Annotated in this window: 56 protein-coding genes (2 of these 56 only partly in view); 39 read left to right on the forward strand and 17 right to left on the reverse strand. The window is 69.5% G+C overall.

The genetic code is table 11. From position 1 onward, the window contains the following. The 6 genes from ACZ7OI_RS10030 to ACZ7OI_RS10055 form a co-directional block, all read left to right on the forward strand. On the forward strand, positions 1–64 hold the 3' end of the coding sequence (locus ACZ7OI_RS10030; RefSeq protein WP_470263812.1) for an FAD-dependent oxidoreductase. The gene continues 1,301 nt to the left of window position 1, outside the view; only the last 64 of its 1,365 coding nucleotides appear in the window; its start codon lies beyond the left edge, outside the window; the stop codon is at positions 62–64. Continuing rightward, a complete protein-coding gene (locus ACZ7OI_RS10035) occupies positions 64–774 on the forward strand; it encodes a DUF6875 domain-containing protein (protein WP_470263813.1) in 711 nt (236 codons plus the stop codon). The genes ACZ7OI_RS10030 and ACZ7OI_RS10035 overlap by 1 nt, the downstream gene beginning before the upstream one ends. After that, on the forward strand, positions 771–3,926 hold the full coding sequence (locus tag ACZ7OI_RS10040) for an amino acid adenylation domain-containing protein (protein ID WP_470263814.1): 3,156 nt from the start codon (positions 771–773) through the stop codon (positions 3,924–3,926). Before ACZ7OI_RS10035 ends, ACZ7OI_RS10040 begins: the two co-directional genes overlap by 4 nt. Next, on the forward strand, positions 3,923–8,293 hold the full coding sequence (locus ACZ7OI_RS10045; RefSeq protein ID WP_470263815.1) for a non-ribosomal peptide synthetase: 4,371 nt from the start codon (positions 3,923–3,925) through the stop codon (positions 8,291–8,293). The genes ACZ7OI_RS10040 and ACZ7OI_RS10045 overlap by 4 nt, the downstream gene beginning before the upstream one ends. A gap of 109 nt (positions 8,294–8,402) precedes the next feature. Continuing rightward, positions 8,403–9,740 (forward strand): MFS transporter, encoded by a 1,338-nt coding sequence (locus tag ACZ7OI_RS10050; protein ID WP_470264309.1) that lies wholly within the window; start codon positions 8,403–8,405, stop codon positions 9,738–9,740. Next, entirely contained in the window at positions 9,737–10,330 is a 594-nt protein-coding gene (locus ACZ7OI_RS10055; protein ID WP_470263816.1) for a response regulator transcription factor, read from the forward strand. Before ACZ7OI_RS10050 ends, ACZ7OI_RS10055 begins: the two co-directional genes overlap by 4 nt. 160 nt (positions 10,331–10,490) lie before the next feature. On the opposite strand, the gene ACZ7OI_RS10060 is transcribed toward ACZ7OI_RS10055, so the two are convergent. The 4 genes from ACZ7OI_RS10060 to ACZ7OI_RS10075 form a co-directional block, all read right to left on the reverse strand. After that, positions 10,491–10,706, reverse strand: a complete 216-nt coding sequence (locus ACZ7OI_RS10060; protein WP_344272644.1) for a response regulator transcription factor — start codon at positions 10,704–10,706, stop codon at positions 10,491–10,493. Positions 10,707–10,728: 22 nt separating this feature from the next. Then, entirely contained in the window at positions 10,729–13,620 is a 2,892-nt protein-coding gene (locus ACZ7OI_RS10065; protein ID WP_470263817.1) for an amino acid adenylation domain-containing protein, read from the reverse strand. A gap of 114 nt (positions 13,621–13,734) precedes the next feature. Next, positions 13,735–20,283 (reverse strand): amino acid adenylation domain-containing protein, encoded by a 6,549-nt coding sequence (locus ACZ7OI_RS10070; RefSeq protein ID WP_470263818.1) that lies wholly within the window; start codon positions 20,281–20,283, stop codon positions 13,735–13,737. 113 nt (positions 20,284–20,396) lie between these two features. Next, complete coding sequence (locus tag ACZ7OI_RS10075; protein WP_344272636.1) at positions 20,397–20,606, reverse strand: MbtH family protein; 210 nt, start codon at positions 20,604–20,606, stop codon at positions 20,397–20,399. 151 nt (positions 20,607–20,757) lie between these two features. Between ACZ7OI_RS10075 and ACZ7OI_RS10080 the strand changes: the two genes are divergently transcribed. Then, positions 20,758–23,856, forward strand: coding sequence for an amino acid adenylation domain-containing protein (locus ACZ7OI_RS10080; protein ID WP_470263819.1), 3,099 nt, complete (start codon positions 20,758–20,760; stop codon positions 23,854–23,856). A gap of 49 nt (positions 23,857–23,905) precedes the next feature. On the opposite strand, the gene ACZ7OI_RS10085 is transcribed toward ACZ7OI_RS10080, so the two are convergent. The 4 genes from ACZ7OI_RS10085 to ACZ7OI_RS10100 all read right to left on the reverse strand — a co-directional run bounded on the left by ACZ7OI_RS10085 (position 23,906) and on the right by ACZ7OI_RS10100 (position 27,844). Further along, positions 23,906–25,729 (reverse strand): amino acid adenylation domain-containing protein, encoded by a 1,824-nt coding sequence (locus tag ACZ7OI_RS10085; RefSeq protein ID WP_470263820.1) that lies wholly within the window; start codon positions 25,727–25,729, stop codon positions 23,906–23,908. A gap of 93 nt (positions 25,730–25,822) precedes the next feature. Then, positions 25,823–26,470 (reverse strand): hypothetical protein, encoded by a 648-nt coding sequence (locus ACZ7OI_RS10090; protein ID WP_470263821.1) that lies wholly within the window; start codon positions 26,468–26,470, stop codon positions 25,823–25,825. A gap of 46 nt (positions 26,471–26,516) precedes the next feature. Next, positions 26,517–26,900, reverse strand: a complete 384-nt coding sequence (locus ACZ7OI_RS10095) for a hypothetical protein (protein WP_470263822.1) — start codon at positions 26,898–26,900, stop codon at positions 26,517–26,519. Between the two features lie 332 nt (positions 26,901–27,232). Further along, positions 27,233–27,844: a TetR/AcrR family transcriptional regulator gene (locus ACZ7OI_RS10100; RefSeq protein WP_470263823.1), complete on the reverse strand. Its 612-nt coding sequence runs from the start codon at positions 27,842–27,844 to the stop codon at positions 27,233–27,235. Positions 27,845–27,885: 41 nt separating this feature from the next. On the opposite strand from ACZ7OI_RS10100, the gene ACZ7OI_RS10105 reads away from it, so the two are divergent. From ACZ7OI_RS10105 to ACZ7OI_RS10130, 6 genes are all read left to right on the forward strand, one after another. Continuing rightward, the gene (locus ACZ7OI_RS10105; RefSeq protein WP_470263824.1) at positions 27,886–28,719 is read left to right on the forward strand and encodes an aldo/keto reductase; all 834 of its coding nucleotides are present in this window, start codon (positions 27,886–27,888) and stop codon (positions 28,717–28,719) included. A 2-nt stretch (positions 28,720–28,721) separates the two neighbouring features. After that, a complete protein-coding gene (locus tag ACZ7OI_RS10110; protein WP_470263825.1) occupies positions 28,722–29,045 on the forward strand; it encodes a DMT family transporter in 324 nt (107 codons plus the stop codon). 404 nt (positions 29,046–29,449) lie between these two features. After that, positions 29,450–30,301, forward strand: a complete 852-nt coding sequence (locus tag ACZ7OI_RS10115; protein WP_470263826.1) for a geranyl diphosphate 2-C-methyltransferase — start codon at positions 29,450–29,452, stop codon at positions 30,299–30,301. A gap of 14 nt (positions 30,302–30,315) precedes the next feature. Beyond that, positions 30,316–31,425: a family 2 encapsulin nanocompartment cargo protein terpene cyclase gene (locus ACZ7OI_RS10120; protein WP_470263827.1), complete on the forward strand. Its 1,110-nt coding sequence runs from the start codon at positions 30,316–30,318 to the stop codon at positions 31,423–31,425. Between the two features lie 50 nt (positions 31,426–31,475). Then, positions 31,476–32,891, forward strand: a complete 1,416-nt coding sequence (locus tag ACZ7OI_RS10125) for a family 2B encapsulin nanocompartment shell protein (RefSeq protein WP_470263828.1) — start codon at positions 31,476–31,478, stop codon at positions 32,889–32,891. Next, positions 32,888–34,282 (forward strand): family 2B encapsulin nanocompartment shell protein, encoded by a 1,395-nt coding sequence (locus ACZ7OI_RS10130; protein ID WP_470264310.1) that lies wholly within the window; start codon positions 32,888–32,890, stop codon positions 34,280–34,282. Before ACZ7OI_RS10125 ends, ACZ7OI_RS10130 begins: the two co-directional genes overlap by 4 nt. Positions 34,283–34,440: 158 nt before the next feature. On the opposite strand, the gene ACZ7OI_RS10135 is transcribed toward ACZ7OI_RS10130, so the two are convergent. Beyond that, a complete protein-coding gene (locus ACZ7OI_RS10135; RefSeq protein WP_470263829.1) occupies positions 34,441–34,977 on the reverse strand; it encodes a snapalysin family zinc-dependent metalloprotease in 537 nt (178 codons plus the stop codon). Positions 34,978–35,015: 38 nt separating this feature from the next. Then, positions 35,016–35,726, reverse strand: a complete 711-nt coding sequence (locus tag ACZ7OI_RS10140) for a S1 family peptidase (RefSeq protein ID WP_470263830.1) — start codon at positions 35,724–35,726, stop codon at positions 35,016–35,018. Positions 35,727–36,170: 444 nt separating this feature from the next. Between ACZ7OI_RS10140 and ACZ7OI_RS10145 the strand changes: the two genes are divergently transcribed. The 20 genes from ACZ7OI_RS10145 to ACZ7OI_RS10240 all read left to right on the forward strand — a co-directional run bounded on the left by ACZ7OI_RS10145 (position 36,171) and on the right by ACZ7OI_RS10240 (position 48,784). Further along, entirely contained in the window at positions 36,171–37,241 is a 1,071-nt protein-coding gene (locus ACZ7OI_RS10145) for a S1 family peptidase (RefSeq protein ID WP_470263831.1), read from the forward strand. A gap of 1,358 nt (positions 37,242–38,599) precedes the next feature. Continuing rightward, positions 38,600–38,785 carry a hypothetical protein gene (locus tag ACZ7OI_RS10150; protein WP_470263832.1) on the forward strand — a complete coding sequence of 62 codons (186 nt, stop codon included), beginning with the start codon at positions 38,600–38,602 and terminating at the stop codon, positions 38,783–38,785. Beyond that, the gene (locus tag ACZ7OI_RS10155) at positions 38,782–39,180 is read left to right on the forward strand and encodes a hypothetical protein (RefSeq protein WP_470263833.1); all 399 of its coding nucleotides are present in this window, start codon (positions 38,782–38,784) and stop codon (positions 39,178–39,180) included. The genes ACZ7OI_RS10150 and ACZ7OI_RS10155 overlap by 4 nt, the downstream gene beginning before the upstream one ends. After that, positions 39,177–39,545, forward strand: a complete 369-nt coding sequence (locus tag ACZ7OI_RS10160; protein WP_470263834.1) for a hypothetical protein — start codon at positions 39,177–39,179, stop codon at positions 39,543–39,545. Before ACZ7OI_RS10155 ends, ACZ7OI_RS10160 begins: the two co-directional genes overlap by 4 nt. After that, positions 39,545–40,237, forward strand: a complete 693-nt coding sequence (locus ACZ7OI_RS10165; RefSeq protein WP_470263835.1) for a hypothetical protein — start codon at positions 39,545–39,547, stop codon at positions 40,235–40,237. The genes ACZ7OI_RS10160 and ACZ7OI_RS10165 overlap by 1 nt, the downstream gene beginning before the upstream one ends. Next, positions 40,227–40,805 carry a hypothetical protein gene (locus ACZ7OI_RS10170; RefSeq protein ID WP_470263836.1) on the forward strand — a complete coding sequence of 193 codons (579 nt, stop codon included), beginning with the start codon at positions 40,227–40,229 and terminating at the stop codon, positions 40,803–40,805. Before ACZ7OI_RS10165 ends, ACZ7OI_RS10170 begins: the two co-directional genes overlap by 11 nt. 489 nt (positions 40,806–41,294) lie before the next feature. Further along, the gene (locus tag ACZ7OI_RS10175; RefSeq protein WP_470263837.1) at positions 41,295–41,558 is read left to right on the forward strand and encodes a helix-turn-helix domain-containing protein; all 264 of its coding nucleotides are present in this window, start codon (positions 41,295–41,297) and stop codon (positions 41,556–41,558) included. Beyond that, complete coding sequence (locus ACZ7OI_RS10180) at positions 41,555–41,794, forward strand: hypothetical protein (protein ID WP_470263838.1); 240 nt, start codon at positions 41,555–41,557, stop codon at positions 41,792–41,794. Before ACZ7OI_RS10175 ends, ACZ7OI_RS10180 begins: the two co-directional genes overlap by 4 nt. 103 nt (positions 41,795–41,897) lie before the next feature. Continuing rightward, positions 41,898–42,143 carry a hypothetical protein gene (locus ACZ7OI_RS10185; protein WP_470263839.1) on the forward strand — a complete coding sequence of 82 codons (246 nt, stop codon included), beginning with the start codon at positions 41,898–41,900 and terminating at the stop codon, positions 42,141–42,143. A gap of 11 nt (positions 42,144–42,154) precedes the next feature. Continuing rightward, entirely contained in the window at positions 42,155–42,463 is a 309-nt protein-coding gene (locus tag ACZ7OI_RS10190; RefSeq protein ID WP_470263840.1) for a hypothetical protein, read from the forward strand. A gap of 176 nt (positions 42,464–42,639) precedes the next feature. After that, entirely contained in the window at positions 42,640–42,858 is a 219-nt protein-coding gene (locus ACZ7OI_RS10195; protein ID WP_470263841.1) for a hypothetical protein, read from the forward strand. 37 nt (positions 42,859–42,895) lie between these two features. Continuing rightward, positions 42,896–43,279 carry a hypothetical protein gene (locus ACZ7OI_RS10200; protein ID WP_470263842.1) on the forward strand — a complete coding sequence of 128 codons (384 nt, stop codon included), beginning with the start codon at positions 42,896–42,898 and terminating at the stop codon, positions 43,277–43,279. A gap of 37 nt (positions 43,280–43,316) precedes the next feature. Next, entirely contained in the window at positions 43,317–43,685 is a 369-nt protein-coding gene (locus tag ACZ7OI_RS10205; protein WP_470263843.1) for a hypothetical protein, read from the forward strand. Continuing rightward, entirely contained in the window at positions 43,682–43,864 is a 183-nt protein-coding gene (locus ACZ7OI_RS10210) for a hypothetical protein (protein ID WP_470263844.1), read from the forward strand. Before ACZ7OI_RS10205 ends, ACZ7OI_RS10210 begins: the two co-directional genes overlap by 4 nt. After that, positions 43,861–44,640 carry a hypothetical protein gene (locus ACZ7OI_RS10215; RefSeq protein ID WP_470263845.1) on the forward strand — a complete coding sequence of 260 codons (780 nt, stop codon included), beginning with the start codon at positions 43,861–43,863 and terminating at the stop codon, positions 44,638–44,640. The genes ACZ7OI_RS10210 and ACZ7OI_RS10215 overlap by 4 nt, the downstream gene beginning before the upstream one ends. 99 nt (positions 44,641–44,739) lie before the next feature. Continuing rightward, complete coding sequence (locus ACZ7OI_RS10220; RefSeq protein ID WP_470263846.1) at positions 44,740–45,801, forward strand: hypothetical protein; 1,062 nt, start codon at positions 44,740–44,742, stop codon at positions 45,799–45,801. A 4-nt stretch (positions 45,802–45,805) separates the two neighbouring features. Continuing rightward, a complete protein-coding gene (locus ACZ7OI_RS10225; protein ID WP_470263847.1) occupies positions 45,806–46,657 on the forward strand; it encodes a hypothetical protein in 852 nt (283 codons plus the stop codon). Next, the gene (locus tag ACZ7OI_RS10230) at positions 46,657–46,935 is read left to right on the forward strand and encodes a hypothetical protein (protein WP_470263848.1); all 279 of its coding nucleotides are present in this window, start codon (positions 46,657–46,659) and stop codon (positions 46,933–46,935) included. The genes ACZ7OI_RS10225 and ACZ7OI_RS10230 overlap by 1 nt, the downstream gene beginning before the upstream one ends. Continuing rightward, positions 46,932–48,431 carry a hypothetical protein gene (locus ACZ7OI_RS10235; RefSeq protein ID WP_470263849.1) on the forward strand — a complete coding sequence of 500 codons (1,500 nt, stop codon included), beginning with the start codon at positions 46,932–46,934 and terminating at the stop codon, positions 48,429–48,431. The genes ACZ7OI_RS10230 and ACZ7OI_RS10235 overlap by 4 nt, the downstream gene beginning before the upstream one ends. Continuing rightward, on the forward strand, positions 48,428–48,784 hold the full coding sequence (locus ACZ7OI_RS10240; RefSeq protein ID WP_470263850.1) for a helix-turn-helix domain-containing protein: 357 nt from the start codon (positions 48,428–48,430) through the stop codon (positions 48,782–48,784). Before ACZ7OI_RS10235 ends, ACZ7OI_RS10240 begins: the two co-directional genes overlap by 4 nt. A 258-nt stretch (positions 48,785–49,042) precedes the next feature. Here ACZ7OI_RS10240 and ACZ7OI_RS10245 read toward each other — a convergent pair whose 3' ends face one another. From ACZ7OI_RS10245 to ACZ7OI_RS10255, 3 genes are all read right to left on the reverse strand, one after another. After that, entirely contained in the window at positions 49,043–49,378 is a 336-nt protein-coding gene (locus tag ACZ7OI_RS10245) for a hypothetical protein (protein WP_470263851.1), read from the reverse strand. Between the two features lie 165 nt (positions 49,379–49,543). Next, a complete protein-coding gene (locus ACZ7OI_RS10250) occupies positions 49,544–50,908 on the reverse strand; it encodes a chymotrypsin family serine protease (RefSeq protein ID WP_470263852.1) in 1,365 nt (454 codons plus the stop codon). Between the two features lie 55 nt (positions 50,909–50,963). Then, a complete protein-coding gene (locus ACZ7OI_RS10255; protein WP_470263853.1) occupies positions 50,964–51,308 on the reverse strand; it encodes a hypothetical protein in 345 nt (114 codons plus the stop codon). Positions 51,309–51,743: 435 nt separating this feature from the next. On the opposite strand from ACZ7OI_RS10255, the gene ACZ7OI_RS10260 reads away from it, so the two are divergent. Beyond that, complete coding sequence (locus ACZ7OI_RS10260; protein WP_470234317.1) at positions 51,744–51,974, forward strand: hypothetical protein; 231 nt, start codon at positions 51,744–51,746, stop codon at positions 51,972–51,974. Positions 51,975–52,027: 53 nt separating this feature from the next. Here ACZ7OI_RS10260 and ACZ7OI_RS10265 read toward each other — a convergent pair whose 3' ends face one another. From ACZ7OI_RS10265 to ACZ7OI_RS10280, 4 genes are all read right to left on the reverse strand, one after another. Then, a complete protein-coding gene (locus ACZ7OI_RS10265; protein WP_470263854.1) occupies positions 52,028–52,285 on the reverse strand; it encodes a hypothetical protein in 258 nt (85 codons plus the stop codon). Positions 52,286–52,476: 191 nt separating this feature from the next. Next, a complete protein-coding gene (locus ACZ7OI_RS10270; RefSeq protein WP_470263855.1) occupies positions 52,477–52,746 on the reverse strand; it encodes a hypothetical protein in 270 nt (89 codons plus the stop codon). 161 nt (positions 52,747–52,907) lie between these two features. After that, entirely contained in the window at positions 52,908–53,336 is a 429-nt protein-coding gene (locus ACZ7OI_RS10275; RefSeq protein ID WP_470263856.1) for a hypothetical protein, read from the reverse strand. 75 nt (positions 53,337–53,411) lie between these two features. Continuing rightward, positions 53,412–53,915 carry a hypothetical protein gene (locus ACZ7OI_RS10280; protein WP_470263857.1) on the reverse strand — a complete coding sequence of 168 codons (504 nt, stop codon included), beginning with the start codon at positions 53,913–53,915 and terminating at the stop codon, positions 53,412–53,414. 155 nt (positions 53,916–54,070) lie between these two features. Here ACZ7OI_RS10280 and ACZ7OI_RS10285 point away from each other — a divergent pair, with 155 nt between their 5' ends. The 5 genes in view from ACZ7OI_RS10285 to ACZ7OI_RS10305 are tightly spaced (each overlapping or abutting the next) and all read left to right on the forward strand, a layout consistent with a single transcriptional unit that may run on beyond the window. Then, complete coding sequence (locus ACZ7OI_RS10285) at positions 54,071–54,901, forward strand: ParB N-terminal domain-containing protein (protein ID WP_470263858.1); 831 nt, start codon at positions 54,071–54,073, stop codon at positions 54,899–54,901. Then, on the forward strand, positions 54,898–55,164 hold the full coding sequence (locus ACZ7OI_RS10290; RefSeq protein WP_470263859.1) for a DUF7352 domain-containing protein: 267 nt from the start codon (positions 54,898–54,900) through the stop codon (positions 55,162–55,164). The genes ACZ7OI_RS10285 and ACZ7OI_RS10290 overlap by 4 nt, the downstream gene beginning before the upstream one ends. Beyond that, positions 55,161–56,069, forward strand: coding sequence for a hypothetical protein (locus tag ACZ7OI_RS10295; RefSeq protein ID WP_470263860.1), 909 nt, complete (start codon positions 55,161–55,163; stop codon positions 56,067–56,069). The genes ACZ7OI_RS10290 and ACZ7OI_RS10295 overlap by 4 nt, the downstream gene beginning before the upstream one ends. After that, positions 56,066–56,407, forward strand: coding sequence for a hypothetical protein (locus tag ACZ7OI_RS10300; RefSeq protein ID WP_470263861.1), 342 nt, complete (start codon positions 56,066–56,068; stop codon positions 56,405–56,407). Before ACZ7OI_RS10295 ends, ACZ7OI_RS10300 begins: the two co-directional genes overlap by 4 nt. Further along, positions 56,408–56,575 carry the 5' portion of a 6-pyruvoyl trahydropterin synthase family protein gene (locus ACZ7OI_RS10305; protein ID WP_470235786.1) on the forward strand. It continues 261 nt past the right edge of the window, so 168 of the gene's 429 nt are visible here — the first part of the coding sequence; it begins with the start codon at positions 56,408–56,410; its stop codon lies off the right edge, out of view.

Genomic DNA, 56,575 nt, shown 5'->3' on the forward strand with positions numbered 1-56,575 from the left:
GACCGGCGGCGCGCTCGCCCGCCGGAGGACCGCCGGACCGCACTCGCCTGGAGACCGAAGCTGATGCTCACCCATCCGACCGATCCCGGCCGCGTCCTGGTGGAGCGGCACGACCTCGACCCGCTCGCCCTCCCCGAACGCCTGCTGCGGTTCGAGGTCCACCTGCGGGCGATCTTCGACTGGGGCCGCGGCTACCTGTCCGGCCCGCATCCGGACCTCGGCCGCGGCGGCAACGTCTGCCCGTTCGCGCAGCCGTCGCTGGAGCGCGGCCGGTTCTACCTCGCCGTCGAACCGGGCGTCCCGGCGGCCGGCCCGCGGCTGACCGAAACCCTGCACTGCTACCGGGACTGGTTCCTCGACCTCGCGCCGCGCGGGCATCCGAGCGCGCAGCTGACCACGATCCTGCTGCTGTTCCCGGACGCGCCGCCGGACGACCGCTCCGGCGTGGTCGACACCGTGCAGCACGCGCTGAAGTCGGAGTACGTCGCCGAGGGCCTGATGATCGGCGAGTTCCACAACGGCCCGCCGGACAAGGGCGGCCTGTGGAATCCCGCGTTCCGTCCGCTGCGCAGCCCGGTCCCGATGCTCGTGGTGCGGCACATGGTGCCGACCGACTACCCGTTCCTGCGCGCCGACCCCGACCAGGCGCGCGCGTACCTGCGGCTGTTCGGCGACCAGGTGCCGGTCCAGCTGCGCGAGCTGGTGGAGCACGACCGGCTCGCCCGCGAGCTGGACGAAACCGAGGCCGATCAGGCCGGGATCGGAGCGCCGTGAACGTCTTCCCGTGCTCTCCCGGCCAGGAGCGGCTGTGGTTCCTCGACCGGCTCGACCCCGGTTCGCCCGCCTACCACGTGCCCACCGCGCTGCGGTTGTCCGGACCGCTCGACGTCGAAGCCCTGCGTCGCGCCTTCGCGAGAATCTCGGCCCGGCACGCGGCGCTGCGGACCGTTTTCCGCGAGCGGGACGGCGTTCCGGAGCAGGTCGTCACCGAGAACGGCTTCTCCTTCGCTGTCCGCGCGGTCAGCGGCGACACAGCCGCACAAGCAGCGGCTTCGGCGGAGATCCGCACCCCGTTCGACCTGACCGCCGGGCCGCTCGCCCGGGTGCTGCTCCTGCGCCAGGCCGAGGACCGGCACGTTCTGGTCGTCACGCTGCACCACGCGATCGCCGACGGCTGGTCGGTCTCGCTGCTGCTGGACGAACTGGCCGAGGGCTACCGGGCCGAACTGTCCGGCGCCGAACCGGACCTGCCGCCGCTCCCGATGCAGTACGCGGATTTCGTGCGGTGGCAACGAGAACACCTCGACGGCCCGGAAGGCGCCGAGCTGCTGCGGGAATGGGCGGACCGGCTGCGCGGCGCGCCCGAGCTGATCACCTTGCCGACCGACCGTCCCCGGCCCGCGACCGCGGCTTATTCCGGCGGCATCCATGAGTTCCGGTTCCCGCCCGCGCTCACCGAGGCGGTCCGCAAGCTCGCAAACGCTTCCGGCGCAACGGTCTTCATGACGGTGCTGGCCGCTTACCACGCCCTGCTCGCCCGGTACAGCGGTCAGGACGACGTCGTCGTCGGCACAGTCGTCGGGCAACGTTCGCAGGTCGACACCGAGCGCCTGATCGGCTTCTTCGTCAACACCGTCCCGGTCCGGATCTCGACCGCCGACGAACCGACCTTCGCGGACCTGCTCGTCGACGTCTGCGACACGCTGGTCGACGCGCTTGGCGGGGCGGAAGTCCCGTTCGAGCGCGTCGTCGAGGCGGTCCGCCCGGAACGCAGCCTCGGACATTCGCCGATCTACCAGGTCGGCTTCAACGGCCACGGCGGCGGCGCACTCCCGCAGCTGAACGGGCTGACCGTCACCGACTTCGCCGGCCCGCACACCGCCACCGCGAAGCTGGACCTGATGCTCGGCGTCCGCGACGAAGGCGACTGCCTGCACGGATACCTCGAATACCGCACCGACCTGTTCGACGAAGACACCGTCGTCCGCTTCGCCGAGCACCTGTGCGCGTTCCTCACCTCTGTCACCGCGGATTCCACGCAGCGAATCAACGCAGTCTCCCTGCTGGACGACGCGCGACTCCTGGAAGCGCCCGGCACCGTTCTCCCCACCGCCGCCACCGCGCTGGAGCTGATCGCGCCGCACGTAAGGGATCGCGGTTCGGCCACCGCGATCGCCGGTTCGCTCACCTACCGCGAACTGGACACCCGGGCGAACCGGCTCGCCCACGCCCTGCGCCGCCACGGCGTCGGCCCGGACGTCCCGGTCGGGCTCTGCGTCCGCCGCTCGGCCGAGATGGTGGTGGCGCTGCTGGCGGTCTGGAAAGCCGGCGGCGCGTACGTCCCGCTCGACCCGGAATGGCCGCTGGAACGGCACTCCTACGTCATCGAGGAGGCCGGCGTCCGGATCGCCGTCGCCGACCGCGAAAACGCCGGCCGGCTGCCCCGGTTCGAAACGGTGCTGGACGTCGACCTGGACTACGCCGAGCCGGACACCGCGCCGGCCGTTACGCACGATCCGGCCGATCTGGCGTACCTCATCTACACCTCCGGCTCGACCGGACGGCCCAAGGGCGTCGCGGTGCCGCATCGAGGCGTGGTCAACCTGCTCACCGGGTTCGCGGACCGGCTCGGCGTGACCGAGACCGACGTCTGGGCGTCGGTCACCACGCTGGCGTTCGACATGTCGGTGCGGGAACTGCTGATCCCGCTGATCCGCGGCGGCTCGGTCGCGGTGATCAGCACCGAGGACTCCGCCGAGCCGGTCGCGCTGTCGCGGCGGCTCGCGGACTGCGGCGCGACGATCCTGCAGGCCACGCCCACGCGCTGGCGGATGCTGCTGGCGTCCGGCGGCGTGCCCGCGAACGTCCGGGAACGCCTGTGCGGCGGCGAGGCGCTCGACCGCGAACTCGTCGACGCGCTGTCCGACGGCCGGGTCTGGAACCTTTACGGCCCAACGGAAGTCACGATGATCGTCTCCGCGGGCGCGGTCGGCCCGGGCAGTCCGGTGGTGCCGCTCGGCCCGTCGCTGCCGAACACCCGGCTGCACGTCCTCGACGCCGGACTGAACCCGGTCCCGCCCGGCGTCGCCGGCGAGATCTACGTCGGCGGCGCGGGGATCAGCCGGGGTTACCGCGGCCGCCCCGGCCTGACCGCCGAACGGTTCGTGCCGGATCCGTTCGCCGCCGACGGAAGCCGCCTCTACGCCACCGGAGACCTCGCGCGGCGGCGCGCCGACGGGACCCTGGAGTTCCTCGGCCGGACCGACCACCAGGTGAAGATCCGGGGCCTGCGCATCGAACTCGGCGAGATCGAAGCCCGGCTGCGCGCCGATCCGGCGGTCTCGGACGCCGTCGTACTGGCCCGCCCGGCCGGTCCGGACGATGTGCGGCTGGTCGCCTACGTCGTCGCCGAAGACACCGAGTGGGCCCCGCTCCGGGACCGGCTGTCCGCCCAGCTGCCCGCGTACCTGGTCCCGCAGACCGCCGTCTTCCTGTCCGCGCTGCCGCTGACCAAGAACGGCAAGACCGACCGGACCGCGCTGCCGGATCCCGTCTGGGAGTCCCGCGAAACGGACCGGGTCGCCCCGCGCGACGCCGTCGAACGGGAGCTGGCCGGGCTGTGGCGGGAGGTGCTGGCCGTCGAGGGCATCGGGGTGCACGACGATTTCTTCCACCTCGGCGGGCATTCGCTGCTCGCCGCGCGGCTGCTGGCCAAGGTGCGCGAGCACTTCCAGTCCGGGATCGGGCTGCGGACGCTGTTCGCCGCGCGCACGATCGCCGCCTTCACCGCGGCGCTGCGGGCCGCCGAGGGCGAACCCGGGGTCACCGACGAGATCGCGCTCCTGCGGGAGCGGATCGCCGCGCTGCCCGACGACGAGGTTCTCGCCCTGCTCCAAGCCGATTCCCCTCCAGGAGCGCATCGATGACACAGCACGAGCGAGAGCGGCTCTTCCGGCTGCTCGCCGCGCGCGACGGGCTCGGCGCCGCACCCGGCTCGATCCCCCGCCGGACCGGCGACACCCCCGTCCCGCTGCTGCCCGCGCAACGGCAGTTGTGGTTCCTGGACCGGCTCGGCGCGCGCGACGGCGTGTACACGATCTCCCAGTCCTGGCGGCTTACCGGCGCACTCGATGTCGAGGCACTGCGCCGGGCACTCGCCACGGTCGTCGACCGGCACGAAGCGCTACGAGCGGGTTTCGCGGAATCCGACGGCGAACCGGTACCGATCCTCGCTCTGCCCGGAACCTCTCCGGAACTGTCCTATGCGGACCTTCGCCGCACGCCGGAGTCCGCGGATCCGGTCCTCGCCGCCGAACGAGCCCGCCCGTTCGACCTGACCAGGCCGCCCTTGGTGCGCGGCCTGGTCGTCGCCCTCGCCGACGACGTGCACCTGTTCGTGCTGACGCTGCACCACATCGTCGCCGACGCCGCGTCCGTCGGAATCCTGCTGCGCGAACTGTCCGCGCTCTACCCGGCCAACGCGCCGGCACTGCCCGAACCGCCGGTGCGCTACGGCGACTACGCGGTTTGGCACGCGGCAAAGCCGCTGGAAGCAGGCGCGCAGTACTGGCGCGAGCAACTCCGCGACGCCCCCGCGCTGCTGGAATTGCCGACCGACCGGCCACGCCCGCCCGCCGAATCCTTCCGCGGCAACGGCCATTCCTTCCAGCTGTCCGCAGCCGACCTCACTGCCTTCTGCCACCGCCACGGCGTCACCGCCAACACCGTGCTGCTGACCGCGTATGTGCTGCTGCTGGCTCGCCATGCTGGTCAGGACGACGTGGTGGTCGGCATGCCGATGCGCGACGAGACCGTGCCGGGGATCGAACAGTGCGTCGGGATGTTCGCCAACACCGTCGCCGTCCGGACCCGGCTGGCCGGGGACCCGACCGTCGCCGAAGTGCTCGCGCGAGTGCAGGACGCCTGCCTCGGCGCGCTGGAGCACCAGAGCTATCCGTGGGAACGGGTGGCGCAAGACCTGCGGCCGGCCCGCGACCTCAGCCACAACCCGGTGTTCCAGGTGATGTTCGTGCTCAACTCCGCCGGAGCCGGGCTCGACCTGCCCGGCGTCCGCGCGGACTGGCTCGACCTCCCGGTCGCCACCGCGCGCTTCGACCTGACCCTGGCACTGGCCACCACTCCGGACGGAATCGAAGCACAGTTCGACTACGCGACCGATCTGTTCGATGCCGCCACAGTCGCCCGGTTCGCCGACCAGTACGAACACCTGCTGCGGGCCATCATCGCCGACCCGGACGCACCGGTGTCCACAGTGGACGCACTGCCTGCCGCAGACCGCGCCCGGCTGCGCAACGGCGGTCACCCGATTCCTCCCGCGGTCACCGACGGAACCCTGGTCACCACGCTCATCACCCGCCAAGCCGCACAGACTCCCGACGCCATCGCCGTCGAAGAAGGTCTGACCTACGCCGGCCTCGTCTCCCGTGCGCGCGGAATCGCCGGGGCCTTGCACGCCTCCGGAGTGCGGCGCGGCGACGTCGTCGCCCTCGGACTGCCCGCGAGCCCGGACGCCGTCACCGGCCTGCTCGGCGTGCTCTTCGCCGGTGCCGCGTACCTGCCGCTCGACCCCGGACACCCACCCGCGCGACTCGCCGAACTGCTGTCCGACGCCGCTCCCGCCGCCCTGGTCACCAGCCGCGAACACACCTTCCCGTTCGACGGCCCGGTCCTGCACACCGACGATCTCCCCGCTACTGCCGCCCCGCCAGAGGTTGACCTCGGACCGGACGACCTGGCGTACGTCATCTACACCTCCGGCTCCACCGGCGCCGCGAAACCAGTCGCCGTCCGCCACGGCGCGCTCGCCGAACTGGCAGGTTCCTTCCGTCAGCTGCACGGATTCGGCCCCGGCGAGCGGGTGCTGATGATCCCGCCGCTGACCTTCGACGCCGCCGTCGGCGACATCTTCCCCGCACTGGTCTCCGGCGCGGCCGTCCTGCCCTGGCGCGATCCGGCGTCGCTCACCGGCCCCGGCTTCGTCCAGCTCTGCCGCGACCGCGGGATCACCATGGCCGACGCCCCTTCCGCGCTCTGGCAGAAGTGGGTTGCCGAACTGGCAACGGAAAACACTCCGTTCGACTGTCCACTGCGGACAATGATGGTCGGCGGCGAAGCTGTCCCGACGACCGCCGTGCAGACGTGGGCAGCCCTCACCGACGGCCGGGTCGAACTCCACAACCACTACGGCCCCACCGAAGCGACCGTCTGCACGACCAGTTACCGCACCCTCGACGCCACCGAACTCAACGGCCGGGTACAGCTGCCGATCGGCACCCCGCTCCCCCACGCCCGCGCCTACGTCGTCGACGCTCTGCTGCGTCCAGTACTGCCCGGCGCCCCCGGCGAACTCTGCCTAGGCGGCGAAGCCCCGGCGCGCGGTTACCGAGGCCGCCCTGGCGCGACCGCGGAGAAATTCGTGCCAGACCCGTTCTCCCCAATGCCCGGTGCGCGGATGTACCGCACCGGCGACCTCGCACGCCTTGATGCCGAAGGACGGCTGGAATTCCTCGGCCGCGTCGACCGGCAGCTGAAGGTCCGCGGCCACCGCATCGAACCGGCCGAGGTCGAGGCAGCCTGCCGACGCCACCCCGGCGTCCAGGACGTCCTGGTCACCGCCCGCGCGGACCGCTTGCTCGCCTACCTCGTCGGCGACGACGACCTCGACCCGCTGTCCGTCCGCTCCGCCCTGCGCGCCGCCCTGCCCGGATACCTGGTCCCGGACGCCTTCGCGGTTCTCCCGGAGCTGCCGCTGAACGCACACGGCAAAGTCGACCACCGCGCGCTCCCGGAGCCGACAGAGACGACGACTGGGTTTACCGAACCGGCAGGCGAACTCGAGCAACGGCTGGCCGCGATCTGGGCCGCAGTACTGGACGTAGACCGCATCGGCCGCGACGACGACTTTTTCCTGCGCGGCGGCCATTCCCTGCTCGCCGGGACGCTGATCGCGAAGGTCCGCGCGGAACTGGACGTCGAGGTCCCCGTGCGGACTCTCTTCGAAGCCAGCACCCTTGCCGCCTTCGCCGACGCCGTCCGCTCTCCCGGCTACCGCGAAGACGACCGCCTTGCCGAAGTCCTGGCCGACGCGGTGCTGCCCGCCGACCTCGACCCGCGCTGCACCCCCGCGCAAGCCGAGGCCGCGATCCAGCGCGCGATGTCGCCGCGGATCGCCCTGCTGACCGGGGCGTCCGGATTCCTGGGCCCGCACCTGCTCGCTGACCTGCTGCGGCACAGCGACGTCGTGGTGCGCTGCCTGGTCCGGGCCGCCGATGCTGCCGAGGGCGCGGCGCGGATCGAGCAAGTACTGCGCGACCATCTCCTGTGGGACGACCTCTTCCGCCCCCGGATCGTCGCCGTCCCCGGCGACCTCAGCGCCCCGCGCCTAGGCCTGTCCTCAGCTGATCTGGACGCGGTCGCCGCTGACCTGGACGTCATTTTCCACTGCGGCGGCGAAGCGAACTTCCTGCGCCCGTACGCCCAACTGCGGCCCGGCAACGTCGTCGGCACCGTCGAACTGCTCCGGCTGGCCTGCCGAAGCGACGGAACCCCAGTGCACCTGGTGTCGTCGCTAGGCGTCTACCCGCTCGACCGCGACGCCGTCATCACCGAAGACCTCCCGCCTGACGACCCCACGGGCCTGGATCGCGGCTACGAACAAAGCAAATGGGCCGCCGACCGGCTGGCGAGGGCCGCCCGCGAACGCGGCCTGCCGGTGACCGTCCACCGCCCGGCGCGGGTGACCGGCCACAGCCGGACCGGCATCGGCCCGCTCGGCGACCGGTTCGCCAACCTGCTGCGCTGCCTCGCGCTGCTGGAAACCGCGCCGGCGGAGGACTTCGACATCGAAGAGGACATGGCCCCGGTCGACCACGTGGCCGCCGCCATCGGCCACCTCTCGCGACGGCGCACCGGATACGGCTGCGATTTCCACTTCCACAACCAGCGCACCATCCGATTCGGCGAGGTCGTCGCCGGGATGCGCGCGTTCGGCTATCCCATCGAAGCGGTGCCGTTCTCGGACTGGCACGCCGCGCTGACCGCGGCTGCCGCGGACACGGCGGACCCGGCGCTGAGCGCGATCACCGCGATGATCGAACGCACGTCACCGCCCCGGCGGACGGTGTTCGACTGTTCGCACACCGAGGTCGTAGTCGCGGCGGGCGGGCTGGTCTGCCCGCCAGCGGATCGCGCGCTGCTGCAGCGGTATCTGGCGCATTACGTCCACATTGGACACCTGCCCGCCCCGGCGGCCGCCGGGAGGGAGTCCCGTTGACCGCCGTCCCGGCGAAACGGTCCGTGAGAGCCACCCTCACGGACCACCCGTCCCGCCGCACCCGCGCACCCCGCCCGGCGGCTACCCGGAAGGAGCACCGTTGACCACGATGGGAACGCGGGGATTCGTCCTCCTCTGGTCGGCGCAGCTGGTCTCGATCGTCGGCTCCGCGCTGACCGGGTTCGTGCTCGGCGTCTGGACCTACGAGCGTTCCGGCTCGGCCACCCAGTTCGCGCTGATCATGCTCTCCGGCGCGATCCCCGCCCTGCTGATCGCGCCGTTCGCGGGCGCGCTCGCCGACCGGCTGCACCGCCGCCGGATCCTCGTCGCCGCGGATTGCGTCGCGCTCGTTTCGGTCGGAGCGCTGGCGCTGCTGATCAATGCGGACCAGCTGCAGACCTGGCACGTCTACGTCGTCACCGCACTGACCGCCATGTGCGGAACCCTGCAGCAAGTCACCTTCAGCGCGATGATCCCGCTGCTGGTGCCGAAACAGCACCTCAGCCGGGCGAACGGCCTGTCGCAGGTGGTGTTCAGCGCGCAGATCGCCGCACCGGTCGTCGCCGGGACGCTGCTCGCGCTCGCCGGGCTGCGCGGCGTCGTGCTGATCGACCTCGTGACCTTCGCCGCGTCGCTGCTGGTCGTGCTGCTGGTCCCGCTCCCCCGCGCCGCCGTGCGCACCGCCGCCCCGGAGCCGGGCGGGCCGTCGATCTGGCGGCAGGTCCCGGCAGGCTGGGCGGAGCTGCGCCGCCGTCCCGGGCTGACCGGACTGCTCGGCGTCCTGGCCGGGTTCTACTTCTGCTTCGGCATCGCCGGAACGCTCGTCCGCCCGCTGGTGCTGTCCTTCGCCAGTCCCGCCGGCCTCGGCTTCCAGGTGTTCGCGGGCGGCTGCGGGCTGTTCGCCGGAAGCCTCGTGATGGGCGTCTGGGGCGGCCCGAAGAAGCGGATGCGCGGGATCGCCGCGTTCATGGCTTTCGGCGGAGTCGCGCTCGCGATCCATTCGCTGGCCCCGTCGCTGGCACTGGTCATCGCGATCGGGCCGTTTTTCCTCTTCACCCTGCCGGTGATCACCGGCACCGCCCAGACCGTGCTGCAGAGCAAGGTCGACCCGGCCAACCTCGGCAAGGTCATGGCGACCTCGCGCGCGGTGTCGCAGGCCGCGAGCCCGGTCGCGTACCTCGTCGCCGGCCCGCTCGCCGACGGCGTGTTCGAGCCGCTCATGCGCCCGGACGGCGCGCTGGCCGGTTCCGTCGGACACCTGCTCGGCACCGGCCCCGGCCGCGGCATGGCCTTGATGTTCCTGCTCGCCGGGCTGCTGCTGGTCGTCCTGGGCGCGCTGGCCGCCCGTCCCTCGCTGCGCCGTGTCGAAGACCTTCCGGACCTGCTCGAAGAACCCGAACCCGAACCCGCCGCGGTGGCGTCAAGCCGAGAGGACAAGGGAAAATGACCACCCTCGAACGGACCATCCCGGTACGCGTGCTCGCCGCCGACCCGTTCCTGCGCGCCGGACTGGAAAGCACCCTCTACGGCTGCGCCGAGTTCACCGGCGACCACGACGGGGGCGTCGCCGTGCTGGCTGTCGACGAGGTCGACGACGCGGCCGTCGACGCGATCCGGACCGCCAAGGAGCGCAACGCCACCGTGCTGCTGGTGACCGGCAAGGTCGACGCGACCCAGGCCGCGCGCGCGATCGAGGCGGGCGCTTGCGGGGTGTTGCGGCGGGAACAGGCCTGCGAGCAGACGTTGGTCTCCGCCGTGCGCGCGGCCGCGACCGGTCACGGCACCATGCCGCCGGACCTGCTGAGCGGCCTCTTCGAGGCACGGCAGAACACAACCCCCGAAGTGCCGACTCTCGACGCCCGGGAACGCGACGTCCTGCGCATGGTCGCCGACGGTCACGAGACTGCCGAGATCGCCTCCGCGCTGGCTTATTCGGCCCGGACGGTGACGACGATCGTGCACGACATCACTCACCGGTTGCGGCTGCGGAATCGCGCGCATGCGGTTGCTTTCGCGCTTCGGCAGGGGCTTATTTAAGGGTGCGCCGAGGTGTCCGCCGTCCGTTCTGGGCGGCGGGTACGGCTGTCTGAAGTGATCCTGATGGTTTTGGCGCGCGCGAGCGATACCGTCCCGGCAGGCAAGAACACACGCCGGATCCCGCCGACCGCGCCGGGCCGATGGCGCCCCGAGACCCGCCCTAGATCAAACCGTTCCGCACCGCATAAGCCGCCGCGTGCGCCCGGTTCCGCACCCCCAGCGTCGCCATCAGGTCGTACAGCGCGTTCTTCACCGTATGCTCCGACCAGCCGAGTTCAGCCGCGATCTCGCTGTTGCTGTACCCGTCGGCGACAAGCCGGAGCACCCGCAGCTCGCGCTCGCCGAGCTGCGGCCGGTACGCCGCGTCCCCGTCCACCCGGCCAGTGTAGGAGATCCACTCACCCCGGCAGCTCCGAACCGCGCGTGGCCGGAGCTGCCGCCACCGCGTGCACGACCTGCACAAACCGATCAGCCATCGTCTTCGCGGCCGCTTCGGTGAACAACGCCCGGTCGTAATGCCACGTCCCGGCCAGCCCGTCGGGATGCTCGCGAACCGTCACGAGCACGTCGAACGGATTCCCGCCCTGCCCGGCACGCCACGGCTCCGCGCGAACGCCCTCGAGCCGGACCCGGTCCGCGAGCGACCCGAGCGACTGGAACGCCACCTGCGCCACCGGATTCCGGCTCAGATCGCGCGGCGGCCGCAGCGCCGTCACGACCTGGTCGAACGGGACGTCCTGATGCCGGAACCCGCCCAGCACCGCCTCCCGCACCGCGTGGAGCACCTCCCGGTACGCCGGATCGCCGGGGACCCGCACCCGAAGCGCAAGCGTGTTCACGAACAGCCCGATCAGGTCCTCGGCCTCGACCGACGGCCGGTTGCCGGCGAGGGTCCCGACCACGAGATCGTCCCGGCCGGTGGCCCTGCGCAGCTCGAGGACGAACGCGGCCAGCAAAGCCATGAACCCGGTCGCACCCGCCTTGGTCGCGACCTCGTCGAGCGCAGCGATCACGTGCTGCGGCAACGAGAACTCGACAGCGCCTTCCGACTGCGCCTGACGAGCCGGCCGCGGAAGGCTGTCCGGAAGCTCGAGAACCCGTGGCGCGCCCGCCAAAGCCGACTTCCAGTACTCGAGCCCGGATTGATCCGGCAAAGGGCAGAACGCGATCGGCTCCGGCAGCGCAGAAGCCCGCCCGGCATAGCATTCGGCGAGGTCGCGCCAGAAGATCTCCATCGAGGTGTCGTCGGCGATGATGTGGTGGATCACCGCGAGCACCGTGAACCGGCCCGGCTCGCCGCGGATCACCGTGCACCGCAGCAACGGCCCGCAGGCCAGATCAAAGGGCCGCGAGATCTCGGCGTCGACGATCTCCTCCGCCGACCCGTCCATCACCGTCAACGCAACCTCGGATTCGGCGGAAACGTGGCGTTCCGGTTCGCCGCGACGGCTCCGGAACGTCGTGCGCAAGGCCTCGTGCCGCTGAACGACCTCAGCCAACGCTCGCCGCAACTTCTCGACGTCCAGCTCTCCGGTGCACCGATAGGCCTCGTACATCGTGTAGGTCGAGGACGGTCCCGACAACTGGTCGAGAAACCACATCCGGTGCTGTGCAGCAGAAATCTTTTGCTGTCCACTGTGGACATTTACTGCCGGAGCCGAAGCGATCAGCTCCGCCAACTCGGCGACAGTCGGCGCGGTAAACAGATCCGCGACGGACAACCGTCGGCCAGTCTCGCGCGAAACCCGCGCGCAAATCCGGGTGGCAGCCAACGAACGACCGCCGAGTTCGAGAAACGGATCACGGACGCCGACCGGACTGATCCCGAGCGCGTCCGCCCAAATCCCGGCGATCGCCTTCTCGGTCGCGTTCCGAGGTTCGACGTACGCCACCGCCAACGCGGGACGGGTATTATCGGGCGCGGGCAAGGCGTTGCGATCGATCTTGCCGCTCGGCGTAAGCGGCAATGCGGCCAGCGAAGTCCACACCGCCGGCAGCATCGGCTCCGGCAAGGTGCGAGCCAGATGCGCTCGCAACTCAGACGTCGAAGGCGCGGCCCCGTCGCGGTAAACACAGTAAGCGACGAGCCGATCTCCGTGCACCGCCGCGGCCGCCGCGCCGATCGCAGGATGCGAATGCAGCGCCGCCTCGACCTCGCCGAGTTCGATCCGATTGCCGTGAATCTTGACCTGATGGTCGAACCGGCCGAGGTACTCGAACGCGCCGTCCCCACGCCGCCGGGCGCGATCGCCGGTGCGATACAGCCGTTCGCCCGGGGTCCGCGCGAACGGATTGGGCACGAATTTCTCGGCAGTCAACGCCGGACGATTCAGATAGCCCCGCGCCAGCTGCACCCCGGCAATAGTCAATTCTTCGTCGACGAGGTAAATATCGGTGTTGGCAATCGGGTAACCGATCGTGACGGCCTCCCCCGGCAGGCACCTGGTCGCCGTGACATCCACCGATGCCTCCGTCGGCCCGTAGAGATTGTGCAGCTCGGCACCGATCACCCGATGGAACCGTTCCGCCAGCTCGTCGGACAACGCCTCGCCGCTGCACAAGACCCGCCTCAGCGCCGATGCCGGCACCGGACCGGCGAGGAATGCCCGCAGCATCGACGGTACGAAATGGACCGTCGTAATCCCTTCTGCCACAAGAGTTTCCGCGAGATAATCCGGATCGCGGTGCCCGCCCGGCCGGGCCATCACGAGAGTCGCGCCGACGGAAAGCGTCCAGAAAAACTCCCATACTGAAACGTCGAACCCGAACGGCGTCTTCTGCAGCACCCGGTCTTGCGGCGTCAGCCCGTACTCGGCCTGCATCCACCGCAGCCGATTCACGATCCCGCGATGCTCGATCACGACGCCCTTGGGCCGCCCGGTCGACCCCGAGGTATAGATCACGTACGCCGCGTTCTCCGGGCGCACCACGACGTCCACCGGCTCCGCCGACTCGTCGAGGCCCGTCACGTCGCCCGGCCCGAGCACGACTCCGGCGCCCGAATCCTCGACCATGAACCGCAGCCGGTCCTCGGGATAGTCCGGATCCAACGGCAGGTAAGCCGCCCCCGCCTTGAGAATCCCGAGCAGCGCGACCACCATCTCCAAACCGCGCTCGAGCCGCACTCCGACCACCGACTCCGGCCCGACGCCCAATGCCCGGAGCCGGTGCGCCGCCTGGTTCGTCAGGGCGTCGAGCTCCGCATAGGACACTTCCCGGTTGTCCGCGACCACCGCCACCCCGCCTGCGGTGACGCCTTCGGCTAGCAGGTCCAGCAACGTCTCGCTCATACGCCCCCGCTCATTGGCCGGATCACCGCACGCCGCCGGATCTCCACCCGAGCGGTCCGCTCCGGAGCCGCCCCGGATCCCCCACGACGGCAGCCAAGTCCCCCAACATCCCGCTCATGCGTCCTCGCTCACAGAACGCGCCACCGCGCGCGGCCGGATCGTCGCCCGGGCAGCCGGTTCCGGGCCGAGCCTCGGATACCCGGCGACCGCAGCGGCGAGCGCCTCGACCGTCGGATGGTCGAACAGCGCCCGCACCGGAACGTCGGCGTCCAAGGCGGCGCGCAGCCGTACCGAGATTCGCGTGGCAGCGACGGAATGCCCGCCGAGGTCGAAGAAATCGTCCCGCGCGCCGATCCGTTCGGCCCCGAGCACCTCCGCCCACACCCCCGCGACCAGCTCCTCCACCGGCCCGCACGGTGCGACATACGGACGTTCCCGCACCGCCGGCTCCGGCGCGGGCAACGCGGCCCGGTCGAGTTTCCCGGCCGGAGTCCGCGGCAGTTCCGGCAGCAGGACGAAACCGCTGGGCACCAGGTAGTCCGGCAAAGTTCCGGACAGTCCTTTCCGGACGTCCGCAATGGACAGTTCCGTCTCGGCAACCACGTAGGCGGTCAGCTCCAGGCCACCGTCGGGAACGGGAGTCGGCTGGACCGCCGCGTCCCGGATGCGCGGGTCGGCCCGCAGCACAGCCTCGACCTCGCCCGGTTCGACCCGGTGCCCGCGGACCTTCACCTGGTCGTCGGCCCGGCCGAGGATCTCCACCGAGCCGTCCGGGCGCCGCCGGGCCAGGTCGCCGGTGCGGTAGAGCCGCCCGCCGGGCCGGAGTCCGTGCGGATCGGGCGCGAACCTGTCCGCGGTCAGTCCCGGGCGACCAGCGTAGCCGCGGGCGAGGCCGTCGCCGCCGATCCACACCTCGCCGACGACCCCGAGCGGGACTGGCTCCAGATCGTCGCCGAGCAGGTAAACGTCGGTGTTGGCGACCGGTTCCCAGCCGACGACGGCATCCCCGTCGAGTTCGGCGACGGTCGACCAGATCGTCGTCTCGGTCGGGCCGTAGAGATCCCACAGCCGCGCCCCGCCCGCGGTGAGCCGCCGGGCCAGGTCGCCGGGGAGTTTCTCGCCCCCGGCGAAGACGGCGAGTCCCGCGGGCGGAGTCCAGCCCGAATCGACCAGCAGCCGCAAGCCCGACGGCGTCGCCTGGACAACCGACGGCGCGGTCCGCCCGATCAACGCGGCCTGACGTTGCGGGTCGATGCACTCCTCGGCGGTCGCGACGATCACCTGACCGCCGACCAGCAGCGGCAAATACAGCTCCAGCGCGGAGATGTCGAACGAAACCGTCGTCAACGCAAGCACCGCGGCGCCTGGCGCGAGGCCCGGCCGTTCGCGCATGGACAGGAGGAAATTCGCCAGCGCGCCGTGGGAGATCTGGACGCCCTTGGGCTGACCGGTGGAGCCGGAGGTGTAGATGACGTAGGCGAGTTCGTCCCTGTCCGGCTGGGGAACCGGAACGTCCGAGGGGCGGTCCTCGATGGCTGCGGGGTTGCGGTCCAGCGGCACCGACGGGCACGCTGCGACCTGGTCGGCTTCCTGATCCAGCGGCGCTGCCCAGTGGCTCTCGGCAGTCGCGGCATTCCGGCCTGGCGGCACCACGGGACCGGACTCACTCCGCGCAGCTTCGCGGTCCAAGGGCACCCCTGGGCGTGCCCCAACCACCGCGGCATCGCGGTCCAGCGACACTCCCGAGCGACCCTCGGCAGCCGCGGCATCCCGGCCCAACGACACCCCCGACCGCACCCCAACCACCGCAGCATCTCGGCCCAGCAGCACCGCCGAACAGCCCGTCCCCTCCAGCAGCTCGGCCAACGGCTCCTCGCTCAGCACCACCTCCACACCAGAATCAGCCAGCACGTAACCGACCCGCTTGGCCGGATACCGCGGATCGATCGGCAGATACGCAGCCCCCGCCCGATGCACCGCGAGCAGCGCGACCAGCAGCCCCGGCCCGCGGTCGAGCAGGACGCCCACCAGTGCCCCGCGCCGCACCCCGTGTTCCTTCAGATACCGGGCCAGCCTAACGACCCGCACCGACAATTCCTGATAAGTGAGCGTCTCCTCGCCGCATCGCACGGCTGGCGCGTCCGGGTGCGCCGCCGCGGTGGTCGCGAACAGTTCCGGCAGCATCCGGCCAGCGGGCTCCGTCCGCGCGGGATTCCGCAGCAGTGCGACGCGATCGGCGGCCGGCAGACCGCACAGCCGCGGATGGCCAGCCGGCTCAGCGACGATTCGTTCCAGCACATGCCGGTACAACCGCGCGAGAAACTCCAGCTGCGCCAAGGAAACCCGATGGGTGAACGCCTCCAGCACGAAAGCACCAGGCACAGTCGAAACAGACAGCCCGAACTCGTTCGGCGTGCTGTCGGCAACCTCGGCCAGGTCTACCGACGCGTCCGCGAGCACGTGCATATCCGTGTGGTTGAAGAAAACATCAACGAGCGGAGCCTGTCCGCCCCAAGCGGCCTGCATCGCGGGCAGCGGGAAATGCCGATGCGGCCACATCGCGGTCTCCTCCGCGAAAACCGCGCGGGCCAGCTCCGGCCAGTCCCGCGCATCCGAAGTAGGAGTCACGAACGGCACGGTATTCAAGAACATGCCACGCACCTGGTCGCCGCCGGCGCGTTCCAGCCTGCTGTTGGTGACGACCCCGGTATGAAACGGCCGGTCGTGACCAGCGATCGTGCGCAGCACGGTGAGATGCGCGGCCAGCAGCAGGCTCTTCAGCGGGACCCCCGCCGACGAAGCGACCGCACGGAGCCGGGCCGTCAGGTCGTCGAACGGCGCCCGCACGGTGCGGTACGCCCCGTCGTCTTCGCCTGCCCAGCCGGTCGGCACGGCGAAGCGCTCAGCCGCATCCACCCGGCCCGCCCAGAACTCGCGGTCCACAGTGGACTCCAGCGACTCCCGCTCCCGGGCGACCGTGTCCGCGAACCGGACTGGCGGCGGCAGCAGCGGTTCGGACGGCCCGGCAGCACCGGCCCGGTACTCCGAGATCAGCTCGGCGACGAGCGAGTTCTGGCTCCAGCCGTCCAGAATCGCGTGCACGTAGCCGAACGACAGCCGCCACTCGCGATCGGCGAGCCAGTGGACGTGCAGGCGCAGCAGCGAAGGACGGAGCAGGTCGAAGCCCCGAGCCCGGTCCTCCGCCGGGTACTGCCGCACCTGCGCGGCCTGCTCGTCAACGGACAACGCACGCAGGTCGTCGCAGGTCACCTCCAGCACGGCGGTCTCGTGCACCCGCTGCAGCGGCGGAACGGCGGCGAAGTCGATGGAAGTGCGCAGGATCTCGTGCCGCGCGACCAGCCGGTCCGCCGCCTGTTGCAAGGCGTCCAGCCGGAACTCCTCGTGCACCGGATAGCCGAGGTGGTTCAGGTAGAGCCCGCGGTCGGCGCCGGCGAGCATCTCGTGCACCATGCCCGCTTGCGAGAGCGACAACGGATAAGCGTCGGTCACGTCGTCTGGCAAAGCTTGCCGTTGAGCAGCATCAAGTTGCGCGAACGGCGATACCGCCTCGACCGCCTCCGTCAGACCGCCGAGACCCGCGGCGAAGTCGGCCACTCGCTGCCGGCGGAAGAGGTCCGCGACGCTCGCCTCGATCCCCTCCGCGTTCAGCAGTCCGACGGCACGGATGGCGCGCAGAGAATCCCCGCCCAGCGCGAAAAAGCTGTCCTCCGCCCCGACTCGCTCGACGCCGGTCGCAGCCGCGAACGCGCGGGCCACTGCCGCCTCGACCGGGGTGCGCGGCGCGACGTAGCGCGCGGTCTGTCCGCCCTCGGGCGTGGGCAAAGCATTGCGATCGATCTTTCCGCTGGAGGTCAGCGGCAGCGCCTCCATCGCGAGCCACACCGACGGCAGCATCGCCTCCGGCAGCGTGCGAGCCAGATGGGCGCGCAACTCGGCAGGATCCGGGGTACGGCCGGATTCGGGCACGAAGTAGCCGATAAGCCGGTCGTCATGCACAGAAGCCGCGGCCGCGCGCACGCCGGGGTGGGTCAGCAGGGTCGCCTCGACCTCGCCGAGTTCGATCCGGTTGCCGTGGATCTTGACCTGGTGGTCGAGCCGCCCCCGGTACTCGATCCGGCCGTCGGGCAGCCGCCGGGCGAGGTCGCCGGTGCGGTACAGCCGTTCGCCGGGCTGCCGCGCGAACGGGTCCGGGACGAACTTCCCGGCGGTCAGCGACGGCCGGTTCAGGTATCCGCGTGCCAGCTGCACCCCGGCGATGACCAGCTCGCCGGGCACGCCCACCGGCGCCTCGCGCAACTCGGCGTCCACCACGAACACCCGGGTATTCGCGATCGCGCGGCCGATCGTCACGGTCTCGCCGGGCAGGCACCGGGTCGCCGTGACGTCCACGGACGCCTCCGTCGGCCCGTAAAGATTGTGCAGCTCGGAGCCGATCAGCCGGTGGAACCGTTCCGCTAATTCGTCCGGCAGTGCCTCGCCGCTGCACAGCACTCGGCGCAGCGACGTCACCGGCCCGGACAGGAACGCCCGCAGCATCGACGGCACGAAATGCGCCGTGGTGATTCCTCCGGCCATGACCTCGGCGAGATAGGCCGGATCGCGGTGTCCCCCGGGCCGCGCCATGACGAGCGTCGCGCCGGCGGAGAGCGTCCAGAAGAATTCCCATACCGAAACATCGAAGCCGAACGGCGTCTTCTGCAGCACCCGGTCCTCAGGCGTGAGACCGTATTCGTCCTGCATCCACCGCAGCCGGTTCACGATCCCGCGATGCTCGACCACCACGCCCTTGGGCTTGCCGGTCGACCCCGACGTGTAAATCACGTACGCCGCATTCTCCGGCCGCACTACGACTTTCACCGGCTGTCGCGGCTTATCGAGAGCAGTGAGGTCGCCCGGTTCGATCACCACCTCAGCACCGGAATCCTCGATCATGAACCGCAGCCGGTCCTCGGGATAGTCCGGATCCAACGGCAAATACGCCGCCCCGGCCTTGAGAATCCCGACCAGCGCGACCACCATCTCCAAACCGCGCTCCAGCCGGACCCCGACCACCGACTCCGAGCCCACCCCCCGAGCTCGGAGCCAATGCGCCGCCTGATTCGAGAGCTCGTCCAGTTCCGCATAGGACACTTCGCGACCGTCCGCAACGACCGCGGTTCCACCGGAAGCCACACCTTCGGCGATGAGCGACAGCAATGTCCCGGCCGCGAAGGGAACGTCGGTCTCGTTCCACCGCGCCAGCTCGGCGCTTTCGGCAGCGCTCAGCCAAGGCAGATCCGACAATCGCGCATCAGGATTCGCGACAATCCCGTGCAGCAACTCAAGGAAATGCCCGCCGATCCGCGCGACAGTGGCCCGGTCGAACAGCGCGACCGGATACTCCAGGACGCCGTCCAGACTGCCGTCCGGCCGCTCGGTCAGCTCCAGCGTCAGGTCGAACTTCGCGCTGTGCCAAGGAGAATGGATCTGCTCGCCGCGCACTCCGCCTGCTTCGAACCCGGCGTCAGCGGTGTTCTGCAGCACAAGCATGGCCTGGAAAAGCGGATTGCGCGACAGATCGCGCTCCGGCGCCAGCTCGTCGGCCAGCCGCTCGAACGGCGCGTCCTGGTTGGAGTAAGCGTCAAGGGTGTTCTGCCGGACGCCGTCGAGGAAATCCCTGAACGACAACGAACCGTCCACATCGGACCGAAGCACGAGAGTGTTCAGGAAGAGCCCGATCAACTCCTGTGCTTCAGCACGCGTGCGCCCGGCCACCGGGGTGCCGACCGCGATATCCGCCTGTCCCGAATACCTGCTCAGCAGAATCTGATACGCAGCCAGCAGAACCATGAAAGTGGTCGCCCGGTGCGCCCGGCCGAGCGCGGCGACAGCAGTCCCGATTCCAGCGTCCACAGTGAACCGAAGGATGTCCCCGCGCGGATCATGCACCGGCGGGCGCGGTCGGTCGGTCGGCAGGGTCAGCGGCGCGACCCCGTCGAGGCGGTGACGCCAGAACTCGACCTGCTCCGCCACCCGCTCGCCAGCTGCGTGCTTCCGTTGCCAGGAAGCAAAATCGGCATACTGGACCGGCAGCTCCGACAAGGTCTCCCCGCCGTACAGCGCCTTGAGTTCCCGTGCGACGACCGACGTCGACCACCCGTCGTACGCGATGTGGTGCACCACGAGCAGCAAGACGTGCTCGTCCTCGGACTGCCGCAACACCCGCACCCGCAACGGCCGATCCCGCGCCAGGTCGAACGGAACCGCCGCCGCTTCCCGGATGACCTCCTCGACGTCCTCCGCCGCGACGTCCTGGACAGCCAGATCAACCCCGGGCTCGCCGACGAGCTGTTCCGGCACGCCGTCGCGTTCGACGTAGGTGGTGCGGAGGATTTCGTGGCGCTCCACGATCGTCAGCCAGCACGCCCGCAGCCGCGGCACGTCGAGCGGGCCGCGCAGCCGCCACGCCGCGGTCACCACGTACTCGGTGCCGCCGGGCCGGAGCCGGTCCAGCACCCAGACCCGTTGCTGCGCCGGAGAAAGCGGCAACCGGCCGCTGCGATCGGCCCGCATCGCCGCCGCCGGACGGGCCGGGGCAGGGGTCGGGGCCGCGGCCAGGTAGCGCTCCAGCAGCTCGTCGCGCCGGGACTGTTCGGTGGTCATCGCTCCCCCTGCGGGTCGATCGGCGGGGCTGGTCGGCGGACGTCCGTGAAGGGGCCCCTCACGGGCCGTGTCCGCAATGGACTCTGAGTCCCGCACGGACACGGCGGGCGAGGCTAGGCCGAAGCGTCCGCGCGCATCCGCTCGCGCAGGCTTTTCGGGCGCATGTCGGTCCACACCTCGTCGATGTGGTCGAGGCACTCCTGTTTCGGGCCGCGCTTCCCCTCGTACCGCCATCCCGCCGGCAGTTCGCGGTCGACCAGCCAGATCGAGTACTGCTCCTCGTCGTTGAGCACGACGCCGTAAGTGCGTTCGTCCTCGCTCATCCGGTCCTCCTCGTCCTCGCGCCGGGCACACCCGTCCCGTCGCGAGCCGAGCCTTCCCGCACGCACGGCGGCGCGACAGAGAAGAACGCGCAGCAACGCGCGCACCGTCCCGGCTCTGGGCCCGCCGTCGAAGAAAGTCCACCCTGGCGCCATGACCATGCCCGGCGACCTGCCGCTGTCCTTCTCGCAGGAAAGACTGTGGTTCCTCGACGCGTTGCGGCCCGGCGGGACCGAATACCTCCTCCCGCTGACGCTCCGGGTGCGCGGCAAGCTGGACGTGGCCGCGCTGAGCCGTTCGCTCGACGCGTTCGTCGCCCGGCACGAGGTGCTGCGGACGCGGTATCGCAGCCGCGACGGCGTGCCGGTTCAGGTGGTCAGGAAGCCGCAGCCGGTGCCGCTGCCGATCGAAGGCGTCACGGAAAGCGAACTGGACACTGTCGTCGCGGCCGAGCTGACCGTGCCCTTCGACCTCGCCACCGACCTGCCGCTGCGGGCCCGGCTGCTCCGCCTCGACGCGCGCGAGCACGTGCTGCTGATCGTCGTGCACCACATCGCGTTCGACGGCGCTTCTTGGGACGTCTTCGCCGCCGAACTCGCCGAGCTTTACCGCGCGTTCCACGCCGGAGCCCTGCCCGACCTGCCCGCGTTGCCGGTCCAGTACGCCGATTTCGCGCTCTGGCAACGGGAGGACGCCCAGACCCGGCTCGCGGGCCAGCTCGCCTACTGGCGCGAACGGCTCGCCGGACTGACCCCGCTGGAGCTGCCGGCCGACCGCCCCCGCGGGCCGGTGTGGGATCCGGCCGGGGCCGCCGTCCGGATCGAGGTCCCCGCCGCGCTCGCGGAAGCCCTCACCGCGCTGGGCCGGTCCCGCCGGGCGACGCCGTTCATGGTCCTGCTGGCCGTCTACCAGGTCTTTCTCGCCCGGCACACCGGCGGCACGGACATCGCCGTCGGCTGCCCGGTCGCCGGGCGCACCCCCGCCGAGGTCGAGGGACTGGCCGGCTTCTTCGTCAACACCCTCGTGCTGCGGGCCGATCTCGGCGGCGACCCGGCCTTCACGGCGTTCCTCGACCAGGTGGCCGGGACGGCCCTGGACGCCTTCGGCAACCAGGACGTCCCCTTCGACTGGCTCGTCGGCGAATTCGAACCGGACCGCGACCTGTCCCGCAATCCGCTGGTGCAAGCGTTCTTCGGCCTGCACGAGGTGCCCGGGGAGCGGTTCCGGCTGCCCGGGCTCGACGTCGAAGAGTCCGATGTGGACTGGACGGCCGCGTCGTTCGACCTCGGACTGCAGTTCGAACACCGCCCGGACGGTTCGCTGACCGGGACCCTCACCTACCCGACCGCCCTGTTCGAACCCGCCTCCGCGCGCCGGTTCGCCGCCCGCTTCCAGCGCCTGCTGGAAAGCGTCGCCGACAATCCGGCGCAGCGCCTGAGCGAACTGCGCCTGACCCCGGACGCGGAACTCGCTCTGCTGTCCGGCTGGGGCTCCGCGCCCGGCGATGAGGTGTCACCAGGCTGCTTCCCCGAGCTGTTCGCCCAGCAAGCGGCCGAAACCCCGGACCGCCTCGCCGTGCACTGCGGCGGCCGGGAACTGACCTACGCCCAGCTCGACGCGGCAGCCAACCGCCTCGCCCGATACCTCCGCAAGAGCGGGCTCGGCCCGGAATCGACGGTCGGCGTCTGCCTCGAACGGAGCGTCGACGCCGTGGTCGCACTGGTCGGCGTGCTGAAATCCGGCGCGGCGTACGTCCCGTTCGACCCGGCCAACCCTCCCGAGCGGCTCGCCTATCTCGTCGAGGACGCCCGCGCCGCCGCAGTCGTCACCGAGGAACGCTACGCCGGACTGTTCGCGGGCTGCCCCGTCGTCACCCTCGACGACACCGCTGAGACCTCTTCGGACAGTCCTGATTGGACGGTCGACCCGGACCATCTCGCCTACGTCATCTACACTTCCGGCTCGACCGGACGTCCGAAAGGCGTCCAGATCCAGCACGGCTCCTACGCCGAACACGCGCAGCTCATCGCCCGCGAGTACGGGATCACCGCGGCCGACCGGGTGCTCTCGCTCGCCTCGCTGGCCTTCGACGGCTCACTCGAGCAGATCGGTGCGCCCCTGCTCGCGGGCGCATCGGTGGTATTGAGCGATCCGCTGTTCTGGGAACCGGAGGAACTCGCCGACCAGCTCGGCCGGCACCGGATCACCAGCGTCAACCTGACCCCGGCCTACTACCGCGAACTGCTCGGCGTGCTCGCTCCGCGCGATCCGCGAGTCGCTCACCTGACCATGGTGAACGTCGGCGCGGACGTCGTGACCACCGAGGACGCCCGGCGCTGGCGCGAACTGCGATTGCCCGGCCGCTTCGTCGCTTGCTACGGCCCGACCGAGGCGACGATCTCCAGCATGCTGCAGTGGGCCGACGAGGCCGACCTCGACGCCCCCAGCCTGCCGATCGGCCGCCCGGTGGCCGCGACCAGCGCGTACATCCTCGACTCCGCCGGGCAGCCGGCACCGGTCGGCGTGCCCGGCGAACTGCACCTCGGCGGACTCCGCGTGGCGCGCGGCTACCTCCGCCGCCCCGGGCTCACCGCGGACAAGTTCGTGCCCGACCCTTGCTCGGCCGGCGCCCGGCTGTACCGCACCGGCGACCTCGCCCGCTTCCGCTCGGACGGGACGGTGGAGTTCCTCGGACGGCTCGACCGGCAGGTGAAGATCCGCGGCTTCCGGATCGAACTCGGCGAGATCGAAGCCGCCCTCGACGCGCATCCCGCGGTGCGCGCCGCTGCCGTGGTGGTGAAGGATCTGCCGGAGCGGACGTTGGTCGCTTATGTCGTCGCGGCTTCGGGTGAGCCGGATTTCGCCGCGCTGCGGGCGAGCCTGCGGTCGCAGCTGCCGGATTATCTGGTCCCGGCTCAGTGGGTCGCTCTCGCGGCGCTGCCACTGACGCCGAGCAAGAAGGTGGACCGCGCGGCATTGCCGGATCCGTCGGCTGAGAGCGCGGTACGAGCCGAGCCCGTCGCTCAGCCGTCGTCCGCGGTGGAGCACGCGCTGGCCGATATCTGGCGGGAAGTGCTGCGCGTGGAGGAAATCAGCGTCCACGACGACTTCTTCCGCATCGGCGGGCATTCCCTCCTGGCGACCCGGGTCCTCGCGCGGATCCGGAAGCAACTCGGCGTCCGGATCTCGCTTCGGGACCTCTTCGCCGCCCGCACGGTCGCCGAACTGGCCACAGTCATCGAACAAGCCTGAAACCGGTCGAGGAGGTGCAGCTGCACCTCCTCGACCGGTTTCAAGAGCATCAACTCAGCGCGTGCTCAACGTCCACATCGGACAGTCCGGCCACGTACTCCGTCACCGCCCGATGCACCTCGGCCGCCAGCAGCTCCACCGTCGACGCCTCGAAAACCGTGCTCACCGGCACCTCCACCGGGAACCGCTCCCCCAGCAACGCCACCACGCGGGTCGCCAGCAGCGAATGCCCGCCCAGGTCGGCGAAGAAATCGTCGTGGACGCCGACGCGCGGCAGGTCCAGCAATTCCCGCCACACCTCGGCGACAGCCTCCTCGACCGGCGTCCGCGGCGCGACGAACTCCGCCGCCGGCCCGGCCTCCTCCGGCTCCGGCAACGCGGCGCGGTCGACCTTGCCGTTGGGCGTGATCGGCAGCTCGTCGAGCCAGGACCACCGCGAGGGCACCAAATGCGCGGGCAGCCGGGCGAGCAGGAATTCCCGCAGCTCGGCCACCGCGGGCCGATCAGCCACCACGTGTGCCGCCAGAACCCGGTCGCCGCCGTCGCGTTCATACGGCACCACCACGGCCGACCGCACGAGCGGATGCGCCGTGAGCACCGCTTCCACCTCGCCCGGCTCGACCCGGAAGCCGCGGATCTTGACCTGCTGATCAAGGCGTCCGAAGAAGGCGAACGTCCCGTCCGGCCGGAGCGCGACCTCGTCGCCAGTACGGTAAAGCCGTCCGCCGGCCGAGTAAGGGTCGGGCACGAACCGCTCCGCAGTCAGCGCGGGGCGACGGAAATACCCCCGCGCGACGCCAGGACCGCCGAGCAGCAGCTCCCCCCGCTCGCCCGGCTCGACCGGCACCCCGTCGGCATCGGCGACGAAGGCGTGCGTGTTCGCGATCGGCTTGCCGACCGGGATCGGCCCGGCGGTGTCGGCGACCGTCATTCCCCTGTGCACGCAAGCGAAAGTGGTGCACTCGGTCGGGCCGTAGCCGTTGCTCATCTCGGCCCCGAGTTCTTCGATCACCCGCCGCGCCTGCACCGGCGGCACGACGTCGCCGCCCGCGATCACGTGCCGCACCCCGGCGAGCGCGGTGACCCGGTCGTCGACGACGTGCCCGAACAGCCCGGAGCTGAGCCACACCGTCGTGACCCCGAACCGGCGCACCGCCTCCTCCACCGTCGCCGCGGTCGGCACCCCCGGCGGCAACACAGCCAGCGCCGCGCCGGTGGCGAGGGCGCCCCACAACTCGAACGTCGAGACGTCGAAGCACAGCGACGTCAGGAGCAGAAACACTTCTCCCGCACCGAAATCGGCGAATCCGGAGCCGTGCACCAGCCGGACCACCCCGCGATGCGTCACCTGCACGCCCTTCGGCAGGCCGGTGGAACCGGAGGTGTACATCTGGTAGATCAGGTTGTCCGGCACCGCATTCACGACCGGCGGAGTGCTGGGCCATTCGCCGAGGTCGGCTTCGTCGGCGAGAACGACCGTCTGCGCGGCCTGGACCCGGTCCGCCAGCGCCCGTTCGGCGACCGCGACCGTCGCGCCGGAGTCGCCGAGCATGAACGCGAGCCGCTCGGGCGGATAACCCGGGTCGAGCGGGACGTAATAGCCGCCCGCCTTGAGGATTCCGAGCATCGCGACCAGCAGCGTCGTCCCGCGATCCAGGCACAGCGCGACCGGCGTCTCCGGCCCGATTCCCCGCGCTCGCAACAGATGCGCGAACCGGTTGGCGCGGCGGTCCAGCTCGCCGTAGTCCAGCCGTTCGTCGCCGTACAGCACCGCCGTGGCTTCCGGAGCCGCGGCGGCGCAGCGGGCGAACAGCTCGTGCACGCACAAATCGGGCAACGGCACGTCCGCGCCGCGTTCAGGCTGCATGGTCATGAAGGCGTCCTCCCGCGTCCAACGGTTCCGACTGGAGCATGACCAGGACCGCGGACCGGGGCCAGAGACGAACGAGCAGACATCCCCGCGGAGTCAGCGGCGCGCCCTGGGCAACGGCCTCCGGTATCCGAGCCACGCGCTCGACCCGAACAACCCGGCCAGCAGCGCCGCCGACGCCCCCAGCCACACCAGGTCGGCCGGCAGCGCGTCCGGATCCAGTTCGTCCGCGCGATGCGTCTTGACGATGCCCGCCCGGTCTTCGACCACGTCGACCGTCTTGCCGGCCTTCATCCGCGACTCCACCGACAGCTCCTCGGCCAGCAGCGTGCCGTCCGGCCGGTTGACCCGCGCGGAGCAGGCGGTGCCGCCCTTGACGTGATGGCATTCGGAGGACACCGCGATCGCGCTGTACCGGCTGCCGTCCGCCGCGAGGTAGCCGACCGCCGTCACCCCGACGCAGACCAGGTAGAACGCGGTCAGCAGGAAGCCTCCGACGAGGAACCAGCCGCGGCCGGAGAACATGAAGACCGCCGACGTCGCCAGTGCGGCGAGCAGGAGCCCGAAGAGCAAGCCCGCCGCGGCCGCCACCGAGCTGGTGCTGACGAATCCCACCGCCGCCGCGCCGCCGAGCACCAGGACGACGAGCCAGCACAGCCCCGCACGCAGCGCGACGACTCGACCGCTCGCCGGAGTCGTCTTCCGCGCGGAATCCCTTGCCACAGTGGGCTTTGTGGTGGACACGCCGGAATGATGACACGGCGGGGCCGCCGCCGTACCCGATTACGGACTACCGGCGAGCGTGATGCCCCTCGGCCGGAGCCCCGAAGAACGCTCGCACCGGCACCAGCAACCCGGCCAGCGACAGCACGATGAACACGATCTGGTGCACGTGATCAGTGCCCGGAGGCAGCCGGAAGATCAGGTGCGCGAGCCAGAACACCGGGTAGAACCACAGCGCGAACCACGCCCACCGCTCGCCCGCGCGGAACGGGATGACCGCGGTCAGCCCGCCGAACAGCCCGAGCCCGGCGGTGGCGAGCGCGTCGGTGCGGTAGAGCAGCGCGTCCCCGGCGGGCGGCGCGACGGCGACCACGATCCCGAAACCGAGGATCCCCGCGCTGACCACCGCGAGGCAGATCCAGCCGATCCGCATCGGCGCGCCGCTGTTCATCCGGCGAATTTACTCCGCTTCGGCCGGTTCCGGGCCGTACAGTCGCCGCTCTTCCGGAGGGGACGCAAGGCAGTCGCTTCGTATCGGCGCGCCGGGGTTCGTGCGGCGGAAGTGCTCGCCCTTCAGCCTGAGCACCGGCTCCAGCACGACATGAACCGGTCGATCCGCACCAGCGCACCGCTATCCGCCCGGCGAACCCGCGCCCCAAGCCCGGTTCGCTCAGCCGCCGCCCGCCGAAAAGCGCTAAGCCAGCCGTTCACCCGCCAACGCGGAACAACCCAGCCAATCCACCACAAATCCGCCCAGCGGGCTCAACCCCGCCCGAACTAACCTCACTCCGACGGCAACGCACAAGCCAGCCGATGCAGCGCCTTCTTCACCGCCGCAACCGACATTCCCCGCTCATGCCGCTGATTCTGGTACAGATCAGGCGCCAACGGAGCCAGCAGCACATCCGGCAGCGCCTCGTCCCGCAACCCGGCTTCCCGCACCTGCGCGGCCACGAAAACCCGCCAGAACGCGTACGCGCCGGTCTGGTACCGCCGAGCCCCCGTCTCCGCGCCCAGCGCCAACGGCAGATGCCGCTCCAGCAGATCGATCATCGCGTCGTAAAACGCGACCAACCGTTCCCGGGGCGCAGCACCCGGCCCGAGCGGCGGCGGTCCGGACAGCATCGCCTCCTGCAACCGGCGCTCGTGTTCGTCCAGCAGCGCGACCGCCACCGCGGCGACGCTGTCGTAGCGCCGATAAAGCGTGCCCCGGCCGACCCCGGCCGCCGCCGCCAGGTCGCCCATCGTGATGTCCGGGCCTTTCGCGGCGAACAGGTCCTCGGCCGCGGCGAGGATCCGCCGCCGGTTCGCCGCGGCGTCCGCTCGTTCGGTGACTGGCTTGCCGTTCACCCCGTCACTGTATCTGGACAGCGTGTCCGGATCGAGTACAGTCATAAGCGGACACAGTGTCCACATGACCGAGATGGGGGCAGACCATGCACTCGTTCACGCTCGCCGGCCGCACCGTGGACCGGATCGGCTACGGGACCATGCAGCTCGCCGGGCCGAAAGCCCTGGGCGGACCGGCCGATCCGGAGCGCGCCAAGGCCGCCGTCCGCGCCGCTGTCGACGCGGGCATCCGGCTGATCGACACGTCCGGCTACTACGGGCCCGAGACGGCCAACCGCCTGCTCGCCGAGGCGCTCCGGCCGTACCCGGAAGACCTGCTCATCGCCACCAAGGTCGGCGCGCGCCGCAGTCCCGACGGCGGGTTCCTCGCCGACGCCGCCCCGGAGGCGGTCAAGGCCGCGGTCCGGGACAACCTCAGACAGCTTGGCGTCGAACGGCTTCCGTTGGTGCACGCCAGGTTCATGCCCGACAGCACGGTGCCGTGGGCGGACACCGTCGGCGCGCTCGCCGAACTCCGCGAGGAGGGCCTGCTCGAACACGTCGGCGTCTCGAACGTCACTCGCGACCTGCTGGACCAGGCGCGTGCGGTCACGACGATCGCGTCGGTGGAGAACGAGCACCACGTCGGGCACTCCGGCGGCCGGGACGTCCTGGACGCCACCACCGCCGCCGGGATTCCGTATCTGGCGTTCCGTCCGCTCGGCAACGGAGCACTCGCCGGCGCGAAGTCGCCGCTGACCGAACCTGCCGCGCGGCTTGGCGTTTCGGCGGCCACGCTGGCCCTCGCCTGGCTCTTGGACCTCGCGCCCAACCTCGCTGTCATCCCGGGCACGAGCAACCCAGACCACCTTGCCGACCTCGTCGCCGCGCGGGAACTCGCCATCCCCTCGGCCGTCCGCGCCGCGCTCGACGAGGCCTGACGATGGGCTGGATCGCCGTGTTCACGGCCGGGCTGCTCGAAATCGCCTGGGCGCACAGCATTCGCCTCGCCGACGGCTTCGCCAAACTCGTCCCGACGCTCGTCTGCGGCGCGCTCACCGTCCTCGTGCTGTACGTGCTGAACCTCGGCATGAAGACGGTTCCGGTCGGGTCGGCGTACGCGGTGTTCGTCGGGATCGGCGCGGTCGGGACGGCTGTCGTCGGGATCTTCTGGCTCCGCGAACCGGTCAGCCTGCCGCGGATCCTCGCGCTCGCGCTGATCGCCGGCGGGGTCGTCCTGCTTCAGCTGACGTCACGGACCGCGTAACGGCCGAGCCGGTCCCGGAACAAGCCGCCGGGCCCGGGACCGGCTCCCCCGAAGTTCCGCGGCCCGGAACCGCTTCAGCCCATCGGGCATCACCCGTCTGCCAGGATCGTCCACGGACTGTCGCCCGCCGTCATCCTCCCGTGTCCGCGGCGGCATCGTTCGTGCCCCGGCGACCGGCGCGCGAACACCCCGCAAGGGTGGCTTCCTAGGCCAGAAGAGGCACGCCGAACGGTTCCCGCCAGCCCGCGAGTGAATTCCCGCTAATCGTCTTGTCCGGGGAAAAGAATTCTCGCTAGCCTCGGACCCCGAGGGAGAAATGCCGACCGCCCCGCGCCAGCCGGGAGCGGGACGGCGCAGTTCACCGCGCGCCGACCGGAAATTGCGGTCCGAAAAGGGAGTACATGATGACGTCTGTTGCCCGTCCGGTTGCCCGCACCGCGTATCAGCAGTCGGTCGCCGACTACTGGAATGCCGAAAAGGATCCGGTCAACCTGCGCCTCGGCGACGTCGACGGGCTTTACCACCACCACTACGGCATCGGCGAGTACGACCCGTCCGTTCTGGACGGACGCGGGGAAAAGCGCGACAAGGCGATCATCGCCGAAATGCACCGGCTGGAGACCGCGCAGTCGCAGTTCCTGTTGCAGCACCTCGGGGACATCGAGCCCACCGCGCGGCTGCTCGACGCCGGCTGCGGGCGGGGCGGCACGAGCGTGCAGGCGCACCAGCGGTTCGGCTGCCGGGTGGACGGGATCTCCATTTCCGAGCAGCAGGTCGAATTCGCCAATGAACAGGCGCGGCTGCGCGGAATAGACGGAGCGGTGCGCTATCACCTCCGGAACATGCTCGACACCGGATTCGAAAGCGGCGATTTCGCCGGGATCTGGAACAACGAAAGCACGATGTACGTCGATCTGCACGAACTCTTCGCCGAACACGCGCGGCAGCTCGCCCCGGGCGGCCGATTCGTCACCATCACCGGCTGCTACAACGATCTGACCGGCGGGCGTTCGCGCGCGGTGAGCCAGATCGACCAGCATTACATCTGCAATATCCACGCCCGCGGCGACTATTTCAAGGCGCTGAGCGCCAACGGGTTCGTCCCGATCAGCGTCGTGGACCTCACCGAGGCGACGATCCCGTACTGGGAGCTGCGCGAGCAGTCGTCCGTCGCGACCGGCATCGAAGGGCCGTTCCTGACCGCCTATCGCGAGGGCAGCTTCCACTACCTGCTCATCGCCGCCGACCGCGTCTGACCGGGCGGGACGGCATGTCCGGAATCGCAGCGGTCCGCCCGGACCTCGCGTTCGCAGGCCCGTTCGGCCTCGGCACCTCGGCGGCCCGGATCGCCGAGCAGTTCGCGCCGCGGTCCGAGCCGCCGCGCGGCCAGGATCCGGCGTACGCGGAACGGGAATGGGGCGACGGCAGTGCGTCGCCGCTGTACTGCCCGGCCGTGCGGCGGGTGGACGAGCCGCTCGCCGAGGAGGTCGACCGGCGGCTCGTGGCGTGGGCGGCGGACTGCGGGTTCGAGGGCGAGGGGCTGGACCAGATCGCGCGGGCCACGCTCGGCAGGCTCGTGATGCTCGCCCACCCGGACTCCTCCGATCCCGACCGCCTCCTGATCGCCGCGCAGCTCAACGCCGTGTGGTGGGCGGCCGACGACTACTACGCCGACGACAGCGCCCTCGGCGCCTCGCCGACCGAACTCCCGCCGCGGCTGGCGCTGGTGATGGCCGCGATGGACCCGGTCGCGCCCGCGGGCGAGTTCTCCGAGCCGCTGGAGGAAGCGCTGCGGGCGGATCCGATCCGGGTCGGGTTCCGTTCCGCGGTCGACCATCTGGGCAGGCACGGTTCGCCGGTGCTGGTCCAGCGGGTCTGCTATTCGACGTTCGCGATGTTCGTCAGCTGGGGCGCCTACGCCGCGTGGCGCCACACCGGCCGCTATCCCCCGGCCTGGGAGTACCTGGCGGCACGCCAGCACGACAGCTTCTACACCTCGATGACCCTCATCGACGCCGTCGGCGGGTACGAACTGCCCGCGCCGTTCTACTACGACCCGCGCGTGCGGGAGGCGATGATGCGCGCGGGCACCGCGACGGTCCTGGTCAACGACCTCCATTCGGTGGCCAAGGACGCCGCCGACGAGAACCCGGTCTGCAACATGGTGCTGCAGATCGCCGCCGACCGGAACTGCCCGGTCTCCGAGGCGGTCGAGGCCACGGTCGCGCTGCACAACAAGATCGTGCGCGAGTTCGAGGAGGGGCATCGGGCCCTGCTCTCGATCCCGTCGCCGGAACTGCAGCGCTTCCTCGCCGGCGTCCGCGACTGGATGGGCGGCGGCTTCGAATGGCACGCCACGAACCCTCGCTACCGCTCCTGATCCCAGACTCCTGAGCCAAGCCAACGTTCCCCAGACAAGGTGGTTTCGCTGTGACTGTCACCGATCCGGTCGACTCCGCGGACGTGGAAGACCGGGAACCCTTGAGCCTAGGCCGCGCGGCGGCGCGGCAGCTGGCCACGACCACGAAGTCCGTCCCGCAGATGCAGGGCATCAGCACGCGGTGGCTGCTGAAGGTGCTGCCGTGGGTCGAGGTCTCCGCGGGCACGTACCGCGTCAACCGGCGGCTGTCCTACACCGTCGGCGACGGCCGGGTCACGTTCGTGACCAGCGGCTCCGAGGTCCGGGTCATCCCGCCCGAGCTCGGGGAGCTCGCGCCGCTGCGCGGATTCGACGACGAGGCGGCGCTGGCCGAGCTCGCCGGGCGGTTCGCCCAGCGCGAGTACCAGCCGGGCGACGTGCTGGCCGAATTCGGCAGCCGCGCCGACCAGGTGTTCCTTGTCGCGCACGGCAAAATCACGAAGGCGGGCGTCGGAGCCTACGGCGATCAGACCGTGCTCGGCACGCTCGTGGACGGCGACTACTTCGGCGAGAACGTGCTCGTCAGCGCGGACGGGATCTGGGAGTTCACCACCAAGGCGGTCACCGCGGTGACCGTGCTGACGTTGTCGCGCCAGGAGTTCGAAGGCGTGCTGAACCGCTCGGACTCGCTGCGCGAGCACCTCGATGCCTTCGTCGCGGGCGGGGACACGGCCCGCAACGAACACGGCGAGGCCGAGATCGCCCTCGCCGCCGGGCACGACGGCGAACCGCAGCTGCCGGGCACCTTCGTCGACTACGACACGTCCCCGCGCGAGTACGAGCTGAGCGTCGCGCAGACCGTGCTGCGGGTCCACAGCCGGGTCGCCGACCTCTACAGCGAGCCGATGAACCAGACCGAGCAGCAGTTGCGGCTCACCGTCGAGGCGCTGCGGGAACGGCAAGAGCACGAGCTGGTCAACAACCCCGACTTCGGCCTGCTGAACAACGCCGACTTCGACCAGCGGGTGCCGACCCGCACCGGCCCGCCGACGCCGGACGATTTCGACGAGCTGCTTTCGCTGGTGTGGAAGGACCCCGGGTTCTTCCTCGCGCACCCGAAGACGATCGCCGCGTTCGGGCGGGAATGCAGCAAGGCCGGGATCTACCCCGGCTCGGTCGACCTCGGCGGCCACCAGGTGCCCGCGTGGCGCGGCGTGCCGATCCTGCCGTGCAACAAGATCCCGGTCACCGAGACCCGCACCAGCTCGGTCCTGCTGATGCGGACCGGCGAGCAGGCACAGGGCGTCGTCGGGCTGCACCAGACCGGGCTGCCGGACGAGTACCAGCCGGGCCTCAACGTGCGGTTCATGGGCATCAGCGAGCAGGCCATCCTGTCCTACCTGGTCTCGGCCTACTATTCCGCCGCCGTCCTCGTGCCGGACGCGCTCGCCGTGCTGGAAGCCGCCGAAATCGGCCGGGAGGGCTGAGCCCGGTGCCGATCACGCAGCAACAGGAGCAGCTCTCCCTCGGCGTCAAGGCGGCCCGCACCCTCGCCACGACCACCAAGTCGCTGCCGCAGATGCGCTCGATCACCCCGCGGTGGCTGCTGTCGCAGCTGCCGTGGGTCGAGGTGCCCGGCGGCAGCTACCGGGTCAACCGGCGGCTCGCCTACACCGTCGGCGACGGCAAGGTGAGCTTCTTCCAGACCGGGGCGCAGGTGCAGGTCGTCCCCCTCGAACTGACCGAGATCGAGCTGCTGCGCGGGTTCGCCGACGAGGCTGCGCTCGGCGCGCTGGCCGACGCGTTCGAACAGCGCGAGTACGAGGCGGGCAGCACGCTCGTCTCCGCCGGGGACTCGCTGGACCAGCTCGTGCTCATCGTGCACGGCAAGGTCACCCGGCACGGCGAGGGACAGTACGGCGCGGAAACCCACCTGGGCACCGACACCGACGGCGACCATTTCGGCGGCGAACTCCTCGCCGCCGACGACGCCACCTGGGGTTTCACCGCCCGCGCCGCGACGAGGGTGGTCGCGCTGGTGCTGCCCGGCGGCTCGTACGCCCGGCTCAACGGCAGGCTCGATTCCCTGCGCGCGCACGTCGCGCAGGCCGCTTCCCGGCCGCGGAAACCGCAGAACCGCAAGGGAGAGGCGAGCATCGACCTTTCCGCAGGCCACGACGGCGAACCGGTCCTCGCCGGCACGTACGTCGACTACGAGCCCTCGCCGCGCGAGTACGACCTCGCGGTGGCGCAGACGGTCCTGCGGGTGCACAACCGCGTCACCGATCTCTACAACGACCCGATGAACCAGTTCGAGCAGCAATTGCGGCTCACCGTCGAGGCATTGCGGGAACGGCAGGAACACGAGCTGGTCAACAACCCGGATTTCGGCCTGCTGCACAATGCCGACCTCAAATCCCGGATCACCACGCGCACCGGTCCTCCGACGCCGGGCGATCTGGACGAACTGCTCTGCCGCCGGCGCAAAACGCGCCTGTTCCTCGCGCATCCGAGGGCGATCGCGGCGATCGGGCGGGAATGCACGAAGGCCGGCGTTTATCCCGAGCCGGTCGTGGTGGACGGGAAACGCGTCACCGCGTGGCGCGGGGTCCCGATCCTGCCGTGCGAAAAAATCCCGGTCAGCGAGGCGGGCACCACCTCGGTGCTCGCGATGCGCACCGGGGAAGACGACGCGGGCGTCATCGGATTGCGGCCGAAATCCCTCGCCGACGAATACCGGCCGGGATTGAACGTGCGGTTCATGCACATCGACGACCGCGCTGTGTCGTCCTATTTGGTCAGTGCCTATCACTCCGTCGCGGTCCTCGTCCCGGACGCGCTGGGGATCCTCGACGACGTCGAGGTCGCCCGGGCTTGAGCGCGGGTCTGGGTTGCGTGCCACGTCGATGCTCGCCGGGAGCGCACTGCTTCCGGCGAGCATCGACGTTTCAGCGGAGGATCTGCTTGCCAGGCAAGCGAACTTCCAGGGCACGGCAACGCTCGCCGGAAGCAACAGCCCCGGCGAGCGTCGACGTCTCAGCGGAAGATGTGCTTCTCCGGCAAGCGAACCGTCACGAACCCGTTGGCGAAGTTCTGCTCCACCTGTGCGGATTCCTGAGCGTCCGGCATCGCGTTCTTGCACGTGATTCCCGGCCCGTGCCCGGACATCAGCTCCGAGCAGGGTCCCTCGTAATGGTCGGGAAGGCCGAGGTTGTGGCCGATCTCGTGGGCGATGATCCGGGTCGGGTCGTTGCCCTCGGCGACCTGCTGGGTGTCGATGTAGATGTCGCCGGTGCCGTGCCCGTCGGTCTGGGTGTAGGACCCGCCGCCGGTGGTTTCGTGCATGATGATGGTCGCGGAACCGCCGCTGTTCAGATGGACGTTGTGCACCGAGCTGTTCCAGTTCGCCGCGGCCTGGGTGGCTTCGGCCTGGTAGTCGGGCAATCCGCTGGCGTCGTAGTACAGCTCCACCGCGTCCAGCGGCGCGGCGGCGGCCGTCCCGACTCCGGTCAGCGGCAGCACCAACGCGGCGGCCGCGCCGGCGGCCAGCCGGCCAAAGCGTTGCAAGGTCATGGTTTTTCCTCTCCGAAGGAGGGTTTCCGGGACAGGGTTCAGCTTCCGATCTGCTGCTGGATCCACGACATGTACTGGGCGATGCCGGTGTAGAGGGTGGTGGTGGCGCATTCGCCGCCGTTGTCGCCGGGGCCGTGGGTTTCGCCTACCAGCGTCCAGTTCCCGGTGGTGCCGACGATCGCGGGGCCGCCCGAATCGCCGTGGCACGCGGAATGCCCGTAGTCGCCGGAGATGCAGACGTCGCCCGCACCGCCGCCGCCCGCCGCGCACGCGCTGCTGTCGAGCACCTGAAGGTCGATCTGCTGCAGGGTTTGCGCCGTCTGGCAGTTGGGCCAGCTCGTGCAGCCCCAGCCGAGCAGCCGCGCGCCCGTTCCCGGCGACGGGTTGCTCTGCGCCATCGCGACCGGCGCCGACTGGGCGGGCTGGCTCAGGTGCATCATGGTGAGGTCGGTGCCGTCGTCGGTGATCACGTTGTCGATCTGGCCGACCTCGCCCGCGTTGATGTCGATGGCGCCGATCCGCGCCGTCGAGGCCTGGCCGCAGTGGTTCGCCGTGATGATCCACTGGGGCGCGACGAGGCTTCCGCCGCAGCCGTTGTCCAGCGACACCATGAACGAGTAGGTTTCGCTGGCGTCGCTGCCTCCGATGATGGCCGGCTGCGCCGCGACCGCCGGTGCGGCCACTCCGAACAGCAGGGCAGCCGCGCCCATCACCGCCAGCATTATTTTCCGCATCTCTTTCCCTTCCATAGCAACCAATCCCGCCAATCGCGGGAGAGGCAGGAGTTCGGCCGGGGATACGGCCGGGGGGACCACTTTCGCGGGCGCCGGGCCCGCTATGGAAACCACAGAGTCCCAGGGCCGCCGGAGTCCGAACACCGTCGAAAGGAGGGATACGCCCCGGACGCCGAACCGTGCGCGGCGGCACGAACGTCGATTACCGGGATGAACCGAACGCGGAATAAGGCGTTCCGGTTGGGCGTCCGCGCTGTTCAACGAGCCGCTAATGGATCGGATGCGGCGAGTTCGGACTTCCGTTCAGCGGACGGGCCCCGCCGCTGGACAGCAAAGCCGAACGGGATTCGCGACTTTCGTGGGTATAAGCGATTGCCAAGGATCCCTAAACTGCGAATTGCGCCCGCATTAGCTGACCGCGGTGCGCCATCGTCCTATTCGCAAGAAACGGAGATGTGCATGATCCCAGCACTCAGTCAAAGACACGGCGGACGCGGCGGTATCGCCTTCGCCGCGGCGGTTCTGGCCGCTGGATCAGTTTTCGCCGCCTCGGGCGTCGCGGCCGCCCAGCCCTCGACGGCACCGCTGAACGCGAGAGCCGCGACCGCCATGTCCGCCAGCATCGCGAAGTCGCTCGGCGACCGCACCGTGGGCTCGTACTACGACCAGGCCGCTTCGCGCCTGACCGTCACCGTCACCGACCAGGCCGCCGCCGACCAGGTCCGCGCGGCCGGCGCGACGCCGAAGTTCGTGAAATACCGTGCGTCCCAACTGAAAGCCGTCACCTCGGAACTCGCCCGCACCGCCAGCGTCCCCGGCACCGCGTGGCGCGTCGACCCGCGAACCGGACAGGTGCTCGTCACCGCCGATTCGTCCGTCACCGGAGCCAAACTCGCGCAGGTGACCGGCGCCGTGCACCGCTTCGGCGACAAGGCGCGCTTCGCCCAGACGAAGGGCAAACTGCGCCCGCTGATCAGCGGCGGCGACGCGATCTGGGGCCAGGGCCTGCGCTGCTCGCTGGGCTTCAACGTGCACACCTCGAGCGGCCAGCCCGCGATCCTGACCGCCGGACACTGCGGCGTGGCCACGAACGACTGGTGGGCAGACCAGGGCAACTCGCAGCACATCGCCAGCACGTCCGGAGCGAACTTCCCCGGCACCGACTATTCGTACGCCACCTACGACTCCGGCGTGGACGCCCCGAGCGCCATCAACACCGGCCAGCAAATCACCGCCGCGGGCGACGCGACGGTCGGCGAAACGGTCACCCGGAGCGGCTCGACGACCGGCGTCCACGACGGCCAGGTCACCGCGCTCAACGCCACGGTGAACTACCAGGAAGGCGCGGTGAACGGCCTGATCGACACCACCGTCTGCGCCGAACCCGGCGACAGCGGCGGCTCGCTCTTCGACGGAGCCACCGCACTGGGCCTCACCTCCGGCGGCAGCGGAGACTGCAACTCCGGCGGAGAAACCTTCTTCCAGCCAGTCCCCGCGGCCCTGAGCGCCTACGGTCTGGTTCTGCCGTAAACCCTTTCCCCGCCTGGGGTTCTGTCGGCTGTGAGGGGAACCCTGAGGGACTCTGATTCCCCCAGGGTTCCCCTCACGACCTTCGGCTGGTTGTGAAGAGGCCCCTCGCGACTCTCGGGTCGTGAGGGGCCTTCGCGTACGTAGGTTCCCGGCGGCCGGTTGGGTGGCAGGGCTAGCGGCCCAAGCGGCATTGGGGTGGGCCGGTCGGTGATTCAGGCGAGGCCGGTCGACGATGGGGCGGGCTGGTCGATGATCGGGCCGGGTCGGCCATTGATCGACGCCGGGCCGGCCGACGTTGGGGCAGAACAGGTCAGCGATCGGGGCCGGTCCGCCAGTAATCGAGGCGGGGCCGGTCGATGATCGAAGCCGGGGCCGCCAGTGATTGAGACGGGCCGGTCGACGACCGAAGCGGGACCGATCGGTCATCGAGGCCAGGCCCGCCAGTGCTTGAGGCGGGCTGGTCGACGGCGAGGGCGGGACCGGCCAACGATTGAGGCCGGGCCGGTCAATAAAAGCTTCCGTGAGGGAACCACCCCGCCAGCCACGCCGCCCAGTCATCCCGCCCACGAACCCACCCACCCAACCGCAGCAGACGCACCCAACTCCCCCAGCGCAGCCACACCCCCCGCACCCCGATACGAAGCCAAAAACACGGCGCGGGGGTGCTTGTCAAGGCATCTTGCCCAAACCCTGAAACTGACACACTTTCACCCGTTTGGCTCACGAAACCGGGTTTTCCCAGGTCCACAGGTTGCCAGGCGCGCCTAACAGCCGACCTCGGGGCGGATCAGGCGTGCATGGTCTCCACGGGTTCGCCGAAGACCAGACGGTCATGCCGCTTGCAGAGAAGCCGCGTCTTGCGGCGCTTGCCGGGCAGCCTCTCGCCGCTAACCGCGGGTTGCCGACAGAGCCAGCAGAACCCGCCGTTGACGCTGACCCGTTGAACCCCACCTCGCGAATAGCATCGCCGCTCATTTCCTAATGGTCGCCTCGGACAACGGTCGCGCGCAGTCCGCGCCACCCGACCGAATTACCGAAGTTCTTCTCCCATGATCGTTTAAGTACCTCGTTTGCGCAGGTAGGAGGTCTTTTTTCTGCTTTCCGGGTAGGGTCGCGCGCACCCAGCCAGGGGGTTCCCTGGTGTTGACCCGGACAGTAGTGAAGGGACCCGAAAAGTGGTTCATGGAAATCGCGGGGCTGAAGCGCGCCCGAAATCAGACGAGGCGGAGGCGGTGCCGGTCGGAGGCCACCAGCGCCGCAGGAGCCGGGTAGTTCTGGCGGTGCCGTCGCGGTCCGAGAAGGCAGGCCCGGCCCCGGTCGTTGCCGAGGCTGTTCACACCTACCGGGTGGAGCTGTCTATGGAGGACCCGAGCCTCGTGTTCGTCGCGCTCGTGGAGGTGCCAGGCCCGGACGAGGCGGCGAAGGCCGCCGGCCTGCGGCTTCGCGAGATCGTCAAGGACGGGCATTTCATCACGCACTTCCACACGACGCTCGTGGACGAGGAGTCGGTTCTCCCTGCGCAGAGGCGGGGGGCCGAGGCGTGATCAACGGTGAATTGCAGTCGGGCGAGAAGGTCGTCCCGGCCAAACTTCTGCGCGAGTGGGGCATCGTCTTGCCGACCGGATGGACGGTGACGATCCGGCCGGATCGGTTCGACCTGGGCCGGAGCCCGCTGGACTTCGACCCCGGGGTGTATTCGGCGCACGACTATGCCGCGTTCCTCGCGAGGCGCTTGACGTTCGTCGTCGTGACGGCCGAGGTGCGCGAGGGCAAAGGGAATCTGGCGAACGTCGAGGTCGACGGCATCGCGTGGCGGCAAACCGAACCGCGGTTCCTGCATGTCGGCTACGCCGACGTGGACGCGCTCCTGTCCGAGGGCGACCGCCGGGAACTGGTGGTCGACGCTGTGGCAGCGGCGGAGCGGGAGGCAGGCCGGTGAACGGCGACAGACCTGTGCTCTACGGATTGAAGGCGCTGGTCCTGCGGCCATGGAACGGCACACAGCCGATCCCGGACCGAGTGATCAGCGGCGACCCCAAGGTCCGCGAGGTGTATCTCGTGGGCGACAGGGTCCCGCGCACGTATCCCGTGTACCCGGACAAGCCGATGGTGGTCCTCGGCGAGACGTGGCCGGGAGAACCGGTCGCGCGTCCGGCGAATCCGTGTCCCAGCAACTGCAACGGCTACATGGCCAGCGGCGCGTACATCGTCCAGACCGGCTGCTTCGACGGCTGGTACACGCTGTTCGGGCATGTGCTCCCGATCCCCCTGCACGACTACACCGAGAAGAAGCGGGTGTCGTGATGGCGACTGTGTACCGCAGGATCACGCCGGACAACTACGCCGCCGCTCTGGCCGAGGCCGAAGCCGCCGTGCCGCCCGCCGAGGCGAAACGGGATCGGCTGAAGCAAGCGTACGACCAGCGGGTCGCCCCGCGCTCGGAGGCCGAGACCGATCCGGCCAGCGCGTTCCGTCGCAGGACGTCGGGTCAGGCCAGGAAAGCGGAGAAGAAGTTCGAGCTGGACATGGAGGCGTACAAGGCATACGAGGCCGCGGAGCGGGAGTACAAGCTCTGCGCCTCGCGGGCGTTGCGGCTGCGCCAGTCGGCCCCGGTGCCCTACACCGAGGAACAGTTGCGGACGGCGGTGGCCGTGCGCACGGAAGATGGCTGGTTCAAGCTGCTGAAGGTCAACAAGGTGACGGTCGGCGTCGATGCCGGGTTCCCGTGGCCGCACAAGATCCGGCGCGAACTGGTGCTCGAAGTCAAGGCGGCCGCTCCCGAGCCGGAGGAAGACGACGCTTCCGGCCCGGACATGCCGACCGGCGACGAGGCCGAGGAAGTCCGGCGCGCGGTGTCGATGTTAGAGGCTGCGGCGGACTGCGAGGGCGACGACGCCGAGCACGATGCGGCCGTCGCCCTGGCGCGAGCGGCGCTGAACCTGGCCGACACCGTCGAACCGGGCGGCCCCGCCGGGGAGGTCTCCGATGACCAGTGAGCCGGATTTCGCCGAGGTGGGCCGGAAGGCATTCCTCGCGGGCGAACCCGCTGCCCCCGCGCTCAACGCTGTCGTCCGCGAGGCGATCAAGGACATGGCGGTCGGCACCGGAGCGGCGGACATCATGCTCGCGTTCCAGAAGGGATGGACCCAAGCCTGCATCGCAGCCGGGATCACAGTCCACTTCGGATCGCCGGTCAGCCCCGGGGACACCGCGTGCCCAAGCAGGGCGGCCGACCCGGCCCTGACCGACGACCCGCGCGCGGTGACGTGCGAGTCCTGCCGGGACTCCGAGGACTGGACCGCGTACGCCGAGATAGCCGAACTCACTGACATGCTGCCCGAGGCGACGGAGACCGAGCCGGACCGCATCGCGATCCTCCGGGAGGTGCTAGACAAGTTCACGATGCGCAAGATCGACGGCGTGCCGATCGATCCGCAGACCGCGAACGCGATCCTCACCGTGTACGACGCGGACGCGGTCAAGGCCATGCCGGAGTTCCGGGAGAAGTTCGCCGCGCTCCCGATCCTGCGGATGGCCGGAGTGGCGTGGCGGCTCGTGTCCTGACCACGCTCTGAGAGCAACGGAGGGGTCCCGGCCTACCGGCCGGAACCCCTCCCACTGAGTGCATATTTCTACGGTTATTCATCCGAGTCAACTATCCGACCTGCGCAATCATTTGTCGACGAACTATCCGTACATTCAATGCATCTAAAAGACCGCGCATCACCCATAGATTCAAGGCAGGTCAAGGATCAATCTGGGTAGATAGATATTGGAGTTCCTGAGAGTTGTCACCCTTGACAGACAGGGCCTCTAGGTAGCGCTCACCTGCGGATCAGCAGGCTCAACGCCGTGTTTATCACTCGTCCGGAGTATCTGCCGTATCGCCCATTCGACTAGCGAGCCGCGAAATGTCAGAGAGCGGTTGACGGGGTCGACGGGCAATGCATAGGCTGGCTCGCCAGAACCCCGTTGGTCCGGATCCACCGCGCACCCCGCAGATGCCCGCTCCTGCCTTCGCTGCGCCCCTGAATGAATGGAGGGCAGTTCGCCATGACGGTCTCCGTGCGCGTTCGCGACCTGCCGGCGTTGGCTGAGCAGGTCAACGCGGCAGGCAGCCAGCGATGGCTCGCGAGCAGGATCGGGATCAGCCCGACCGCGATCAACCTGTTGATGCAGGGCAAGCGGACCACGGTCCGGGTGAACACCGCCGCCGGTATCGAGGACGCGCTCGAGGCACCACGCGGTTCGTTGTTCGTGTTCACCGACCTCGATCTGGTCGGCCCGTACGCCCGCGACGAAGCGGACGCGGCATGAGCACGGCCTCGAATCGCGAGTGGACAGGGCGGTTCTTCGCCGAGCGCGGCCAGACGATGACCGGCGAAACCTGGGCCGCGATCGAGACCAATGTGGACGCTGCGCCACCGATACCTGAGGTCGTTCTCGCTCGTGCTGCGGCGGTGATCCGGCCCGTTCCTCCGCCTGCCGATGCCCCGAGCGCGCGGGGCGGCTCCCAACGCCCGCGTTCCCGGCAGGCGACGCGCGCGGCCTGACCAGCGCACAGGCCGCGCAGGCGTGCCCGCACCGCAGTGAGCGCCCCCGCTCCTGCGGGCGGGCCGCCATTCCCACCTTCTCCTCACCGAGAGGCAATCCACCATGGGCGAACGCCCTTCGCATGCCCAAACCGTCCGCGCCGCCGTGGTCGAAGCACCGCTGTGGCTGTTCTGGCGGCTGGCCTACGGCCTCGACCGAGCCTGGAACGGCACACGCGGCCAGGTCGGCTCCGCCGCCCGCAACTACCGCGAATCCCCGACCGTGCAACGACGCCTGGTCCTGCTCTCGGCTGCACAGACGGTGCTGCTGCTCGGGCTGGCCGTCCTCGCCGTCCTGCTGCTCGCCTGAAAGGCCGTTCGATGACCTCCGCAGAACCACCCGACATCGCCGCGATGCGCGACCAGCAGGACCCGGACACCCCGCTGTTCAACGACCTCATCTCCGAGCGCGACCCCGAGATCGTCGACGGTCTCGGACGCGGGTGGCCCCCGGCGGCTAGTCCGCCTGACGACCGCCCGGACGACGAACCGGAACCGGATGAGGCGGACGACGCCGAGCCCGCCGCGAGTCCCGGCGCGGAGCCGGAACCGCAGGAGGACGAACCCGCAGAACCGCCCGGCGACGCGTCGGAGCCCGACCCCGACCCTGCTCCATCGCTCGCCGAGTAGGCCCCGGTCCCCACCGGCCGTTCATCCGTCTCGCGCCACCCGGAGAGAAACAGATGCAACCCGATCCGCCCCGGCCTTCCCGCGTCGTTCGGCTCGATGCCGAGAAAGACCGCGTCCAGCAACTCCTCCGACGTTGGCGCACGATCAGCTCCGACCAGGGACGGGCAAAGAGCGAGTTGCAGGGCATCGAGGCCGAACTCGATGCCCTGCTCGGAGACGCCGACGTCGGCACCCTCAACGGCCAACCGGTCGTCGAACGCCGGGCCAAGAAACGGCCCCCGATCGACGTCGGCCGCTTGCTCCGCGACCACCCCAAGCTGGCGGACAAGTACCGGAGCACTGAGGGCAACACCGAATTGAAGTTTCCCCGCCAAACAAAGGACCGCCCCTCGTGACCCCTCTCAGCGTCCGCACCGAACAGGATGTTCGGCGGTGACCGCCACGGAGGTCAACGGGATCCCCGTGGTTTCGGACGAACCGCGTCGCGCCCCGTTCTCCGACAACGGCGGGAGGCCGGTCTTCCAACGGCAAACCCGCGTTCTCACCCTCGCCGACGGCACCACGACCTACGGGTGCCTGCACTGCGACTACACGAAGCCGAACCCGAACTCGATCCGGCCGCACCTGATCAAGCACAAAGACCGCAAGTCCACCGGCACGACGCCCGAGCCGCTGGACCTGCCGCTGTCGGAACTCATGGAACGGCTGAAGAAACTCGACCAGATCACCGAGGACAGGGACGCGTGGAAGACCCGCGCCCAGACCGCGGAACGCCGTCTCGCCCAGCTCCGCAACGCCCTCGGCGTGTCCGCGTAAGCGCACCGGGAAAAACCTCAGCCACGAAAGGAGAATCGTGTCGGTCAAGCTCCATCCGGCCCTGCCCGCCGACGACCGCAACGGACTGCCCGCCATCGCCGCCTCGCTGATCGAACGTCCCGATGACGTGCATGTCGCGGTCCTGCTCGTGCGGACGAAAGAGATCCGCACCAACGCCCGCACCGGCGACGTCGTGCCCACGGCGGAAATCCTGGCCTGCGAGGCGTACACCGGGACCACCGCCGACGCGGCGGCCCTGCACCGGCTGCTGCGCCGCCAGCACGAGCGCCGCACCGGCAAAGTCGAACTGCCCCTCGAACTCGAGGAAGCCATCGACGGACTGCGCCCCGCCGAAGAGCCCGTCGACGGGCGGGAGGACAGCGACCCGGACGGCGGCCCGTGGTGACCCCCGTCCGCGCCGCCGCACAGTTGCCGCAGCCGCCGTTCCCGATGCCCGCGACCGTGGTCTGCGAGTACTGCGGCCACGCGGCCGTGGCGTTCTGGCCGGGCCGCTACGTCGACCACGGCGGCGGAGTGGTCTGCACCCCGACCGCCGTGCGGCAGGTCCGGCGGGCCGCCGCGTGAGCGAGTACGCGCCGCCGATCCGGCGCAAGAACCACGGCAAGGGCCATTCCTACGTGGACGCGCACGGCGTGAAAGTCCCCGGGGTCACGACGATCCTGTCCGACGGAGTGCCGAAACCCGCGCTGATCAACTGGTCGGCCCGCACGACCGCGGAGTACGCGATCGACCATTGGGACGAGCTGAGCGAACTGGCCCCGTCCGCCCGGTTGAAGGCGCTGAACGGGGCGCGGTTCGCCGACCGCGACGCCGCAGCCAAACGCGGCAGCGAGGTCCACGGCCTCGCCGAACGGCTGGTGAACGGGGACGAGGTCGAGGTCCCCGAGGCATTGGCCGGGCACGTCGACGCGTACGTGGCGTTCCTCGACGCGTTCGCCGTCGAACCGGTCCTGGTCGAGTTCGTGGTGATGTCGGACGCCTACGGGTGGGCCGGAACCGGCGACCTGATCGCGGACTTCCCGACGCTGGGCCTGCGGCTGCTGTGCGACATCAAGACCAGCCGCTCCGGCGTGTACGGCGAAACCGCCTGGCAGCTCGCCGGATACCGCTACGCCGACTACTACATCGACGCCCACGGCGGCCAGCAGCCGATGATCGAGGTCGACGGCTGCGCCGTGATCCACGTCCGCGCCGACGGCGCCGACCTGTACCCGATGACCGCCGGACCCGAGCAGCTGCGCGAATTCCGCTACATCCACCAGGTAGCCCGCGCGTGCGCCCGCTCCCGCGACTACGTCGGGGAGGTGATCCTCCCGCCCACGCTCGCGCAGGCCGGATAGCACCGGCCGCCCCGCACACCAGCACCGCACGTTCCGCGCACCACGCAGAAGCCCCTCTGCCTGCCCTCTGCTGCGCATCACCCGCAGACCGAGGACCAGATGAGCGAGCTTGCGCGCTACGACGCGCCCCACCAGATCACCCGACCGGCACAGGAATCGTCCGCACCGACCCCGCTGGACGAATGGGTCCTCGTCGTGCGCGACGTGTCCAAACTGGCCGGACAGATCGCCGACACCCCATTCGTGCCGGACGGGATGCGCGGCAACCCCGCCGCCGTCACCGCCACCATCCTCACCGGCCGGGAAATGGGTCTCGGCCCGATGACCAGCCTCCAGCACATCCACATCGTCAAGGGAAAACCCGGCAAGAGCGCGGAAATCATGCGCGGGATGGTTCTGGCCGCCGGGCACCACATCCGCGACGTCGAGGTCACCGACACCCGCGCCGTCCTCGAAGGCCGCCGCCGCGACGAGGAGACCTGGACCCGCGTGACCTTCACCGCGGATCAGGCCAAGCGGGCGCGGATCGATCTCGGCGGCTATCCCGAGGACAAGCTGTACGCGCGCGCCACCACACGACTCTGCCGGCGGCGGTTCGCCGACGTCGTCGGCGGAATCGCGCTGACCGTGGACGAACTGGAGGACGGCGAAATCCCGGACACCCCGAAACCCGCCCTGGCACCCCCGTCCGGTACGGCCGGACCCGGAACACCCCCGGCCCCCAAACGCACCGCAAAACGCCGTACAGCCCCGAAAAACCAGGCCCACGGGGCCAAGGCCACCAGTGCCCCCGCCCGGCCCGAGACGCCACCGGAAGAACCGGCCGAAACTCCCGCCCAGGACGCAGCACCGCTGCCCGCCCTGCCCGGCGAGGACGAACCCGGCGACCCCGCAACCTCCGAAACCGGAGACGGCGACGACGAGGAGAAGGTCTCCCGCGCCCAGCTCGACAAGATCCACGCCCAGCTCGGCGACCTGGACGTCAACGACCGCGCCGACAAGCTGAACACCGTCAGCCTGCTCGTGCAACGCCCGCTGCCCACATCCAACGACCTGACCAAACTGGAGGCCACACAAGCGATCGACATCCTCGCCCGGGTCCTCGACAGCAAAGACCCGCGCCGGACGCTGGACGCCGTCCTGGGCGAGCTGGGGTCCTGATCTCTTGTCCTGGTTCAAGGTAGACGACGGGTTTTACGACCACCCCAAGGTCTTCGACGCTTCGGACTGCACCGTGGCGCTCTGGACCCGCGCCGGAAGCTGGTCCGCACGCAACCTCACCGATGGGTTCGTGCCGTCCAACTTGCCCGTGCGGCTCTGCGGCGACCCCGACACCGCAGTGCGGGAACTCGTGGAACGCGGGCTGTGGAGCCGAATCCGTGGCGGATACAAGTTCCACGACTGGACGGACTACCAGCCGACCCGCGCCGACGTCGAAGCCGAGCGCGAACGATGGCGCGTGAACAAAGCCCGGCAACGAAAAGCCAGGTCACCGGCCATGGTGTCCACCGGGGACACCACGCAGGACTCCCCGGGGAATCGCGAAGAGAATCCCGACGAGAGTCCTCGGCGAGTCTCCCGTTCCCGTCCCGTCCCGGAATCCCCTAAAGGGGATTCCCGGGGCGGACGTGCGGGCGCGCGTGCGCGCGAAGCGCGCCCGCCGACCCCCGCCCCAGCCGGGCAACAGCCGCATACCTCGCCGCCGGATGCGCGGTGCGTCGAGCACGAACACGACGACGACCCGCCCCGCTGCGGGGCGTGCGCCCGTGCCCGCCGCATCGCCGAGCAGAACGACCACGAACGCCGCGCGGACACCCGGGTCGCCGAACTGCGCGCCACCCGCGCCGACAAACGCCGCGCCATCGAGAACTGCCCGCTGTGCGACCGCAACGGCTACCGGGGCACCGCCCTGTGCAACCACGACCCCGGAGCCGAAGACCGCGCCGCGCGCGGCCGGTCGCTGATCAACGACCTCATGGGCTGGAACGCCTCACAGAACGCCGACGGACCGAGCTGATGCAGATCCGAATCGAAGCCGCACCGGACGAAGCCGCCCACGCCGCCGCCCGGATCAGCACCGTCCTGGACGTGCGCGAGACCAGCCGGTTCTACCCGAACCGCGGTTCCTCGCGTCTCGGCCGGGTCTACCTGACCGTCGCCGACCCTCCCGCTGGCTCCGGCCCGCTCCGTGCCCGCGCCGAACGCACCGAACCTGCCCGCCGCGCCTGGAACCAGCTCCAACGCGCCGAACACCGGGCCGACCTCACCGCCGAGAACGAATGGGGGCCCGCATGACCACCCTCGACCGCCACACCCGCGCCGAGATCGGCCGCGCCAGCCGCCGACGCGGCAAAGAAGCCGAACAAGCCCTCGCCCGCTGGCTGCGCGCACACGGCTGGCCCTGCGCCCAGCGCATGGTCCGCACCGGGTGGAAAGTCGGCGACCAGCGATCCGCCGACCAGGGCGACATCGACGGCACACCCTGCCTGGTCTGGCAGGTCAAGACCGCCGCCAGCGACTTCACCGACACCGCCGTCCTCGCCGTGCTCGCCGACACCGCCGAGCAGGCCATCGCCGCCGGAGCCGACTACGGCATCGTCGTGCAACGCCGCACCGGCAAGGCCGACCCCGGCCGCTGGCACGCCTGGATCACCGCCGCCGACCTGTACGCCCTCACCCAAGCCGCCCGCGACCCCGACGCGCTGCCCGTCGTCGAACCCCTGCTCGACGTGCCCGTGCGGATGCTGCTGCGCGACCTCGTCCCGCTCCTGCACGCCGCCGGATACGGCGACCGGCCACGACCTACCTCGCCGGGTTCCCGCGCCCCCGCAACCTCCGCGCCGCAGCGTCCACTCGGGACGGATCCAACTCCGGCAGCCCCTCCGAGCGCACCTCCGCCCGCCACGCGCGCAGCATCCGGCCCAGCCGCAGCCGAGCCCGCACCAGATCCACGACCCTCACCTCCCAACCTCTCCCCGGCATCGTCACAACACGCCGACCAGCCGTTACGCCTCGTCCCGCCGGCATCCTCCGACCAGCCGCACAGGCCGAACACCCTGGAGAACACCCGCATGACCGAGCTGCACCGCTGTCACCGCGGCCCCCGCTGCGCCCAGCGCGAACCCGACCCGACCTACCCGCAGATCAAGCACGGCGCAGTCATCAACGCCGCCGAAGGGCTCTGCGACGCCTGCACCCGCCACCTCCGCCAGGCCATCGCCGACATGCCCCGCAACTACCTCGACCTCGAACTCGCGCTCGCCGGAATCCGCGACGGGCTCCGGCAGAACGTCGCCGGAACCCGGGACCCCGCGGTCCCCATCGCGCTCGGCATCGACGCCGCGCAACGCGAACTCGTCCACGAAGCCCAATGCTGGGCCGAATCCGTCGCCGACGTCCTGCACGTCGACTGGGACACCCAAACCGCCCGCGACAGCCGCCCCGGACCCGTCCTCGAACACGCCGCCCTGCTGCTGGAAAACTCCCTCAGCGTGTTCCTCGCGCTGCGCGGCGTCGTCCACACCGGCTGGAGCGACGGCAAATGGACCACCCTGGACCGCGACGGCCTGGACGGCGCGGTCGTGCTGCTCGACCTGCACCACCGCATCCGCGCCCTCACCGGGCAACGCCGCCTCGTCCACCACCTGCCCGCTCCCTGCCCCCGCTGCGAACACCCCGCCCTCCAGCGCGACGACGGCGACGACGTGATCGCCTGCGCAGCCTGCGGACAGAACTACACCTGGGACGAATACCAACGGCTCTGCACCCTGCTCGCCGAGGCGGTGGCATGACCGACCCGTGGCCCTGGCCCGGCGACAGCCCCCTCGACCGCGCCCGCCGCGTCGCCCGCACCTACCGCGACGCCCTCCAGCGCGCCGACCCCCGCGCCTGCGACCAGCTCGACGCGCGATGCCAGCAGCTCGGCCAGAACTGGACCGTGCCGAAACCGATGACATTCGGCACCGACGACCTGCTCGACCTGGACGAGGTCGCCGACATGTGCGACGTCAAACCCGACGCCGTCCGGCAATGGCGCCGACGCGGACTGCCCACAGTGGACACTCCCGACGGCACCCGCTACCAGGTGGCCGACGTGCTCGCCTACCACGCCGGACGACGGCGACGCCGATCTAAACGGCCGTAAACCCTGATATGACAACGGATTCGTGACCAACCCGGGTGGCGCGCGAACGCGTGACTGTACTACCGTTCGCAGCAAGCACCCCCATGCCCGGACACCGCACAAGGGGTGCACGGGACGCGGAACTCGACCAGCACAGGCGAGAACCGCACACATCAGCGGCGGGCCTTCACCAGACGCCCGGCTCATCCAGCACGCGCGACTCTGACCGAAACCCTTTCGCGGGTTGTGCAAGCCCGCCGCTGACGAACACCTCGCCCATCACTCCACTGTGGACACGACTCGATGCCCCACAGCCCGCCCCGCGTCTGCCCCACCTGCCGCGACACCATCCAGCCCGGCCCCTGCCCGAACTGCAGACGCGAACAACAACGCCACAGCGACCAGCGCCGAGGAACCGCCGCCCAACGCGGCTACGACCACCACTGGCAGCACAACCGCGCCGCGTTCCTGCGCGAACATCGCCTCTGCGACCTCTGCCGCCGACCCGCCACCGTGGCCGACCACCACCCCGAAACCCGCCGATCGCTCATCAACCGCGGAGTACCCGACCCCGACGCCTGGCACCGGCTCCGGCCGCTGTGCAAGCCCTGCCACGACCGGCACACCGCGCTCACCAGTCCAGGCGGTTGGAATGCCGACGAAAGACTCAGGCAAAGGTCGGTTCCCTCGACGCAGAAAAAGCCGAGGGAACCGACACAATGCCAGTTACTTAGTTAAACCACGCGCAAGGGGCAACCACATCGAAATTTGACTGACCCCTCATCCCTCATGCAGGAAATCGCCCACGAAATTCGCTCGGGCACCGTTTCCGGATGCGTACCAAGCGGTCGTTCCGCCGTCCGTGCCCGCCGAGATGATGCCGGCGGCGCCAACACCGTCTTCCGGATGCCCATAGAAAGCCGGGCCTCCACTGTCTCCGTCCTGGTCCAGCGGAACCGGAGCGGAGAGCCGAGTTTCGTAGCACATCGGAATCTGGTAACCGGCACCAGTGTCCGGCCACGTTCCGTTCAGGTTCAAGCACTCATCGGGAAGCTGCACCACGCCTGCGCAACGCGTACCGCTGAACGACCCGTTAAGGCAAACAGTCTGCCCTTCGACCGCATTGAAGGAGTACGTAACCCTGGCCACCTTGTAGGCACCGGAGGTATTTTCCCACATTTGCCCCAAGTAAGGCGCACCGTTCATCAATTCGGCATCGGCGTTGTCCACCTGGAATGCAGTGGCGAAAGCACTTCCGATGCCGCCTGCCTCGTAAAGTATGTTCGCATCGCGATCGTAGTATCCCTGAGTCCAGGCAACGTTGGTCGGCCCGCAGTGCCCCGCAGTGGCCATGGCGAAATTCGACGGATCCTGAGCCCAGGTGAAAGCTACGGTGCACTCCTCAACGTACTCGCCGCCGTCTCGGAATATCTCGCGGAACATACGATCTCCGCCGAGAAACGGAGAACTGTCCAGGAGCGGCGGCCCGGCGGTAGCAGCGGTGCCGTTCAGTGCTCGCAGCCTGCTCCTGAATTCCTTCTTGGTGAGATGGACCCTCTTAGGCCGTTCTTTTACCCTGACGATCGACGGAAGCGAATTCGCCCGAGACTCTTGAACAAGTTCGACCTTGTCGCCGAACAGTTTGGCTGCCTCGGTCCGCAACTCCGGGGTTACCTGAGTCAATCCGACGCGAACTTTATTTGCACTTGGATGAATGCCCCACGCGGTGCGCAATTTGGCGGTTTCCGATGCCCACGGCTCAAGTGAAGCGACTTCTTTTTTGGTTCTTTCCAGGTCCGAATAACTGTACCTGACCCGATCCACGACTATCGATGGGCTATCGAGGTTCGTGGAGGCGGTCACCTGATCCCTCAAGGCCGACCTTCGCAGACGGGAGACTGCGTCCAGACGGACCCCGTCAGTCGCATTGATGTGGACCGTGTTGCTCTTCTGGTCGATATACATGCCCGCATACTTTTCAGGCGATTCGGCAACATACTTCTGAAGTTCGCCGATCGACGAAAACCCCGACTGCGGAGCGTCTGACTGCTGGGCGACCGCAGCGCTCGCAACCGTTAAAGACCCGGCGATCATGAACGAACTTACCACTGCAGCCGAGTAGGAATATCTTCGACGATGCATCATTAACCTTCCTCTTTTTTGGGTTAACAGAGGAGAGTTCCACGAGGATTAGCCCTCGTTAAATATGGTCAACCACCAAGCGACCCGAAAGGGGTTCTTCGAGGTCGACCATGTACTCGCCAACCAGTGACATCATGAACCGGTCGCCCCCACTCGGAAACGTGGTGGCAAGAATCTTCACAACCACGCATTCCTCGAAGTATTCGACGTTCACGCCGATAACATCGTTGATTCGCTGCGAGCTGTGATCAACCAGGAATGCCAAGCTCAAGTCATCGCTCGTGCGAGCAACATAAGACCAATTCACGGAGCTGAGACCCGGCTTGTCGGCAACGACATGGACCAGGCGCTTCTTGTCTCGAACAGATTTCTCCGGAACTACCCTTACGCGTCGGCTATCCATCAAACCCTCCCTGCATGGAACCCTACGTCGAACCCTCGGATTACGCGGTCCGCCTACACGGTGATCGTCGGACTGGGGACTCATACCCAGTGTGACAGGCACTGCTCCGCCCGCGTGACACCCGCCGCAACTCCAGGCATAAATGTCCTGTATTCCCCATTCGCCCCCGGACCCGCTCGTCCAGTTCGGCGACGATCGACCTGTGTCCACCACGTACAGCAGCATGGACAAGCGTCAGCGCTCGCCGCTGATCGCTGTCCATGCTGTCGCTCATGCACTTGCTTCCTTCCAGCGCGAACGGCTGCTCTTGGGCTAGATTGCCGGGGATATGGGGGTTTCGATCACGTGTCAACGCGGCACTCCAGACCGCGCCGGTGGTCCCGCGCGCAAAAACCCGAGTTTCGCGAACTCAGTGCAAACGCCTCGGAGGAAACCATGATCGACACGACCGGCCGCCACCCGGGAACGGCGAACATCGCCCGGTACTTCCGTTCCGAGCACCTTGCCGACGAGGGCGCGCGCTCGGTGGCTGAGCAGTGCCACGACTTCGCAGGCGCAGTGATCGATGCCTTGCCGGACGGACCAGAGCTGACGGCCGGACTGCGGAAGCTCTTGGAAGCGAAGGACTGTTTCGTTCGGGCCGCGCTGCCCGACGACGACAGCTAGCCCTCGGCACGACGAAGCCCCCGCGTGGCAGGCGGGGGCTTCGTGGTCTGCCGTTAGTTCAGGTCGTCCTGTACCGCGCGCTTCCACGCCTGTTCGGCATCGTGCTTGGCCTGTTCCGGGGTGGTTGCCTTGCCGGTGGCCAGGATGGCGCCAAAGGGGGTGCCCATGCCGACCTTCCAGGTGTGCGGGCTGTTGACGGCGACTTCGGCCCAGTAGTTCTCGGCGAGGTAGTCGTTCTCCGCCATGAGAAACCACGTGGCGCCGTCTTCCGTTGTTGCCTGCATCCATTCGGTTTCGAGGTTCTGGTTCATGGTGTCGTTCTCCTGTGTCCGGGTCTGTTTTCCTTGTGTGCCTTAATCTTCGACGCTGGGGCGCGATCTAGACCAGCGATCTTTGGTTCCGATCGTGTTCCGTAGGCCACGCGACGACGCGTGAGATCGTTGGCACGCAAAGGGAAACCCCCACGGCATCGCCATGGGGGTCGCCCGGGTGACAAAGGTCGTCACTGGTTTACTGCCTGCGCGAACGCCTGTGCTGCTTGCTGCTGCGCGGTTTCGAGGTCGCCGGCTTCGCCGTCCGCGACGATCCGGCCCGACTCGGGGTATTCGCCGACCTTCCACGCGAACGGGCCTTCGCCGGTTACTTCGGCCCAGTAGTTCTCGGCGGTGCCGTCGTAGTCGGTTGAGTACATCCACACGATGCGGCCGTCGTTGTCGGGGACGTCCTCGATCCACTCGCCGGTCTGGATCTTGTTGCGGGTTTGGTTGTCCATGGTGTCGGTCTCCTGTGTCCGGGCCTTTTCCCTTGTGCCCCTTAAGGATCAGCTCCGAGACGCGATCAGGACCAGCGATCTTCGGTTCCAGTCTTGTTCCGTAGGCCACTGGGGACGCGGCTGCGGCCCCCGCCGCGAATCTGCGGGGGCCGCCTGGGGCGCTACCGGCGGCGCGGGACGTACAGCGCCGCTTTGATGGCCCTGTCGCGCGCCTGCTCGGCGGTCGGCGCATCGCCCTGCGCGACGGCTGGGCCGCCTTCCTTTGCGTAGCCGACGCGCCAGAAGAATGGGCCGTGCGCCGCGATCTCGATGTAGAGCTTCTGGAACTGGCCGGGGTCGTTCGTCCAGAACCGCCACACAACGGTGCCGTCAGCTTCCAGTTCGCGCCCCTGGCGCCATCCGCTCGACGGCAGGGGGTCCGGGATCATGGACACGAGCGCGGCGACGTTGTCCGCGAGGCTCTTGCCCTTGTCCACATCCAGCTCGCACAGGACGTTGCCCTCGTGCGAGCTGAGAAGCAGCTTGCCGTCGCCGTCCGTCTCGACGGCGAACATCATGAAGCCGTTGTCGTGGGGATGGTAGAAGTACATGCCTGTCCGGGCCTTTCGGGGTCGGGGGTCCAGCGGGGGCCGGGGGCGCGGCCGAAACCGCGCCCCCGGGTTACGTCAGCGGGCGTCTTTTTCCTTGCCCTTGAAGGTGATGACGAATTTGCCCTTGATGATGTTGTCCTCGTCGTCGGTGGCCGGTTCGGTTACGACGTTGACCCCGAGCGCGTTCTTCGCGGCGCCCCGGCGGATGGCCGCGACCACGGTCTCCTTGTCGTCCTCGTCCACCGGGCCGACCTGGCGCGGGTTGCCGTCGATGTAGCTTTCCTTGACCAGTTCGGCGAACGGGTTGACGCGCGAGTTGCCGTTGCGGGTTTGGGTGGGCATCTCGTCCACGGTCTTGGCACCGCCGACCAGGGAGCCGAACAGGCCGCTCTTCGCGCCGTTCGGCTTGCCGCCCTTCGCGTCGGCCGGAACTTCGGTGGCCTGCGGGGTCGCGACGGGCTTCGCGGCCGGGGCGGTGGTCTTGGCGGCCGGGGCGGTCGCCTTCGCCGCCGGGGCGGCGGGCTTGGGGGCGGCCTTGGCAGTGGTGGCGGTCTTGTTGGTGTTGGGCGTGGTGGCCATTGTGGAGGCCCTTTCTGTGTGGGTGGCGGGGCCGGTGCCCTGCCTGACACCAATAACTTTCGACCGAAAATCGCCCCAGGAGATCGAGCCATTCGGGTGGTCACGCCTCGGGCCGGATCGAGCACTGACCACGACGAGGAAAGAGAGAACTGCGGATGGCGAACCGGTACGTCGAGTACGTGCCTGTCGAGGACGTCGAGGCGGCGCCCCGCAACCCGAAGGAGCACGACACCGCCGGCATCGGCCGGTCGATCGGCCACTTTGGACTCGCGGAGCTGCCGCTGATCGACGAACGGACCGGCCGCCTGGTGGCCGGGCACGGCCGCTACCACCAGCTGCGCGAGTGGGCTGCCGAAGGCCGAGCCGCACCGGACGGCGTGCAGGTGGACGACGACGGCCGCTGGCTCATGCCGGTGATCCGCGGTTGGTCGTCGCGTTCGGACGACGACGCCGAGGCGTACCTGATCGCGTCGAACCAGCTCACCGTCAAAGGCGGCTGGGACGACCGCATGTTGGCCGAAGTCCTGCACGACCTCGGCGAAGCGCAAATGCTCGACCTGACCGGCTACGAAGCCGACGACCTCGCAGCCCTGGAAGACGCCCTGTCCACTGTGGACGACGAGGGCGAGGGCGGCGAGGGCGACCCCCCGGACAAGGGCGAGGCGTTGCGGCTGGCCGGGGTGACCGTCGGCGAACCCGACTTCGAGACCGCCACGGGACAGGTGTGGGCGCTGAGCCGCCACCGCCTGGTGGTGGCCGATGTCCACACGGGCTGGCCATTGTGGACTCCGCTGCTCGCGGAAGGCACGCTGTTCTGGCCGTATCCGACGATGCTCGCGCCGTTCGCACAGAAAGCCGAGGAACACCCCGTCGTGATGGTCCAACCGCACCCGTACCTCGCCGGGTGGCTGCTGACCAAGTGGAAGCGGATCACCGGCGACGACCCGGTTCTGTCCACTTCGGACACTGCGGGGAGGGCGGCGTGAGCACGATCTGGAAGTACCCGCTGGGGGTCACCGACCGCCAGACCCTCACCATGCCCGCAGGCGCGCGGCTGCTGACCGTCCAGCACCAGCACGGCCACCTGACCTTGTGGGCCGAGGTCGACCCGGCCGCCGAACCGGAGGACCGGACGATCGCGATCGTCGGCACCGGCAACCCGATGCCCTCCGGGACGACGGACTACCTCGGTACCGCGCAGGCGTGGGTCGGGCACCTGGTGTGGCACGTGTTCGAGGTCCGGCCGTGACCGCGGAGGGCGTCGTCGCCACCGGCGGCGGCATGTTCGACCGGGCCGACACCCCGATCTACTTCGCGGCCGGGGAGTCCTCGGCCTACCCGCGTCACCTGCTGCTCGCGGTGAACGACCTGTATCACCGCAGCCAGGAAAAGCGGATGGTCCGGCTGATGGACGAGGGCCACGTGATCCTGCTCGATTCCGGGATCTTCAACCTCACCAACGAGCACAAGCGCAACGTCGGCTGTTCGATGGACGAGGCGTTGTCGCTGCCCCCGGACGAGATCCAGGGGTTCGACCGGCTTTTCGACCGGTACGTCGAACTGGCCACACGCTACGAAGACCGGCTCTGGGGCTACATCGAACTGGACCAGGGCGGGCGGGAGAACAAGATCCGCACCCGAGCGCGGCTGCACGAGCTGGGCCTGAACCCGATCCCGGTCTACCACCCGTTCAACGACGGCTGGGACTACTTCGACCAGCTCGCCGCCGGGTACGACCGGCTCTGCTTCGGCAACGTCGTGCAGGCCAACCACCCCACGCGGGTCCGGCTGCTGCACACGATGTGGGAGCGCCGCCGGCAGTACCCGCACCTGTGGGTCCACGTGCTCGGCCTGTCCGCCTGCGAATGGTGTCTGCCCTGTCCGCCGGACTCGTGCGACTCGTCATCCTGGCTCAACAGCCTCCGCTACCCGGCCGTGCGGACCGAATCGGCGGCGCTGCGGCGCCTCGGCGAGCTGGGGCACCGGTTCCTCTACAGCGAGACCGCGAACCGCGACGTGGCCTGCCAGATGCACGCCGACGCCATGACCAGCACCCTCGCGAACTGGCGGGCGCTGCAAGACCGCTACGCCGAGTTCGGCGAGGTCCCGCACCCGGCCCGCGACGACCGAGAAGGCGAGCTGATGCCATCGTGACCGCGACCGTGTGGACCACCATCTCGGCACCGGGTTTCCACCGGTGGCCCGGGGCGACCGGGCGACGGTCCTATCTGGCCGACCGCCACCGGCACCTGTTCCGCATCACCGCGCACGTCGCGGTCGCCCACGACGACCGCGACATCGAGTTCCACGACCTGCAAGACCTGATCCGCGCGTGGTGGGGACCCGGCACCCGCGAATGCGACACGTCGAGCTGTGAAGACCTCGCACGGAAACTGTGGAACCACCTGCGCAAGTACCACATGCTCGACGTCGTCTCGGTCGAGGTGTCCGAGGACGGCGAATCCGGCGCGACCGTGACGGGGGTGTCCTGAATGGCCAGCACCGTCACCGTCTCCCACAACTTCGAGACCGCGCACCGGCTGCCGCACCTGCCCGGCAAATGCGTGTCCCTGCACGGGCATTCCTGGTGGGCCGAGGTCACCGTGACCGCCCCGGTCCCGGGCGCGGACGGCGTGGTCGTGGAATTCGGCCCGTTCAAG

It is taken from the genome of Amycolatopsis sp. NPDC114503, assembly GCF_055633655.1.

Excerpts from the sequence above, each read along its gene's own strand:
- ACZ7OI_RS10035 (WP_470263813.1), top strand. The coding sequence starts at position 64 with ATGCTCACCCATCCGACCGATCCCGGCCGCGTCCTGGTGGAGCGGCAC.
- ACZ7OI_RS10045 (WP_470263815.1), top strand. The coding sequence starts at position 3,923 with ATGACACAGCACGAGCGAGAGCGGCTCTTCCGGCTGCTCGCCGCGCGC.
- ACZ7OI_RS10050 (WP_470264309.1), top strand. The coding sequence starts at position 8,403 with ATGGGAACGCGGGGATTCGTCCTCCTCTGGTCGGCGCAGCTGGTCTCG.
- ACZ7OI_RS10055 (WP_470263816.1), top strand. The coding sequence starts at position 9,737 with ATGACCACCCTCGAACGGACCATCCCGGTACGCGTGCTCGCCGCCGAC.
- ACZ7OI_RS10065 (WP_470263817.1), bottom strand. The coding sequence starts at position 13,620 with ATGAGCGAGACGTTGCTGGACCTGCTAGCCGAAGGCGTCACCGCAGGC.
- ACZ7OI_RS10070 (WP_470263818.1), bottom strand. The coding sequence starts at position 20,283 with ATGACCACCGAACAGTCCCGGCGCGACGAGCTGCTGGAGCGCTACCTG.
- ACZ7OI_RS10075 (WP_344272636.1), bottom strand. The coding sequence starts at position 20,606 with ATGAGCGAGGACGAACGCACTTACGGCGTCGTGCTCAACGACGAGGAG.
- ACZ7OI_RS10080 (WP_470263819.1), top strand. The coding sequence starts at position 20,758 with ATGACCATGCCCGGCGACCTGCCGCTGTCCTTCTCGCAGGAAAGACTG.
- ACZ7OI_RS10085 (WP_470263820.1), bottom strand. The coding sequence starts at position 25,729 with ATGACCATGCAGCCTGAACGCGGCGCGGACGTGCCGTTGCCCGATTTG.
- ACZ7OI_RS10095 (WP_470263822.1), bottom strand. The coding sequence starts at position 26,900 with ATGAACAGCGGCGCGCCGATGCGGATCGGCTGGATCTGCCTCGCGGTG.
- ACZ7OI_RS10100 (WP_470263823.1), bottom strand. The coding sequence starts at position 27,844 with ATGACTGTACTCGATCCGGACACGCTGTCCAGATACAGTGACGGGGTG.
- ACZ7OI_RS10105 (WP_470263824.1), top strand. The coding sequence starts at position 27,886 with ATGCACTCGTTCACGCTCGCCGGCCGCACCGTGGACCGGATCGGCTAC.
- ACZ7OI_RS10110 (WP_470263825.1), top strand. The coding sequence starts at position 28,722 with ATGGGCTGGATCGCCGTGTTCACGGCCGGGCTGCTCGAAATCGCCTGG.
- ACZ7OI_RS10115 (WP_470263826.1), top strand. The coding sequence starts at position 29,450 with ATGACGTCTGTTGCCCGTCCGGTTGCCCGCACCGCGTATCAGCAGTCG.
- ACZ7OI_RS10120 (WP_470263827.1), top strand. The coding sequence starts at position 30,316 with ATGTCCGGAATCGCAGCGGTCCGCCCGGACCTCGCGTTCGCAGGCCCG.
- ACZ7OI_RS10135 (WP_470263829.1), bottom strand. The coding sequence starts at position 34,977 with ATGACCTTGCAACGCTTTGGCCGGCTGGCCGCCGGCGCGGCCGCCGCG.
- ACZ7OI_RS10140 (WP_470263830.1), bottom strand. The coding sequence starts at position 35,726 with ATGGAAGGGAAAGAGATGCGGAAAATAATGCTGGCGGTGATGGGCGCG.
- ACZ7OI_RS10145 (WP_470263831.1), top strand. The coding sequence starts at position 36,171 with ATGATCCCAGCACTCAGTCAAAGACACGGCGGACGCGGCGGTATCGCC.
- ACZ7OI_RS10150 (WP_470263832.1), top strand. The coding sequence starts at position 38,600 with ATGGAGGACCCGAGCCTCGTGTTCGTCGCGCTCGTGGAGGTGCCAGGC.
- ACZ7OI_RS10165 (WP_470263835.1), top strand. The coding sequence starts at position 39,545 with ATGGCGACTGTGTACCGCAGGATCACGCCGGACAACTACGCCGCCGCT.
- ACZ7OI_RS10170 (WP_470263836.1), top strand. The coding sequence starts at position 40,227 with ATGACCAGTGAGCCGGATTTCGCCGAGGTGGGCCGGAAGGCATTCCTC.
- ACZ7OI_RS10175 (WP_470263837.1), top strand. The coding sequence starts at position 41,295 with ATGACGGTCTCCGTGCGCGTTCGCGACCTGCCGGCGTTGGCTGAGCAG.
- ACZ7OI_RS10180 (WP_470263838.1), top strand. The coding sequence starts at position 41,555 with ATGAGCACGGCCTCGAATCGCGAGTGGACAGGGCGGTTCTTCGCCGAG.
- ACZ7OI_RS10185 (WP_470263839.1), top strand. The coding sequence starts at position 41,898 with ATGGGCGAACGCCCTTCGCATGCCCAAACCGTCCGCGCCGCCGTGGTC.
- ACZ7OI_RS10190 (WP_470263840.1), top strand. The coding sequence starts at position 42,155 with ATGACCTCCGCAGAACCACCCGACATCGCCGCGATGCGCGACCAGCAG.
- ACZ7OI_RS10220 (WP_470263846.1), top strand. The coding sequence starts at position 44,740 with ATGAGCGAGCTTGCGCGCTACGACGCGCCCCACCAGATCACCCGACCG.
- ACZ7OI_RS10230 (WP_470263848.1), top strand. The coding sequence starts at position 46,657 with ATGCAGATCCGAATCGAAGCCGCACCGGACGAAGCCGCCCACGCCGCC.
- ACZ7OI_RS10235 (WP_470263849.1), top strand. The coding sequence starts at position 46,932 with ATGACCACCCTCGACCGCCACACCCGCGCCGAGATCGGCCGCGCCAGC.
- ACZ7OI_RS10240 (WP_470263850.1), top strand. The coding sequence starts at position 48,428 with ATGACCGACCCGTGGCCCTGGCCCGGCGACAGCCCCCTCGACCGCGCC.
- ACZ7OI_RS10250 (WP_470263852.1), bottom strand. The coding sequence starts at position 50,908 with ATGATGCATCGTCGAAGATATTCCTACTCGGCTGCAGTGGTAAGTTCG.
- ACZ7OI_RS10255 (WP_470263853.1), bottom strand. The coding sequence starts at position 51,308 with ATGGATAGCCGACGCGTAAGGGTAGTTCCGGAGAAATCTGTTCGAGAC.
- ACZ7OI_RS10260 (WP_470234317.1), top strand. The coding sequence starts at position 51,744 with ATGATCGACACGACCGGCCGCCACCCGGGAACGGCGAACATCGCCCGG.
- ACZ7OI_RS10265 (WP_470263854.1), bottom strand. The coding sequence starts at position 52,285 with ATGAACCAGAACCTCGAAACCGAATGGATGCAGGCAACAACGGAAGAC.
- ACZ7OI_RS10270 (WP_470263855.1), bottom strand. The coding sequence starts at position 52,746 with ATGGACAACCAAACCCGCAACAAGATCCAGACCGGCGAGTGGATCGAG.
- ACZ7OI_RS10275 (WP_470263856.1), bottom strand. The coding sequence starts at position 53,336 with ATGTACTTCTACCATCCCCACGACAACGGCTTCATGATGTTCGCCGTC.
- ACZ7OI_RS10280 (WP_470263857.1), bottom strand. The coding sequence starts at position 53,915 with ATGGCCACCACGCCCAACACCAACAAGACCGCCACCACTGCCAAGGCC.
- ACZ7OI_RS10285 (WP_470263858.1), top strand. The coding sequence starts at position 54,071 with ATGGCGAACCGGTACGTCGAGTACGTGCCTGTCGAGGACGTCGAGGCG.